The following is a 57,223-nucleotide window of genomic DNA, read 5'->3' as shown; positions in this document are numbered from 1 at the left end:
AAAATGATGATGACAGGATAATTCAGTTCTATCGCAATAAACTTGCCAATATCGCAAGCATGGCGCAAAGTTTGGCATGATCTGCCAACTCTAGGTGGATGGAGCACATTTCGTGTCAGAAATTCTCGATGCCATCGATCGCCGTATCCTGCGCGAGTTGCAGCGCAATGGCCGCATGTCCAATGTGGAATTGGCCAATGCAGTGGGATTGTCGCCCTCGCCTTGCCTCAGGCGGGTGAAACTGCTCGAGGAAAAGGGTGTCATCGACGGCTATGTCGCCGTGCTAAACGGGCCGAAACTGGGCCTGGGCCTCACGGTCTTTGCTCGCATCTGGTTCAAGACCCAGGATGCCGAGACCACCAACCTTTTTGCCGAGACAGTGCGCAAATACCCCGAAGTGGCCGAGTGCTATCTCACCACGGGGGAGTGCGATGCGATCATGCGCGTGGTCACGACGGATCTGCATGCCTATTGGCGCTTCCAGTCCGACCATCTCATGCGCATCCCCTCCGTGCAGTCGGTCAAGACCGACGTGCCGATGGAAACCATAAAGGCCGGCCAGCAATTGCCGCTTTAGAGCATTTCACGGTCTTGTTGATGCAGCTCTATCGCCCCCTCCTCCCCTCAAGGCAGGGCTATCGCAGATGGCGAATTGGCACCGGGCTCTCATCCCCCACCCCAACTCTCCCCGCAAGGGGGAGGGAGACGGACCGGTTCTTTTGACTAACTCTTGCCCAGAACGCGATGCGGCTCCTCCCCCTCCTTCAGGGGGAGGTTGGGAGGGGGTTGTTTAGCGATCCACTGATGGACCCCCTCCCTCAATCCCTCCCCTCAAGGGGGAGGGAAGCGAAAGCGCCCAAAGTCCACCTCAAGTTGAAATGGTCCAGGCGCTGGCACGCTTTTTCCCACCCACCACTGTGCTTGTTGCCCTGTCGCGCCAGGCTGACCATTTGCCTCTCGGTCAAACAAAAAGGGCCCCGATCGGGGCCCTTTTCAAATTCGTGTGCACAAGGCTTAGCTGCGATGGGCTGCCAGCCAGCTGCCCGAATTGAGGTTCGGCGCCAGGCCCTGCTTGCCGAGCAGTTCGAAAGCCCGCTTGTACCAGTCGCTGGACGGGTAGTTGTGACCGAGCACGGCGGCGGCGGACATGGCTTCGTTGGTGAGGCCGAGCAGCAGGTAGCCTTCGGTCAGGCGGTAGAGGGCTTCCTCGATATGCGTCGAGGTCTGCCACTTCTCGACCACTTCGCGGAAGCGGTTGATGGCGGCGGTGTACTGACCATTGCCGAGATAGTAGCGGCCGACCGACATTTCCTTGCCGGCAAGCTGGTCATAGGCGACGAGGAGCTTGTCCTTGGCGTCCTTGGCATGCTCGGACTTGGGATAGTTGTTGATCAGCAGCGTATAGGTGTCGATGGCGTCACGCGACAACTGCTGGTCGCGGGTGATGTCCTTGATCTGCGCGAAATAGGACGTGCCCTTGAGCCAGAGGACGTAAGGCACATCCTTGCCATTGGGATAAAGCGCCAGATAGCGGTCGGCGGCCAGAATGGCGGGCTCGAACTTGCCCGTGCGATAATTCGCATAGACCTGCATCAGCTTGCCCTTCTCGGTCAGCGGATCGCGCGGATGCTGACGTTCGAGCTGCTCGAGCTTCTTGATGGCGGTCTGGTAGTACTGGCGATCCATATCGTCCAACGCGCCCTGATACAGCGCGGCCGCGGGAATGATCGGCTCTTCCTTGACCTTGGGCGGGCCAAACAGGTTCATGCCCGAACAGGCTGCGAGAAACGAGGCCACGACCGCCATGGCAGCGAGCCGAACGGCCCCGCGGGAAAACTGGCTTACAACGTCAAGCTTCACGAACTGCCCCGTTCCTCAAATACCGCATTGGGCTGCGGCGTAATTAGCAAATGGATCAAAACTGTGGCGTCGCCGAGGGCCGGAAGACCGGATCAGCGCACGGACCGCAGATAGTGATGAACCTCCAAGCCGTCCGGCTGGTCATCGAAGGCCTCGAATTCCAGCGGCAGCTCATCGGCCGTGACTATCTCATAATTGGCTTCGCTGGAAAAGAGACCGGCCAAAACATGGGCATTGAGCGCATGTCCACCCTTGTAGGAGCGGAAACGGCCCCAGATCGCCATGCCGCCCAGCGACAGATCACCAATGGCGTCGAGCAGCTTGTGCCGGACGAATTCGTCTTCGAAGCGCAGCCCGCCGGGATTGAGGATACGATCCTCATGCACGGTGATGGAATTGTCGAGGCTGGAGCCCAGGGCATAGCCGGCCTGGCGCAAAATCTTGGCGTCGCGGGCGAAACCGAAGGTGCGGGCGCGCGACACGTCCTCGAAATAGCGGCGCGGCGTCCAGTCGAAAATCATGCGCTGGCGGCCGATGACCTTGGAGTCGAAGTCGATCTCAAGGTCGAGTGCCCGGCCATTATAGGGCTCGAGCGCGGCGAAGGCGTCATTGTTGCGCACGGTGACGGCGCGCATGACCTTGAGGAATTTCTTCTGCGCCGGCTGGATTTCGAGGCCAACCTCGAGAATCGCGGTGGCGAAGGGATAGGCGCTGCCATCCATGATCGGGCATTCCGGCCCGTCCAGCGTGATCAGCGCATTGTCGACGCCCATGCCGGAGAGGGCGGAGGTGACGTGCTCCACCGTGGCAGCGCTGACGCTGTCGCCCAGGTCGAGCGTGGTACACAGCGTGGTGCGGCTGACGCGGGAGAAGTGGACAGGAACGGGCTGGGTAAAGCTGTTTTCGCCGATCTCGCGGCGAATGAGGTAGCCGCTGTCGGGAGCGGCTGGACCGATGACGAGGGTAACCGGCTGGGCGCTGTGCACACCGTAACCGGCGAACTTGATCTCACCGGCGAGCGTGCGCTGGCGTGTCGAAAGCTTGTTCATACTGTAGGGATACTCCGCCGAACATTCACGCTCGCCAAACACCTAGCTAAAAAAAACTCGGCGCGAAAGCCGCGCCGAGTCATGTTTCAGGGTTTCCTTTACAGGGAATTAACCGTGCTTGCGCAGGAAGGCCGGGATCTCCAGGTGATCCTTCTGCTGCGGCTGAGCCGGCTGGCGACCTTGGTTATCGAGGGTGCCACGAGCGCCTTCGCTAGCGGGCGGAACCCGCGAAGCCCTTGCACCACCGGCCTCAATCGCGCTGCGGGCAGCGGCGTCGTCGGCGGTCGAAGTGCGGGGCTCCTGACGGGTTTCAGCGGCCTGCTGACCCAGGTTCAGGCCGACATTGGACGCCAGGCGCTTGAACAGGGCACGGGCATTTCGCGGTTCAGCCTCATGACGTTCCTGCGCGTCCTGTGTCCGGCGCGCAACAGCCGGAAGCTCCTCGGTGCGCGGCATGCGGCGCTGACCTTCGGGGCGGGCTGCGTGCGAGGGCACATAGACGCTCGGAATCGGCTGTTCTTCGACCATCTGAACCTCTTCGGGCTCGTGATGGATTTCGGCGGCCGGGGTATAGGGCTCGACGAAAACGCCGTCATCTTCGAGCATGGACTGCTGCAGCGGGCGCTGGGCGGCAAAGGCCTCGGCAACGGCGGCTTCCACCTGCTGGCCGATCTCTTCGACCTCGGCAATGACCGGCTCGGGAGCCGGCGGCACGACCGAACGGGTCGGCTCAACGGGCACATGGCGCTTGACCGAAAGCGGGGTGCGCGAAGCATGCGGCTTGGCCGGCTCGAGCGCCTGGACCATGGTGGCGTCGGTGCCTGTGGCCACGACGGACACGCGGATCGTGCCGTTGAGGTTCGGATCGTAGGTGGCGCCGAGAATGATATTGGCGTCCACGTCGACTTCCTCGCGGATGCGGCTGGCCGCTTCGTCGACTTCGTAAAGGGTCAGGTCCGGACCGCCGGTGATAGAGATCAGCAGGCCACGAGCGCCGTGCATCGACACATCGTCGAGCAGCGGGTTGGCAATGGCAGCCTCGGCGGCGTGGCGGGCGCGATCTTCACCAGAGGCTTCGCCGGTGCCCATCATCGCCTTGCCCATGCCGCGCATGACGGCGCGCACGTCGGCGAAGTCGAGGTTGATCAGGCCTTCCTTGACCATGAGGTCGGTGATGCAGGCCACGCCGGAGAACAGCACCTGGTCGGCCATCGCGAAAGCGTCGGCGAAGGTGGTTTTCTCATTGGCGACGCGGAACAGGTTCTGGTTCGGAATGACGATCAGCGTATCGACATGGCGATGCAGCTCATCGATCCCGTCCTCGGCCAGACGGCTGCGGCGGTTGCCTTCGAAATTAAACGGCTTGGTCACCACGCCAACCGTCAGGATGCCCTGCTCGCGAGCGGCGCGCGCCACGACGGGTGCTGCGCCAGTGCCCGTGCCACCGCCCATGCCGGCAGTGATGAACACCATGTGCGAACCGCTGAGATGGTCGTTGATCTCGTCCCAGCTTTCCTCGGCTGCAGCGCGACCCACTTCCGGGTGCGAGCCGGCGCCCAGGCCTTCGGTGACACCGACGCCGAGCTGAATGATTCGCTGTGCCTTGCTGAGGGAAAGCGCCTGTGCGTCGGTATTGGCGACGACGAAATCGACACCGTCCAGGCCGGATTCGATCATGTTGTTAACGGCGTTGCCGCCACCACCGCCGACACCGAACACGGTGATGCGGGGCTTGAGTTCCTGAATGTCCGGGATGGTGAGGTTGATGGTCATAAATGGCCCCATAGTGGCGTGGTTGATTAAGATTTACCCTCCAATTCGTTAACCGCGTCCTAACAATTGAAGCCTTCGCGTTAACGAAAAGGCAAAATGCGACATCGGGGCGTTACGCATTCAGGAAGCGTTAACCATGAAAGGCCGCCCGCGCCCGAGCATGCGCGGCTCAAGACCAGCGAACCGTCAAAAAAAATCAGAAGCTCGTGCGCAGCCAGTTGCCGACGCGTGCGAAATAGCCATCGGTACCGGTAAGCTTACGGGTGCCGCGCGGCTCGGCATATTCCTGGCTGCAGACCTGCGGATAGATGAGCATGCCGGCGACGCTGGCAAAGGCAGCGCCCTTGGCGATCTCGGGCAGGCCGGCAATGCCCATGGGCCGGCCATTGCGCACATTGCGCGCCAGTGTGCGGCGGGCGACTTCAGGCAGGCCCGTCATTTCGCTGGCCCCACCGGTGAGCACGAAGCGGCGGCCGCAGACATCCATCATGCCGGTGGCCTGCATGCGGTCGCGCACCGCGGTAAGGATTTCCTCGATGCGCGGTCGCATGATGCGGGTCAGCACCGAACGGGCCACCTGCCCTGGCGCCTCGTCATGGCTGGCCCCGACCGGCTGGATCGGGATCATCTCGCGCTCATCGGCCTGGCCCGGCAGGACCGAACCATGCAACGTCTTGAGCCGTTCGGCATCGGCGACGCTGACCGAGAGCTGGCGCGCGATATCGAGGGTCAGGTGATGTCCGCCAATGGCGATGGCATCGGCATAGACCATATGGCCATCGTTGAAGACCGAAACGGTCGTCGTGGCGCCGCCAAAGTCGATGCAGGCAACGCCCAGTTGCGCTTCGTCATCGACAAGGGTGGCGAGACCCGAAGCATAGGGGGTGGCGACCAGCGCCTCGATCTGCAGGTGGCAGCGATGCAGCACCAGTTCCAGATTGCGCATGGCCAGCGTCTCGGCCGAAATCACCGCGACGTCGACACCGAGCTTTTCGCCCACCATGCCATGGGGGTCGCGAATGCCCTTCTGGCCATCCAAGGCGTAACCGATCGGCAATGCATGGATGATCGAACGTTCCGGGCGCACCGAGCGGGAATTGACCGCCTTGAGCACGCGCACGATATCGGCCTTCTCGACCTCCTGCCCGTCGAGCGACACGGCAGCGGAGAAGGTTTCGGAACCCAGCCGACCGGCAGTGACGTTGACCAGGACGGATTCCAGCGTCAGACCGGCAGCGCGCTCGGCCATGCCGACCACGGTGCGGATCGCCTGCTCGGCCTTTTCGATATCGGTGACGACACCGCTCTTGACGCCGGAAGACGGGCCATAGCCGAAACCGATCACCTCGGCCTGATGGGTGCGTCCGCGCAGTGCCTTGCCCTCGGCGCGGGGCGTGAGGCGGGCGATGACGCAGCAGATCTTGGTCGAGCCGATGTCCAGCACGGCCACCAGGGTGGTCTTGCCCGGCAGAACGGGGCGGAGCCGTGAGGTCATCGCATCGGTCATCATGATTTTTCGGTGTCTTCGGTCTTGTTGGGGCGCACGGCCACGATGGTGTCGATCCGCAGATCGATGATGCTGACATCGCGGTCGAGCAGTTGGAATTCGTTCTGATAAGAGGTGAGCTTGCGCAGGGCCTGCGCCACGCCTTGCTCGGGCAGCTGCACCCGGAGGCCGGTGTCGTAGATCATGTCCCAGCGCCGGTCGGCGATACGGGACAGCGCCACGAGGCCATTGCGCAGATGCGGGAAACCATCGAGCGCCCGGATCATGGCCAGCGCATCGTCAGCGGCGCCGTCGCCGATCACCAGCGGCAGGTCACTGTAAGCGCCACGATCCTCGCCGATCTGCTCGCCTGCCCCGTCGATGACGAAGGTGACGCCATCAACCCGCCAGCGGGCGACCGGGATTTTCTCGGCAATCACCACCGACACATCGCCAGGATAGGTCTTGCGGACGCTGACCGTATCGACGGCCGGCAATTGCGCGACACGCTGGCGGGCCGCTTCCACGTCGAAGGCTAGGGTCGAGGCATTGGGCTGAATGCCCAGCGCGTCGAAGATCGCCTGCTCGGAGGTCAGTGTCTGCCCGGTGATCGAAATCTCGCCAATGGCCATGCCGGCTTCGGCAAACTCGCCTTGCGCGAGCGTTCCAAGGGTACCGGCAAAGGCACCGATCGGTTCGCGCACCTGATAAAGCGTCAAGGCGCCCACAAGAGCGGCGGCGATCCACAGGCCACGGCGGATGGCACGGCCATGCAGCACGCGGATGCGCGTAAAACGCCCCGCCAGCCGCTGCCGCTGCGGCCGGGCAGGAACAGGCAGTGCGCGGGGATCGACCATCCGCGCTCCGGCGAGAAAAGCCTCGCTCTTTACCTGTTGCAACTCGCGTCCTCCACCATCCAGGAGACCAGATCCTCAAAGGAGTGGCCCGCATGCAGCGCCTGCTCGGGCGCCAGCGAGGTGGGGGTCATGCCCGGCTGGGTGTTGATTTCCAGACAGACAAGCTCGCCATCTTCGCCCGCCGCATCATTGTACCGGAAGTCGGTGCGCGTGATGCCGCGACAGCCCAGCGCTTCATGCGCCATCAGGCTCATCTTTTGGACTTTGTCGTAAATTTTCGGTGAAATCTGCGCCGGTAACACGTGATGTGATCCACCGGCAGAATACTTCGCCTCATAATTGTAGAAGGCCAGGTCGGTGACGATCTCGGTCACCGGCAGTGCCACCCCGCCCATCACGGCGCAGGTCAGTTCGCGGCCGGGAATATAGCGCTCGACCATCAGCGTCTCGCCGCCATCCCAATCAGCACCCAGGATTTCCTGCGGCGGATGGGACTGGTCGGCCTTGACGATCAAGACGCCGAAGCTCGAGCCATCGGCGATGGGCTTGACCACATAGGGCGGCTTCATGACATGGGCCCGGCCCACTTCGGCGCGGCCGGCGATCACGTGATCGGTGACCGGAATGCCGGCGGCCTTGAGCATGATCTTGGCCTGGTGCTTGTCCAGCGCCAAGGCCGAGGCCAGCACGCCAGAATGGGTATAGGGAATGCGCAGAAATTCCAGCACGCCCTGGATGGTCCCGTCCTCGCCAAAGCGGCCATGCAGGGCATTGAAGGCGACATCGGGCTGAAGCGCGCGCAGGCGTTCGGCAATGTCGTAGCCGACATCGACCTCGGTCACCCGATAACCGGCGCGGCGCAGCGCCTCGGCACAGCCCTTGCCCGAACTCAGCGATACCGGGCGCTCATTGGAGAGCCCACCCATCAGGACGGCGACATGTTTTGTCATGAGGTGGCTCCCACCCCCATCAGCGCTTCCAATTCGCCCGGCAGTGCGGCGGCCCATTGAGTGATGTTGCCGGCACCGAGGCACACGACATAATCGCCCTCGTTGACGCGCGAGGCGAGCAGCGGCGCCAGGGCTTCCTGGCTATCGAGCACGCGGGCATCGCGATGGCCGCGGGCGCGGATGCGGTTGACCAGTTCCTCATGGGTGACACCGGGAAGTGGCTGTTCGCCGGCGGCATAGATCGGCGCGACGATGACGGTATCGGCATCGTTGAAGCAGGCGGCGAAATCGTCGAACAGATCGTGGACGCGCGAGAAGCGGTGTGGCTGCACCACGGCGATGACCTCACCGCGCGCCGACTGGCGGGCGGCCTTGAGCACGGCGGCAATCTCGACCGGGTGATGGCCGTAATCATCGATGACGGTGACGCCGCCGGCCTCGCCGGTCTTGGTGAAGCGGCGCTTCACCCCGGTAAAGCCCTTGAGACCCTTGCGGATGGCTTCGGCGGGGACATGCAACTGGTCGGCCACGGCAATGGCGGCGGTGGCGTTGAGCGCATTATGCACGCCCGGCATCGGCAATTGCAGCCCGTCGATGCGCAATTGCGTCTGGCGGATACGGTCGCGGATTTCGACGGCGAAATGCTGGATGCCGTCATGATTTTCGAGATCGACGAGGCGCACATCGGCCTGCGGATTGCGGCCATAGGTGATGACGCGGCGGTCGCGGATATCGCCGACCAGCGACTGCACGATCGGGTGGTCGAGGCACATGACCGCGAAGCCGTAGAAGGGCACGTTTTCGACGAACTGGTGGAAGGCCTTTTTGACCCCATCGAAATCGCCATAGTGGTCGAGATGCTCGGGGTCGATATTGGTCACCACGGCAACGTCGGCGGGCAGCTTGACGAAGGTGCCGTCGCTCTCGTCCGCTTCCACCACCATCCATTCACCGGCGCCCAGGCGGGCATTGGTGCCATAGGCATTGATGATGCCGCCATTGATGACGGTGGGATCGAGATTGCCGGCGTCGAGGAGCGTGGCGACCAGCGTCGTGGTCGTGGTCTTGCCATGGGTGCCGCCAATGGCGATGGCGGTCTTGAAGCGCATGATCTCGGCCAGCATCTCGGCACGCCGCACGATGGGCAAAGCCTTGGCGCGGGCGGCAACCAGTTCGGGATTGTCCTTGCGGATGGCGGAGGAGACGACGACGACTTCGGCCTGACCGAGATTGTCGCCGCTCTGGCCGATCTCGACCTTGATCCCCATGTCGCGCAGGCGCTGCACATTGGGATTGGCTGAGGCGTCCGAACCTTGGACCGTATAGCCCTGGTTGTGCAGGATTTCGGCGATACCGCTCATGCCGATGCCGCCAATGCCGATGAAATGCACCGGACCCATGTTACGCGGCATCTTCATGATAATTGTCTTCCTTCGATCTGGGTATTTCGGCCGGCCAGCAGTTCGGCGAGGTCGGCCAGCTTTTCCACGGCGCGGGGCTGGCCCAAGGCGCGGGCGGCCGATGCAGCCGCGGCCAGGCGCGGCGGGTCGGTCAGCAGTTCGGTCAGGCGAGTGGCAAGCGATTGCGGTGAAAGCGTGGCCTGCTCTTCCATCCAGCCTCCGCCGCCCTCCTGCAGGAACAGGGCATTGTACTTCTGGTCGGAATCGAGAGCGCCCGGCAGCGGGATCAGGATGGCCGGACGGCCGATCACTGCAAGCTCGGTAATGGTGGAGGCCCCTGCCCGGCAGATCACCAGATGGGCATCGGCGATCCGATCCGGAAGATCGCCGATAAAGCTGGCCAGCGACACGCTGGTGCGCGACTGGCGGTAGCTCTCGGCCACCCGGTCGATATCCTCGGGCCGGGCCTGCTGCACGATCTGGAGGCGATTGCGCAAAGCGTCGGGCAAGAGGGCGATGGCGGCCGGCACCAGGTCCGACAGCACCCGCGCGCCCTGGCTGCCGCCGGTGACGACGAGACGGATGGTGCCGCGATCATCGAGCAGCGGATAGGGACGGCCGGCCAGCGGCCGCACCCGGTCGCGCACGGGATTGCCGGTGACGATCTTTTCGAGCGAGGCCGCATCGGCAAAGCGCGTCTTGGCAAAGCTCAGCGCCAGCACATCGGCAAAACGGGTGAGCGCCCGATTGGCCCGACCCATCACCGCATTCTGCTCGTGCAGGATACCCGGAATACCGAGCAGGCTGGCAGCGATAAACGGCGGAAAAGTGGGATAGCCACCAAAGCCGATAACCGCGTCCGGCCGCGTCTTGCGCAGCTTGCCCAGGGCGGTGGCGACACCACGCAGGATGGTGAAGCCGGCGCCGACGAATTTCACCGGATTGCTGAGCGAGGGCGTGGCGGCGGGAATGATGTGGATCTGGCGGGCCGGAAAATCGGCGCCATAGCTCTCGACGCGATGATCGGTCATCAGCTCCACGGCATGGCCGCGGCGGATCAGTTCCTGCGCAAGGGCCATGGCCGGGAAGAGATGTCCACCCGTGCCGCCGGCCATGAGAACGAAGGTCTTCATTCGGCGGGCGCGACCACGGCGCTGCGATAGGAGGGAAGTCCGGTGGCCATGCGTTCCTCTGGCTTGGTTCGGGTAAAGGCCAGCATCAGGCCCATGGCAAAGGCGACCGCAATCATCGACGTGCCGCCATAGGACACGAATGGCAGCGTCATGCCCTTGGGCGGGATGAGGTTGAGATTCACCGCAAGATTGATGCCGGACTGCATGGCGAACTGGATGGCGATTGTCGATGCGGCAAGACGCGCGAACAGGCTGGTCTGGCGTTGGGCCGCGATCATGGCGCGGATCACGATGAAGGCGATGACGCCGACGAGACCCATGCAGAACAGAATGCCGAATTCGCCGGCGGCGGCGGAGAACACATAGTCGGCATGGGCGTCGGGGATGAGCTTCTTGGCGATCGACTCGCCCGGCCCCCGGCCGAACCAGCCGCCCTCGAGCAGCGACTGCAGGGCGCGGTCGATCTGGTAGGTATTGCCGCCGCCATCAGGGTTGATGAAGGTATCGATGCGGCGGGCAAAGTGCGGGAAGAACAGATAGGCGCCGAAGAGCAGGCCACCGGCCGCACCGGCAAGGCCGAAAATGATCCACCAGGAAATGCCGGACAGGAACAGCAGCACCGCCCAGGTGGCGAAGACAAGCGCCGTCTGGCCGATATCAGGCTGCAGCAAGAGGCCCGAGACGATGGCCAGCATGATTATCGTCGCCAGGGTCCGCCCCGGCACGTTGCGATGGATCATGAATTCGGAGAACAGCCAGGCGCCGATCACGGCAAAGGCCGGCTTGACGAATTCGGAGGGCTGCACTGACTGGCCGGCAATGGTGATCCAGCGCCGCGCGCCCTTCACTTCGGTGCCGAAGCGCAAGGTTGCCCATAACAGCAGCGTCATGACGATCAGCACGCCGAGCGCTGCAAAGCGCGCCTGGCGATGGCTGAGCAAGGAGGTGGCCAGCATGACGGGAATGGCGAGAAGTACGAAAAGCCCGTGGCGAAGCACGAAATACCATTCGTTGAGCCCGATGCGCTCGGCCACCGGCGGGCTGGCGCCGAAGCTGAGCACCATGCCGCAAGCCAGAAGCAGCACCAGGGCGCCGAGCAATTCGCGATCAATCGACCACCACCACTCGGCCAGCGGGGTTTTTTCGGCGCGGGAGAACATCATCGGCGCAACACTGGTACTCGATACAAACTGCATCGAATTGTAACCGTCGATGGTTACCGATTTGGTAAGGGATTTCGCGTTTTGCGAGTCAGCGCCACTGACGAAAACGCCCCGGGCAAGAGCCCGAGGCGTTCACCGCAAGCCATCGCTCCTGGGAGGCAGGGGAGCGATGTGAAGGGAGGCCGGAAAGCCCCTCCCCGATCCAGCACTACTGCAGGATGGCGATATCGCTGATCATACCGTCAACGCCCTCGATAGCCCCCCAAGCCTTGGCCGCGCCGCTGTCGAGATCCACCGTATGCAGCACATTATCGACCACGAGATAAGCGGTATTGGTCAGGTCTTCGGTCGCCGAGATATCGAAGGCATAGCTGCTGCCACCCTCGACCCCGAGCTTGCCGATGGCCTTGAGCGTACCGTCATTGGGCGCGACCTGCTGCACCAGCGCCACGATGGTCGCATCGATGTCGAACATCTTGGTGGCTTCGGGCTTGCCGATGGAATTGGTATAGGCAGCCGCCACGATGGCGGGCGTCTCGCCTTCATGCATGTCACCAGCCTCGTAGGCCAGCGAACCATCGACGGTCACCGAGCCGTCGTCGACATTGACGCGGTGATTGGTGCCATCCGTGCCCATCAGGCGCAGGCGGTCGGCCATGGGATTGAAGTCGACAATGGCGCCTTCAAAACTCGGGAGCTTTTCCGACAGGGTGGACTTGACGGTGGCGGCACCGGTGGCGGTGTCGATGGTGACCACATCGCCGGAAAGCGTGACGCCATAGAGCATCTTGTCGGCGGGGCGAACGTCGATGCCGGCCAGACCGTCGACGCCGGTCACGTCCATGGTGCCGGAGACGGCGCGGGTTTCGGTATCAAACATCACCAGGGTCTTGCCATCGACAAGGCCGATGGCGGAGGCGGCATGGGCGGCGGTGGCAAGCGAAGCGGTGCCGGCAAGCAGGGCGGCGACAAGGGTAAAACGGGCGGTAGCAGTCATGGGTAGTCTCCTCGTTGTTGCGCCGCTCAGGGAAGATGACGGCTTGGGGATGGCTCGGACGACTGTGCTATCGTCAATAGAGCTACGAAGAGACGCGCCCAAAGTTTCGCCTGGTGTCGAACTTGGTGGACACGAGACCGTGACCACAGAAAGGGCGACCCCAGGGCCGCCCTTTTACAGATTGGGTCTGAAAATGCCGCCTAACGCAGCTTGAGGCTTGAGAGGCCGATCAGCGCCAGGACGAAGGAAATGATCCAGAACCGGATCACCACCTGGCTTTCGGTCCAGCCCAGATGCTCGAAATGGTGGTGGATCGGCGCCATGCGGAAGACACGTTTGCCGGTGAGGCGGAACGAGGCGACCTGCACGATCACCGAGACGGCTTCGAGCACGAAGAGACCGCCGATAATGGCCAGCACCAACTCGTGCTTGGTGGCCACGGCGATGGTCCCGAGCGCACCGCCCAGGGCGAGCGAGCCGGTATCGCCCATGAAAATCTGTGCCGGCGGGGCGTTGAACCACAGGAAGCCGAGCCCGGCGCCGATCAGCGCACCGCAGACCACCGTCAGTTCGGCGGTACCGGGGACGGCATTGAGCAGCAGGTAATCGGCATAGTTCTGGCTGCCGACGAGATAGGCGATAAGACCGAAGCAGGCGGCAGCAACCATCACCGGCACGATGGCGAGCCCATCGAGCCCATCGGTGAGATTAACCGAATTGCCTGCCGCGACGACAACGAAGCCGCCGAACAGGATGTAGAAATAGCCCAGATTGAGCGCCAGATCCTTGACGAAGGGGAAGAGCAGCGAGGTGCCATAGGCGCCAGCCGCCAGCTGGGAAATGGCAAAAGCCGCGATGCCGCCGATCAAGGCTTCGAGCAAGAGGCGTTGCTTGGAGCCGAACCCCTTGTGGCTCATGCGCTTCACCTTGAGATAGTCATCGTAAAAGCCGATGGCGCCGAAGCCGATGGTGACGAACAGCACCACCCAGACATAGCCATTGCTGAGATTGGACCAGAGCAGCGTCGAGATCACCGCGCCGGAGAGGATCATCAGCCCGCCCATGGTCGGCGTGCCCTTCTTGGTCAGCAGGTGCCCCTGAGGACCATCTTCGCGGATCGGCTGGCCCCTGCCCTGCTTGAGGCGCAACAGCGCGATCATGCCGGGGCCGAAGAGGAAGACGAAGAACAGCGCAGTAATCACCGCCCCGGCCGTGCGGAAGGTGATGTAGCGGAACACGTTGAAGGCGGCGAATTGCTCACCCAACTGGCCGAGAAAATAGAGCATTGCTGTCCGCTATCCTGGTTGGGTGACTTAGCTTTGCCCGAACCGCGTCGTGATTGCACTGACGAGGCGGGAAAGCCCGACACCATTTGATCCTTTGACCATAAGAGCGTCGCCATAGGCAAGGTCGTCGACAATCACGTTCACCGCTTCCGCGGCGCTCGGGAAATGTCCCGCCATTACAGCATCTGGCAACGCGGCGGCCAGCGCCGCCATGTGTGGGCCGACGAGATAAATGCGTTCGGCGCCGCTGTCACGAACGGCGTCTGCAAGGCCGGCATGCAATTGGTCGGCTTGCGGCCCGAGCTCGAGCATGTCGCCCAGCACCAGCACTTTGCGCCCACCCGCCGGCTCGATCTGGCCGAACACCGACAGCGCCGCCACGACGGCCACCGGATTGGCATTATAGCTTTCGTTGACGACCAACAGCGGCTTATCGTCCGGCCCCAATCGCAGCCGTTCGCCACGCCCCGGTTGAGCCGCAAGGCCGGCGAGCGCCCGCAGCGCCACTTCCGGCGCGATGCCGGCCAGATGCGCAACCGCCAGCGCCGCCGTGGCATTGGAGAGCATATGCCGTCCCGGCACGGCAAGGCCCAGCTTATAGCTTTCCTCGCCATGCAGAATGGTGGCGCTGGACGCGGATGCATCGGTCTGCGGATCGAGAATCTGCCAATCGACGCCACGGGCGAAGCCGAAGGTGATGACATTGGCCACGCCTGCCGCCGCGGCCGCATCGAGCAATAGCTGCAATTGTCCATGATCGGCATTGATGACGGCAGTGCCGCCCGGCTCCAGTCCGTCGAAAATCTCGGCCTTGGCGCGGGCAATGGCCTCTATGCTGCCAAGCCCTTCCAGATGCACCGGCGCGATCGAGGTGATGACAGCAACATGCGGCCGGACCATGCGGCTCAGCGGCCGGATTTCCTCGGGCGCATTCATGCCCATTTCGAACACGCCGAACTGCGCATTTTCCGGCATGCGCGCCAGCATCAGCGGCACGCCCCAGTGATTGTTGAAGCTCTTGATCGAGGCGTGGGTCTGGCCGGCCGCTTCGAACACTGTGCGCAGGGCTTCCTTGGTGGTGGTCTTGCCGACGCTTCCCGTCACCCCGACGATGAAGGCCCGGCTGCGGGCCCGCGCGGCGCGCCCCAGATCGCGCAAGCCATCCAGCGCATCGGCAACATGAATGCGGCCCGGGCCGGCGCTGCGCCCTTCGCTCACCAGTGCCGCCGCCGCACCATTGGCCAAAGCGGTATCGACGAAATCATGGCCATCGAAGCGGTCGCCCTTGATGGCGACGAACAGCGCATCGGGGCCCAGTTCGCGCGAGTCGATGGAGATGGAATTGATCGCCTCTGCCGCAACGCCCTCGGCCCGCCCCCTGGTGGCGTCGAGAACTGCAGGAAGGGTGAAGAGAGGTGGGGTCATGTGAACCGCCGCAAATTCGATATGGCAAGACGATCGTATGAGACCCGGAGGTCCGTGGTCACCTGCTCGTCACCCTCGGGCTTGACCCGAGGGCTCTTTATTTGTGGTTCCGCCGCAAGAGCCCTCGGGTCAAGCCCGAGGGTGACGAGCCGTGGGTTTCGGCAGGTTAGAGGGTGAACCGCCTGCTCGAACGAGCGGCGAAGGTATGCGCCCCTACCCCTTGATCGCTTCCAGCACGACCTCGTGGTCGGAGAAGTGGTGCTTGGTGCTGCCGATGATCTGGTAGGTCTCGTGGCCCTTGCCCGCGACGAGCAGGACATCGCCCTTTTGCAGCGAGGCGATGGCCTCGACAATGGCTTGCTTGCGGTCACCGATTTCCCTTGCCCCCTTGGCACCGGCCAGGACTTCGGCGCGAATGGCGGCCGGGTCCTCGGTGCGCGGATTGTCGTCGGTGACAATCACGTCATCGGCAAGCTGGCTGGCAATTTCGCCCATTTGAGGGCGCTTGCCCTTGTCGCGGTCGCCGCCGCAACCGAAAACGACGCGGAGCTTGCCCGGCGCATAGGGACGCAGCGTGGTGAGCGCGGTGCGCAGGGCTTCGGGCTTGTGCGAATAATCGACGAAAATGGCAGCGCCATTGTGCTCGGCGACCAGTTCAAGACGGCCGCGCGCGCCAACTAGTTCCGGCAGGGCGGCAAAGGCATCGGCCTTGTCGACGCCCGAGGACATGGCCAGGGCCGCCGCGATCAGCGCGTTCGACACCTGGAATTCGCCCGGGATTCTGAGGTGGAAGCTGACTTTCTCGCCGATATGGCGCACTTCGACGCGCTGGCCATAGCCTTCGGGCTGGATGGAGAGAATTTCGATATAGGCGCCTTCCCGGCCTACGGTCAGCAGCGTGGCGCTGGCCGAAAGGGCAGCGAACATGAACTGCTCGTGCTCGGGATCGTCGACATTGACGATCGCTGCGCCACCATCGACCAACAGGTCGGTGAACAGGCGCAGCTTGGCATTTCGGTATTCGTCCATGTCGGCGTGATAGTCGAGATGGTCGCGGCTGAGATTGGTGAAGGCGACGGCCTCGAAATGGATGCCGTCGAGACGATGCTGATCGAGACCATGGCTCGAGGCTTCGAGCGCCACATGATCGATGCCCTGCGCCTTGAGCGCGCGCATCGCCTGATGCAAGGTGCGCGAATCCGGCGTGGTCAGCGCGCCTTCGATGCGGCGCTTGGCGGTCTCGACTCCCAATGTGCCGATGCTGGCGCCGCCGATGCCGGCATGATCCCAGATCTGGCGCACAAAGGAGGCGACGGAGGTCTTGCCATTGGTGCCGGTGACGGCGACGAGAATTTCCGGCTGCGGCTCGAATACGCGGCTGGCCGCTCGGGCATAGGCGGCGCGCACGTCCTGCACCACGATCACCGGCACGCCGGGATCACCAGGCGGCGCCATGTCGGTCACCACTGCAAGCGCGCCACGCTCGACCGCATCGGAGACGAACTGGTTGCCATGCACCTTGTTGCCCGGCAGGGCGAAGAAGATATCGCCCGGCTCGATCCGCCGACTATCCGAATTCAGCCCAAAGACGGCGCCGAGCCCCTTTTTGGGCTTGGCACCGGAGCCTTCGAGCAGTTGTGTGACGCTGAGTGACACGAATGCAAATCCTTCTGGATCGATCTAGCGGAGAACGGGAGGAACAATGTCGCGGTCGAGCGCTTCGCTGAAGTCGGGCGCCACGCCCAGCATCGGCGCGGCGCGCTGGACGATCCGGCCCGTAACGGCGCCGGCATTCCAGCCGGCAGTGGTGCCCGACTGGGGATTTTCGGCCTTGGGCTCGTCGATCATGATCACCATGGCATAGCGGGGATTGTCGAGCGGGAAAGCCGAGGCGAAGAAGTTGGTGACCTTGCTCGACGAATAGCGGCCATCGACCACCTTTTCGGCAGTGCCGGTCTTGCCACCGACGCGATAGCCCTGGGCGGCGCGGTTCATCTGGCTGCCCGAGCCCTCGAGTGCGTTGAGGCGCATCAGATAACGCATGGCCTCGCTGGTCGTGGGGCTCACCACACGCTCGTAAAGCGGCTCGGCCTCAGCGATGTCGCGCTTGTAGAGCGTCGGCGGAACGTAATTGCCGCCATTGGCGAAAGCGGCATAGGCGGTGACCAGATGCAGCGGCGACACCGACAGGCCGTGGCCGAACGAGGCGGTCGCCGCACCGACCTCGGACAGGTCCTTTGGCACGGAGGGGACGCGCATTTCCGGCAGTTCGAACGGCACGCGCTGGTCGAACTTCATGCGCGACAAAAAGGCACGGAAATTGTCCTTGCCCATGGCCTGCATGATTTTGATCGTGCCGATATTGGACGAGTATTTGTAGACTTCCGAGAGGCTGAGAATGCGGTGCTTGCCGTGGAAGTCGTCGATGGTGAAGCGGCCGAAGCGCACGCCATAGCGCGCGTCGAACTGGTCGGTCAGCTTCACCGCGCCACTATCCAGCGCCCCGGCAAAGGTCACGGTCTTGAAGGTGGAGCCCGGCTCGAAGATACCGGCGGTGATGCGGTTGAACGTGTCCTTGACCAGCGCAGTCGCCGGCTCATTGGGGTTGAAATCGGGCACCGAAGCCAGGGCGATGACTTCGCCGGTATAGATATCAACCATCACGCCGGCGGCGGCGATGGCCTGGTAGCGCGTCATCGCATCGACCAACTGGTCGTGCATGATGTGCTGCACCCGCATGTCGACGCTGAGCTCGACCGGGGTCAGCGCATTGCCGCGCGCCAGTCCCAGTTCCTGCAGCAGCGCCACCGATTCGGTGTCCATGCGCCGCTCGATGCCGGCAATGCCCTGATTGTCGACATTGGTCGAACCCAGAATATGGGCTGCCTCGTTCATGCCGGGATAGAAGCGCTTGGATTCGGTGATGAAGTCGATGCCAGGAATGCCCAGCCGCATCACCTGTTCCTGGATCGAGGGCGTCAGCTCGCGCTGTACCCACACGAAGCCCTTGTCGCCGGTGAGGCGATTGCGCAGCCATTTTTCGTCCAGATTGGGCAGGACGGTGCGCAGCTTCTGCACCGCCTCCTCCACGTCGATGATGCGGCGCGGCTCGGCATAAAGCGAGGGCACGCGGATATCGACGGCCATTTCCAGCCCATTGCGGTCGAGAATCGGCGGGCGGCTGGCCTGGATGGCGTCGCGCGTCTGCCCCTCGATGGTCTGGTCGGGTACCACCATGCCAAGCTGAACGAGGCGGGCACCGACCAGGCCGAAGCCGATGACCAGCGCCAGGATCATCCAGCGAATGCGGGCCTGGGTGAGATTGCCACGCTGCTTGCGCGCGCCGTCGAGGGCGATGGTGGCAGCGAAGTGATCGGCAATGGCCATTATTCGATCCCTTCCAGTTCAAGGATGGCATCGATGGGGTCGATGCCGGCAGCGATGGATTCGAACAGCGCATCCATAGCGGCGCTGTTCGGCTTGGCCGGACGCATGGGCAGGGCTGCAAACGAACCGAACTGCTCCTGCTTGACCGGGCCAATCGCCAGCTCCGCCTCATGTCGCCGCACGATCGGCTCCACATGGCCGGGCTGGTTCAGCACCGCCCAGTCGGCCTGCAGCAGCGACAACTGGCCTTCCTGCTCATGGATGAAGGACTGCATCGCCGTGCGCTCCGCCGCAGTGCCCTCGATGGAGAACTTGAGCGCATAGACGCCCGCCAGCATGGCGATGCTGGCAAAGATCAGGAAGATGTTGAGGCTGCGGATCATGCGGCGCCTCCCACCTGGGGCACGCTGAGCCCGTCGAGCCGGACGGGGCGCGCCGCCTCACCGGTGCGGATGGCAGAGCGCAGCACAGCCGAACGCGCACGGGGGTTTTGGGCCAGCTCGGCTTCGCCCGATTTCACCGCCTTTGCGACAGGATGCCAGCGGCGCGCCTCGGCGGCCACCTGCGGCAGATGCCGGGACGCCGTCGGCCCGCCCTTGTCGGGATCGAAGAAGCGTTTGACGATGCGGTCTTCGAGCGAATGGAAGCTGACCACAGCCAGTCGGCCACCCTCCGACAAGAGACGCTCTGCCGCGAACAGGCCCTCGACCAGTTGGTCGAACTCCCCATTCACGGCAATGCGCAACGCCTGGAACGAGCGGGTCGCCGGGTGAGCATCCCCCGGTTTGCGGCCAATGGCCTTCTCGATGATTCGCGCCAGCTCCAGGGTCGTGGAGATCGGCGCCTCATTGCGCGCAGCGACAATGAACTGGGCGATGCGCCGCGACTTGCGCTCTTCCCCAAAGGCATAGAGCAGATTGGCCAGGTCGTCCTGTTCGAGCTCGTTGACAAGATCGGCGGCGCTGGGCCCGGAGCGGCTCATGCGCATGTCGAGCGGGCCGTCGCGCATGAAGGAAAAGCCGCGTTCGGCCTGGTCGAGCTGCATGGAGGACACGCCGATATCGAGCACTACCGCGTCAATGGCGCCAAACGGCTGGGCCAGCTGATCCAGTTCGGAAAACGTGCCGGCAACAAAAGAAAAGCGTTGCGGAAAATCGGCGGTAAGCGCTTCGACATGCGGCGCCACGGTCGGGTCGCGATCAATGCCGATCACCGACGCGCCCGCCTCGAGCAAGGCGCGCGAATAGCCGCCCGCGCCGAAGGTACCATCGACCACCGTGCAACCGACCAGAGGCCCCAGCGCCGCCACTACTTCGTCCAAGAGGACGGGCCGGTGCGGGCCAGCAGCCGCATCGCTATCGGGCATGGAACGCTTGCCCATATCGGCCATAACTCCACTGCCGGTCACCGACCGGATACATTAACTTTGCCCAAGTTTGCATAGCGACGCTTAAGATTCTGTTTCCCATGGCGCGCTGCGGCGGAGCGTCGCCACGGAACGAAAAGTGACCGGACTTAATCTATGCATATTGTGCTGGGCGCTGGTTCGGGTGATGAAGGCACCAGTGTTGAGGAAAAGCGTCCAATGCCTATAACCAGCAAGACCTTCGTCAGGTCCACCGCGCTGCTGCTGCTCGTCGGTCTCCTGGCACTGCTGGGTATCGTGGGCACCAATGTCTGGCTGGTCGAGCGTTCGCAGGTTTATTTCGATGAAGTGCTCGAGGGCCGTGTGGCCCGCCGCGCCGCCGTCGATCTGCGCACCACCCTGCAGGATGCGGAGACCGGACAGCGCGGCTATATCATCACCCAGGAAGAAAAATACCTCGAGCCCTACGAGCAGGCGCTTCCCAAGATCGAGGCCGAACTGGCCGAATTGCGCGACGTTCTGGCGCCCTACCCCGAGGCCGCAGCGCCGCTCGACAAGCTTGAAGCCGATATCCGGTTCAAGCTCAATGAGCTTGCCGAGACCGTGGACCTCGTGCGGCAAGGCAATGTGGATGCGGCGATCGAGCAGGTGCGCACCGATGCTGGCAAGGCCGCGATGGACTCCTCGCGACAATTCCTGGAGGCACTGCTGCAGGCGGTGGACAACCGCCTCGCAGAAGGCGTGACCAACCAGCGCAACACCACCTCCGCCCTGCGCTGGGTATCCATCATCGGCGGGCTGTTCATTCTGATCGTCGTCGCCGGCGCCATCTGGACCGTGCTCTCCTATATGCAGGAACTGGCCCAGGCCCGCCGCGCCATCGAAGAGGCCAATGCCAGCCTCGAGGAACGGGTGCGCGAACGCACTTCGGACCTGGGCAAAGCCAATGAGGAAATCCAGCGCTTCGCCTATATCGTGACCCACGATCTGCGCGCCCCGCTCGTCAATGTCATGGGCTTTACCAGCGAGCTCGAGACCAGCGTCGCCACCTTGCGCGACTACATGGCCTCGCATCCCCCCGAAGCCACGCCCGCCTATGAAGAGGCCAGGCTCGCAGCAACCGAAGACCTGCCCGAGGCAGTGACCTTCATCCGCGCGGCGACGCGCAAGATGGATGGTCTCATCAATGCCATTCTCAAGATTTCGCGCGAGGGCCGCCGCCAGCTCAAGCCCGAGATGTTGGACCTGGCAGAAGTGATCGAGGCCACGGCGGCGGCGGTACACCACCAGGTGGCGGACAAGGACGGGCGCATCAATACCGACGTCCGGGTGGCCAAACTGGTCACCGACAAACTCTCGCTCGAGCAGGTGCTGGGTAATCTGCTCGACAATGCCATCAAATATCAGCAACCCGAGCGGCCGCTGGTGGTCGAGATTCGCGCGCGTCACCTGCCCGGCAACCGGGTGGCTATCGAAGTCCAGGACAATGGCCGCGGCATCGCCGATACCGACCATGAACGCGTCTTCGAGCTGTTCCGCCGCTCCGGCTCGCAGAACCAGCCTGGCGAAGGCATCGGCCTTGCCCATGTGCGCACCATGGTGCGTAGCCTGGGTGGGGATATCACGCTCAGCTCCAAGCTGGGCGAAGGCACCACTTTCATCATCAACCTGCCGCGCGACGTGCGCAGCTATCTGGGGAATACAGGGCAATGAACGACGCACGTCCCGTCACCATCATCATGATCGAAGACGATGAAGGCCACGCCCGCCTCATCGAGAAGAACATTCGCCGCGCCGGCGTCGCCAATGAAATCGTGCCCTTTGCCAATGGCACCGATGCCCTGGCCTATTTGCTGGGCCCCGATGGAACGGGCCTCGTCAACAAGGGGCGACAATTACTGGTCTTGCTCGACCTCAACCTGCCCGATATGACCGGTATCGACATCCTGGAGAAGGTGAAGAACAACGAGCACACCAAACGCTCCCCCGTGGTCGTGCTCACCACCACCGATGACCAGCGCGAAATCCAGCGCTGCTATGACCTGGGCGCCAACGTCTACATCACCAAGCCGGTCGACTATGACGGGTTTGCCCACGCCATCAAGCAGCTCGGGTTATTCTTCTCGGTCATGCAAATCCCTGAGTCCAACTGAACCATTATGCCCCACCGCACCCCGCAAGTTCTTTATATCGATGACGATCCGGGCCTGGCTCGCCTCGTCCAGAAGGCCATGGTGCGGCGCGGCTATCAGTTCATGCATGCCTCGACGGCGGATGAGGGGCTGGCCGCCATCCGCTCAGGCCTGGTCGACGTGGTCGCCCTCGATCACTATCTGCCCACCGGCACCGGGCTCGACGTGCTGGCCGGCATGGCCGACATGGAAGACCGCCCGGCGGTGGTCTACGTGACCGGATCGGAAGAAACCGCAATCGCGGTGGCGGCGCTGAAATCGGGGGCCACCGACTTCGTGCCAAAGACGCTGGCAGAGGAGTTCCTCGAGCTGCTATCCGCCGCCATCGACCACGCCATGGACCGCGTACGGCTGAACCGTGCCAAGGCCAATGCCGAGCGCGAAGTGCGCGAAGCGCGCGAGCGCGCAGAAATGCTCCTGGGCGAGGTCAATCACCGCGTCGCCAATTCGCTGGCCATGGTCGCGGCCCTGGTGGGGCTGCAAGCCAACGCCCTCGAAGACCCGGAGGCCAAGCGCGCACTTGCCGAGACCCAGGCCCGCATCCAGGCGATCGCCGGCGTACATCGACATCTTTACACCTCCGAGGACGTGCGCTTCGTGCAGGTTGCCGACTATCTCGGCAGCCTGATGGGCGAGATCGAAACCTCGATGCAGGCCGAAGGCCGCACGGCCAGCATTCACCTCGCCGTCGAGAGCTTCCCGCTGCCCACCGAAAAGGTGGCTTCGCTGGGCGTGATTGTCACCGAACTGGTCACCAACGCGCTCAAATACGCCTATTCCGGCCGCGAGCCGGGTGAGGTGCGGGTGCGCATGGAGCGGCAGGAAGCGCAGATTCACCTGCTGGTCGAGGATGACGGCATCGGCTGGTCGGGCACCGGCAAGCCGCAGGGCACCGGCCTTGGCAGCCGCATCGTGCGCGCAATGGCCCACAGCCTGGGCGCCAATGTCTCCTACGGACAGGGTCCCGGCACAAAAGTATCGGTGATTTTCGAGGCTTAGCCCAATCGCGGGATGAAGAAGCCCACCCGCCCGCGATAGGCGGCATAGTCCGCGCCAAGCGGGGACTGAGCGAACTTGCGCTCCTCAACCTGCGCGGCGCGCACATAGAGCACCAGCATGATCGCGATATTGATCAGCGCCCAGGCCGACCAGGTCGAGAGCGCCCAGCCCATCCAGAACAGGCAATAGGACACATAGAAGGGGTGTCGCACATAGCGATAGGGCCCCTCGTTGAGCAGCGTGTGGGGGTGGGCATCGTCGAAGACGAATCGCAGTCGGGCGGCACGGGAGGCGCGAATGGTGACCGCAAAAAGCGCCGCGCCTGCGAGCATCACCACCAGCCCGGCCAGAGCAGCCAGCGGCGGCTGGCTCTGGAACCAGGTCAGATAGAAGTAGACCACAGCGGTGATCACCACCATGGCAGCGATGGCGCGGGCGCCCGGCCCCATGACTTCGGAAAAGAAGTGCGCCTTGACCGACCAAGCATAGGCGACCAGCACACCAATTGCGACGAGGCTGATCAGCCCATCCAGCAGCATTTCCATTTTCGTGCGCCCCCGCCACCGTCGAACTCACGGCATATGAAACATATCTTAACCAGTTCTGGAAACCCGGCTTACAACTCTATGTGGAAACCTGGGGACACTCTTGGAGTGTGCCCCCGTGCCCGTCAGTCAGACAAACATCGCCCTGCCCCAGACCCAACTAGCCGCCTATGAGAGCGCGGGCAGCGGTTTTCCCATCCTCATGCTGCACGGCGCCGGTGCCAATGCCGGGGTTTTCTCCAAGCAATTGGACGGTCCGCTCGGCGATACACACAGGGTGATTGCCCTGGACCTGCCCGGCCATGGCGCGTCTTCGCCAGCACGCACGCCGCAGGTCGACTATACCGTCACCGGCCTTGCCGATATCGTGGCGGCGGCAATGGACCGGCTTTCCCTGTCGCGAGCCCTCATCATGGGCTGGTCGCTGGGCGGCCAGGTGGCCATGGAGATGATGCAGCGACACTCCCGCCGCGTCGCCGGCGCCATGATCAGCGGCGCCTCCCCCGTGGGGCACAATCCCCTCAGCCTGCTCTGGGCCTTCCAGACGCGCTGGGACATGCTGCTCGCGGTCAAACCCGAATTTACCCATTACGACGCCGAGCGCTTTGCCCGGCTCTGCTATGGCGACGAGATGAGCGAAGAACAGATCGACATGATCCTGCGCTCCGATGGCCGCATGCGCGCCCATTTCGGCTCCAGCCTGCTGCGCCGCGAAAGCGCCGATGAGCGGCAGGTGATCGAGACTTCCCCCATTCCGCTGGCCATGGTGAATGGCGAACATGACCCGCTGGTGCGCCGCAGCTATGTCGAAGGGCTGAACTACGCCAATCTCTGGGATGGAAAGTGCCATGTCGTCGATAGCGCGGCCCATGTGCCGTTCATGAGCCATCCCAACATCTTCAACGCCCTGCTCTACCGTTTTGCCGCCGATGTGGTGACCGAGGAACGTCGTCGCGACCAGCGCGTCGCCGCCGAGGTCATTCCGGTTCCGGCCCCGGCGCGCATCGACGCCGCGTGATTCAGCGAACAAATGGGGTGCGTCCGTCGCACCCTATTTGCGCTCGTGCAGGCGTACCCAGATGCCGCCGGTGGGGCGGATGGTAATTGATGGCAGGAGCTTATAGGGCCGCTCGGTCAGCCGTTCGACGTCGAAACGCTTGGCGATGGTGGCGAGGAAGAGCATCGCCTCCATCATCGCAAAGCGATTGCCGATGCAGATGCGCGGCCCCCCGCCAAAGGGGTAATAGGCAAAGCGCGGCAGCTTGCGGCGGAAGTCGCCGGCCCAGCGTTCCGGCCGGAAGCTGGTAGGATCGTCGAAATAGCGTGGGTCGCGATGGGTGACCCAGGAGCTGATGATCACCCCGGTTCCCTTGCGGATCAGGTAATCGCCAATCTCGACATCTTCGCGCGCTTCGCGCCCCACAGCCCAGGCCGGCGGCAGCACGCGCATGGTTTCGATAACAGCCCATTCGGTCAGCGGCAGCTTGGGCAGGTCCTCATAGGTCACCGGCCGGTCGCCCGTTACCGCGCGCACTTCGGCAGCCATGCGGTCCTGGTAGTCCCGGTTCTGCCCCAGCAGGTCGAAGCCGAAGGACATGGAGAGCGCCGTGGTCTCGTAGCCGGCCAAGAGCATGGTCAGCACCTGGTCGCGCAACTGCTTGTCGCTGAGCGGCTTGCCGTCCTCGTCCCGCACCGCCATTAGCGAGGCCAGGAACCCGGCCGGCTCGATCTTGCCGGAGCGGAACTCGTCGATGACGCGATAGACCAGCCGGTCGAGATAGGCCACGCCCTTCAAATAGCGGATATGGCCGGGCAGCGGAACCGCATCGGGAATGACGAAAGGCCGTGAGAAACGCGCGGCGATTTCATCGATCAGCCAATAGGCAGCCTTTTCGAGATCCTCAATATCCTGCTCGACATCGGCATTGAGCAGCGTCTTGGCCGAGATCTTCAGCCCCAGCGCCAGGATTTCCCGGTGCATGTCGAATTCCTGGCCGTCCTTCCAGCTGCCCACCAGCTGATCGACCAGTTGCACCATATGCGGTGCATAGGCTTCGAGTTCCTGGGTGCGGAAGGCCGGGGAGGAATGCTTGCGCTGCTTGCGCCACTCCCCGTCTTCGGAGGTGAACAGGCCGCCGCCCATGATGGCGTCGAGTTGCCGCCAGAAAAAGTGGTTCTTGACGAACTTGTCCGCCTTTTCAACCAGCACTTCTTCGATCAGGTCGGAATTGTTGATCAACACCGCTTCGGCAGTCGCCAGCTTGATCAGCGACACATCGCCGTGCTCGCGGGCGCAGCGCTCGAAAAAGCCCAGCATGTCCTTGCGGATATCGAGCAGATGCCCCAGCACCGGAACACTGGGAAGGCCGGTGGGTGACAGTCGCAACCCTTGAGGCTGCGTCAGCATTTCAGCGCTCGACACGACAAGACCTCCACACCAGTTCCTGCATGATTAACGCAGTCTTAACCATGAAGGACTGTTGCCGCCAGTGCCACCTGCCGCCATCCACTCGATAATCGCGCTATGGTAAATCGCGCCATGCAAAAGAAAACGGCCGGGGCGAACCCGGCCGTTTCAATTCGCATCATGCGCCGGCGCGGGCCGACTGTCGCCGATCCTGACGGAACTCGCCGGGGTCGAAGGCGCGGTCACCCTTGGCGTCACGTACCCGCGTCGGCAGACCCAGCGTCTCGAGCAAGGCGATGAACGGCACCGGCGGCAGTTCCTCGACATTGGCCATGTGGTGGCAATCCCAGTCACCCTTGGCGATCAGCATGGCCGCGGCAATGGCGGGCACGCCGGCGGTGTAGGAAATCGCCTGGCTATTGGTCTCGGCAAAGGCCTCCTCGTGGTCGCTGATATTGTAAACCAGCAGTTCGGTTTCGACGCCGTCACGCACGCCCTTCACCAGATCGCCGATAAAGGTCTTGCCCTTGTAGTTGGGCGCCAGCGACATCGGGTCGGGCAGCACGGCCTTGACCACCTTGAGCGGCACCACTTCCAGCCCTTCGGCCGTGACCACAGGCTTTTCCGACAACAGGCCGAGATTGTTCAGCACCGTGAAGACGTTGATATAGTGCTCGCCAAATCCCATCCAGAAACGGATGTCTGGCACGTCTAGATTGGCCGAGAGAGAATGCACCTCGTCATGACCGGTAAGGTAGGTGGTCTGCGAACCGACCATCGGCAGCTCGTCGGTGCGCTTGACCTCGAACATCTTGTTGGCGGTCCACTGGCTTTCCTGCCAGCTCCACACCGTGCCGGTGAATTCCCGGAAATTGATCTCCGGATCGAAATTGGTCGCGAAATAGCGGCCATGGCTACCGGCATTGACATCGATGATATCGATGGAGTCCACGCGGTCGAAATAGGCATTGGCGGCCAGCGCCGCATAGGCATTGACCACGCCCGGATCGAAGCCGGCCCCGAGCACGGCGGTAACGCCCTTGCGCTCGCATTCCTCGCGATGCGTCCACTCGTAATTACCATACCAGGGGGGCGTCTCGCACACCTTGGTGGGGTCTTCGTGGATGGCCGTGTCGATATAGGCAACGCCCACGTCGATACAGGCGCGTAACACGCTCATATTGAGGAAGGCAGAGCCGGCATTGAGCACGATCTGGCTCTTGGTCTGCCTGATCAGGGCCTTTGTCGCCTCGACATCCATGGCGTCGAGCCTGTGGGCGGCCAATATGCCCGGGCGCTTCAGCGCCTTCTTGTCGAGTATGCTGCCAATAATTGCTTCGCATTTCGACAGGGTGCGGGAGGCAATGTGAATGTCTCCGAGCACGTCATTGTGCATTGCTGCCTTAAAGGCAGCGACCTGCGCGACACCTCCGGCGCCGATGATCAGAACGTTCTTTTTCAATTGGCACGAAACACCTTTTCAAGGGGTAACGGGATCAGCCTGTCCTTATGACAGGCTGGCGACATAGTCGGCATAATCGAACGATCTGACAAGTTCGACGTCGCCGTTCTTCCTGCGGATGGCAATGGCGGGCATGTTGACGCCGTTGAACCAGTTCTTCTTGACCATGGTGTATCCCCCGGCATTGAGCAGGGAGATACGGTCGCCGACCTTGAGCGCTTCCGGAAAATCGAACTCTCCGAACACGTCGCCGGCAAGGCAGGATTTGCCGGCGATCACATAACGATGCGGACCCGCATCTGGCTCCACATGAGCCGTTTCACGATAGACGAGCAGATCCAGCATATGGGCTTCGACCGCGGAATCGACAATGGCGATCTGTTTTTCATTATCGACGATATCGAGCACCGACACTTCCAGCGTCGTCGTCTGCGTCACCACGGCATCGCCGGGCTCGAGATAAACCTGCAGCTGATAGCGCTCGGCAAAGGCTTTCAGCCGGGCGGCCAGCGCCTCGAGCGCATAACCCTCGCCGGTAAAATGCAGCCCGCCGCCGAAGCTCACCCAATCCAGCCGTTCGAAGAAATGGCCGAGCTTGGCTTCGAACTGGTCGAGTAGCGCCGAAAAGGACTCGAAGGAGTCGTTCTCGCAATTGCAGTGGATCATGAAGCCCGAGGCCCGATCCATGACGCTTTCGATGCGCTGGGGATCGCGTTCGCCCAGCCGGCTGAACGGGCGGGCGGGATCGGCAAGGTCGAAATGGGAATGGCTGATGCCCGGATTGACGCGGATGCCCACCGGCAGATGCGCGGCCTTGGCGGCATAGCGTTCGAACTGGCTGATCGAATTGAAGATGACCTTGTCCGCATTGGCAATTGCCTCGTCGATCTCGTCATCGGACCAGGCGACCGAATAGGCGTGCGTCTCTCCGCCGAACTTCTCCCGGCCGAGCTTGACCTCGTTCAGCGACGAGGACGTGGAGCCATCCATGTGCGGAGCGATCTGGGCGAAGGTCGACCAAGTGGCGAAAGCCTTGAGCGCAAACACGCATTTGGCCCCCGACAAAGCCCGCAGCCGGTCCACCTTGGCCAGATTCCGGTCCAGGGCGTTTTCGTCGATAAGATAATGAGGGGTAGCCAGGGGCATCGCGCCGAGAACTCCAACAAGCGTGTGCCCGCCGGTCGATGCGGCGGAGGGGCCATCGTTTAGCGGCGATGGAGGCAGGGAGTCAACGCCAGTTGACCTATAAGCCGGGTTCTGTAGGGCCGCGTTGCCGCGACGTGGTGACCATTCATCTGTGGCGGCCATTGCTGGACGCGCTCGTGCAACCAACCCGGATGACATGGCCTCGAAACAGGCTGAAGCCGAGGCTTCGCGTCATCCCTATTTGGTCTTGCTCCCGGTGGGGTTTACCGTGCGGTCCCTGTTGCCAGGCACCCGGTGCGCTCTTACCGCACCCTTTCACCCTTACCCCAGCGGACCGGGGCGGTTTGCTTTCTGTGGCACTTTCCCTGGGGTCGCCCCCGGCGGCTGTTAGCCGTCACCGTGTTTCGATGGAGCCCGGACTTTCCTCCAGCATGGGGTTACCCCCATGCCAGCGGTCACCCGGTCAACTGGCGCGCCGATCTAGGGGGCGAGGCCCCACCCCGTCAAGTGAGCAAAGGCTGCGGGCGCGGCTTGGTGATGGCCTGATAGGCCAGGTTGATCGCGGACATACGGGCGGTGGCGACATCGATCAGATCCTCGGGCACACCCTTGGCAATCAGTCGGTCCGGATGGTGCTCGGCCACCAAAAGCCGATAGACCCGGCGGACTTCCTCGGGCGGGGCATCATGGGACAGCCCCAGCACCAGATAGGGATCGACGCCCTCTTCCAGCATCACGTGCTGGGAAGCGATCTGCTCGAAGCGCACCTCGTCGAAGCCGAAAATCTGGCTGACATTGCGCAGGTAGTCGAGCTCTGATTCGTGCAGCATGCCGTCGGCGGTGGCGATGAAGAAGAGGCCGTCGAGCACGTGCTCAAGGGTTTCGGGCGTGTCGGCGAAGAAGCGCGCCACCTTGCGGGCATAGGATTCGTAGCCGGCGATGTCCTGCTTGGCGAGGTTGAACAGGCGCTCGACCTGCGGCTCCTGGCCCTTGGCGATCTCGACCGTGGCGTTGAAGGCGCGCACTTCCGAGGCGGTGACCACGCCATCGGCAACAGCCATCTTGGCGGAAAGCGCGATCAGCGCGAGGGTGAACGCAGCGTCGCGCCCACCGGGCATCCAGGTGTCCGGATCGAGGATATTGGCGATGTGGCCAGCCATGCCGGTGCGCTGGCTGAACGAGCCGAAAAAGCTGGCAAGCCGTTGCCACACATCACAATTTTCATCGGCCTTGCGCACACATAACAGCATTGCCGGGCCCTTTCCAAACCGCTGGACGGACGAACCGTCCTGGTGGCGAGTTTACGCCTTCGGTCCCGCCCGGTCTATGCCGCCCAGCGCATGGCTGGGACACTACTGGCCGAAGGAATAGTAGACGCTATCGTCCTCATAGGCGCGCGGAAAACGGCGATATTGCGCCGAACTGCTCGGGCCTTGGTCGAGGAAGAAACCGTTGGGATCGTAATCGGTGACATATTCGGCCGAAGACGAGGCCGAAGTCTGGGCCTGGCGGCGTGCCAGAAAGTCCGAAAGCGGGCCGCTCTCCCAATCCTCGAGATCCTGCGCCGTGACGATCGGCGCGGAATTCTCAATGATCAGAGGACGTTGCACCGGCGCCTCGACGATCAATGGCGCCACCGGCGCAGGCGGGCGCATGCTGGCTGGCATGGGGATGGGGGCCACTTTTGCCGGGGGCAAGGCGGCGACGACGACGGGATCAGGCTTGGGGGCCTGAGCGGGCTGCGCTTGCGTGGCAGGCACCGGCTCGGGCTTGGGGTCGGCGGCGATGACCGGGCGCGTGGCAGGCTTTTCAGCGGGTTCGGCGCCGGTAATATAGCTGGGCATGGGGCGACCGGACTGCAGGAAATTGTCCACCGCGTCCTTGCTCTGAGCCGGTTTGACCGGGGTCACCGCAGCTGTCTGCACCGGTGCTGGCGCGACAGTTTCGGCAGGCTTGGCGCTTGTTTCGACTGGCTTTTCCGGCACAGCAACAGGCTCCGCTTCGGCTTGAACCACCGCCATTTGCGGTGCATCGCCGGGGAAAAATTGGCGCGCGGCGAAGTCGGCCGCCGGGATGCCGACGACCAGGAATGCCCCGGCCCAGGCCAGGCCATTGGTGATACGGCGATCTATCTGCATGTGCTCATCATTCCGCTGAATTCGCCCCTTGGGGGCGTCAAAGCGCAGTTTCGTGGCCAGAATTGGACGAGGGGCTGCGACATGGCTGCCCATTTAGCTGACCGCAATATGAATGGATGCTGAACGGCTGTTCAGCATCCCGTGAGCATCTGACCTTTGTCGCGCCTCCGAAGCGCAAAACCGTCGCCACTTTTGCTGGAAGCGCTCTAGGATCGACGGCCGAGCAATCGGGCCAGCGCCAGCACCAGATTGGAGCGGTTGAGCGTGTAGAAATGGAATTCGGTGACGCCCTCATCGAGCAGTTCGGTGACCTGCTCGGCAGCGACGGCAGCAGCGACCAGCGCATGGGTCTCCGGATCATCCTCGAGGCCGGCAAAGCGCTCGGCCATCCAGTCGGGGATGGAGGCGCCACAGCGGGCGGCGAAACCGGAAATCTGCTTAAAACTGTGGATGGGCTGAATACCCGGCACGATCGGCGCCGTGATCCCCGCCTTGCGCGCCCGCTCCAGATAGCGAAGGTAATCGGCATTGCGGAAGAACATCTGGGTGATGGCGCGACTGGCGCCGGCATCGAGCTTGCGCTTGAGATTGTCGATATCGGCATCCCAGTCGACACTCTGCGGATGCTTTTCCGGATAGGCGGCGACGGAAATGTCGAAATCGCCGATGCGGCGAATGCCGGCCACGAGGTCGGCGGCATTGCGATAGCCATCCGGATGCGGCGTGAACGGCTGGCCGACACCTTCCGGCGGATCGCCGCGCAGGGCGACGATGGATTTTACTCCGGCCTCTCGATAGCCGCGCACGACCTCATCAACTTCGTCGCGCGACGCGCCGACACAGGTCAGATGCGCGGCGGCAGCCACGCCTGTATCGGCGGTAATGCGACGCACCATGCGCAACGTACGCTCGCGCGTCGAGCCGCCAGCGCCATAGGTCACCGAGACGAAGCGCGGCTGCAGCGGGGCGAGCTTGTGAATGCTCTCCCAGAAACGCTCTTCCATGGCGTCGGTCTTGGGCGGGAAGAACTCGAAGGAAAGCTGCAAGGGCGGGCGCTGGTCGGCCGTTTTGCGGCTGGCGCGCAGATTGTCATCGAGCATCAGGCTTTATCCGTATTGGTGCGGTCGCCAAGGTGCCAGAGGCACACGGTGAGGCCGCGGTCTTGGTTGTGACTGGGAAATTCTTGCGCCGAACGCACGTCGAGCCCGGCTGCATCGGCCCAACCCTGCATCTGTCCCTGGGAGAGACCGAGGCGCCGATGGGCATGATCGGAGCGCAGGAATTCGAGATCGTGTGGCGCAAAATCGACGATGAGGACTTCCCCGCCCGGTTTCAAAAGCTTGCGGGCCTGAGCCAGCATGCGGCCGGGATCGTCGAAATAATGCAGCACCTGGTGAATGACGATGACATCGGCAAGGCCAATATCAGCGTCGAGATCGGCAATGTCGGCCAGCCGCACCTGGGCATGGGCAAGACCCGCCGAGGCCAGCCTGGCGCGGGCCACCGCCAGCATCTCACGGCTCGAATCGAGACCGATACCGCGTTTATAGGCCGACGCGAGGACTTCGAGCATGCGGCCGGTGCCGGTGCCCAGATCGATCACCAGATCGACCTGGCGACCACCCAAAGCACCGAGCACGGCCGCTTCAACGGCGGCCTCGGGCACGTGGAGGGTCTTGAGCAGGTCCCAGCTTTCCGCCACTTTCGCAAAATAGGCAGCGGCCTCGGCCTGTTGCACGGCGCGGATTTCGGCCTGCCGCGTGCGATCGCCGCGATAGGCGGCATCGGAGGGATCGAGCCGATCGATAAGCCAGCGCGCGAGATCGCCGCCCTCCCCGGCCGGCGCCAGCCCATAATAGGCCCAGGCGCCCTCGGCATAACGGCGGATCAGGCCGGCATCGGCCAGCAGCTTGAGATGGCGCGAGACGCGCGGCTGGCTCTGCCCGAGGATTTCGGTAAGGTCCTTGACCGAATGGTCGCCTTCGGCCAGCAGGGCAAGCAGACGCAGGCGGGTACTCTCCCCCGCCGCCTTCAGCATCCCCACCAGATCGTTCAAACCACGCATCGCACCCACCTGATATAAAGATTTCTTTATGTCTTATTTTCAGGGAGGTCTAGGGGGATTTTCGGTGGGGCGTCGGGACGAGCAGGTTGCAAGCGGCGGCAAGCCGGTCCCCGCCCTCCGGCTTGAGCCGAGGGGCTGCGCTTGGTGGTGGTGCCGTGAAGTGAAGCGCCCTCGGGTCTTCGCCCGAGGGTGACGAGCGGTGGGTGGGGAGAGTTGGGCTGCGCATGGAAGTCGAAAGCGTCAAGGGTGCACGGCTCTCACCTCCCCCGGCCCTCCCCGCAAGGGGGAGGGAGATGGGCCGGTGCTTTTGGCACGCTGTTCCCTATCCACCATGCCGCCCTCGGGCTCGACCCGGGGGCCGATCTCAGCCCGCGCCAGTGTCGCGTGGTGATGCGCTGACACGCCCTCGGGTCGAGCCCGAGGGCGGCGCGGAGATCGCTGCAGCGCACGTGACACTACCCAAGCTGCCACGCACACACACACCGCGCGTCACCCTCGGGCTTGACCCGAGGGGGCTGCGATTGGGGAACGCGTGGTAAAGTGTAGGGCCCTCGGGTCTTCGCCCGAGGGTGACGATCTGTGGGTGGGGGAGAGTTGGGCACTGCCCGGTGGTCCGGACGGGCCGGTGTGAATACCGGCGCGCCTACACCGAGATAATGCCGTCGAAATGCTTGTCGAGCTGGGCGGTGGGCAGGTTGGTGAGGTCCTTGTCGAGCTCGGCGACCACGGTCCTTTTGACATGGGGGGACATCACCTTGCGCAGATTGCCCAGGGCGATGGGGGCGGCGGCGATGACCAGGCGGTCATAGGCACCGTCCTGCGCCTTGCGATCGAGCACTTCGGCGACCGAGCGTACGAATTCGGCTTCGCGGTGCTGGGCCGGATCGGTCTTGGGTTCCATGGCGCTGCGGTGGCTGCCTGACGAGAAGCCGCGGCCGGGCCGGTCTGTGTCGATATCCTGCGATTGCATCGGCGGGATGGACCAGTCGAGGTCATTGATTACCGTCAGTCCCTTGCCGGGGCCGTTATGTTCGAGCACGCGGGCCTGCGTGCCATCGGCGATCAAGATCCAGGTTACGGTCTTTTTCATCTGCTGCTCCTGCTGTTGTGCATTTGGCCGGAACCGCCGCGGCGGTTCGTAAGTCAAACGCCTTGCACACCAAAAGGTTGGCCCCACCCATCAGCAATACAAGTGATCGAGATCACAAAGTCTGATTTGTCGCAGCACCACGACACTGCTAGAGCCGACACACGCCCATCGCGGCGTGGAGCCCATCATGACCCGTTCCGCACAGAGCCCCGGCCACACGCCATCGGCGCCTTCGGCCGAAAGCGTCGAGAGCCGCAATGGTGTCGTCGCCGCGCTTTGCGCCTATCTGCTCTGGGGTTTCCTGCCCATTCTCTTCCGCCTGCTGGAGCCAGCCGGCGCCGTGTTGATCGTGGCCGAGCGCACATTGTGGTCGCTGCTGCTCATGGCGGTGGTGGCCCTGTTTTCCAGGCTCTATCCGGAAATTATCGGCATTCTGCGCGATCCGCGCCGCATGGGCGTGATCGCCATTTCGGCGGCACTGCTGGCCGGCAATTGGCTGCTCTATGTCTGGGCAGTGGAGGTGGGTGAGGTGCTGCAGGCCAGCTTCGGCTATTTCATCAATCCGCTGGTCAATATCGCCATCGGCATGGTGTTGCTGGGCGAGCGGCAGAACCGGCTGCAGACCATTGCCATCGCCATTGCTGTCGTCGCCATTCTGCTGCAAGCAGTTGGCCTGGGCGGCGTGCCCTATATCGCGCTGGGCCTGGCAGTCTCCTTCGGCTTCTATGGCTTTATTCGCAAGACCGCCAAGACCGGTCCGGCCACCGGACTTTTCGTCGAAACCCTGGTGGTGGCGCCTTTCGCCCTGGCTTTCGTGGTCTTTACCTTTGCCACCAGGGGGCCGGGCGTGCATGCCGATCCGGGCATGATGGCACTGTTGATGCTCACCGGACCGGCGACCGCCGTGCCACTGCTGCTCTTTGCCTATGGGGTGCGCCGGCTGCGCCTCACCACCATCGGCATGCTGCAATATCTGGCGCCGTCCATCCAGTTCCTGCTCGCCATCTTCATGTTCGGCGAGCAGCTCAACACGGTTCGCCTGGTCAGCTTCGCCCTGATCTGGCTATCACTGGCGGTGTTCACCTATGACAGTTTCCGTCAGCGCAGCCGGGCGCGTGCCGCGGATCACGTCGGCGATCTGGTTGAAGGTTGAGGCAAAGGGCGTCGCCTCGCGCCACACCAGTCGCAAGCGCCGGCCCGGGGCATTTTCGTCCAGCATATGCACAGCAATGCGCGGATCGCTGGCTTCCTTGCGCAAAGCGATGCGCGGCAACAGCGTGACCCCCTGACCATTGGCGACGAATTCGACAATGGTCGAAAGCGAGGTGGCCGCAAAGGTGCGGGCGCTGCGTTCGCCATCCAACTGGCAGGCGGCAATGGTCTGGTCGCGGAAGCAATGGCCTTCATCGAGCAAGAGGATGCGCTCGGGCGCCAGTTCGCCCAGCGATACCGGGCCTGTTGTCGCTTCGCTGCGTGGCGTTGCCAGCACGAAGGGATCGTCGAACAGCGGCGCGACGCAAAGACGGGGTCCATGATGGGGCGGTTCGGTGGCGATCAGCGCGATGTCGAGGCCGCCATCCTCGAGCCCGGCGAGCAGCGCCTCGGTGCGGCTTTCGCTGACCGTGAAGCGCAATTCCGGCAGGCCGCGGGTCAGGGCCGGGAAGATTTCGGGCAGGAGATAGGGCGCGACCGTCGGGATCAGCCCGAAGCGCACTGCGCGCCGTGGCAGGCCTTGTTGCGCCTGGGCGAAGGCATCCACCGCCTCGGCGCTCTTGATCGCCTCCTGCGCCAACGCCAGGAATTCGCGGCCGAACGGGGTGGTGCGCACGCCATTCTTGTGGCGATCGAACAAGGCGGCGCCACAGATTTGCTCCAGTGCCAGAATCTGCTGCGACAAAGCCGGCTGCGACACGGCGCAGGCGTCGGCGGCGCGGCCGAAATGGCCAGCCTTGGCCACGGCCAAGGCGTAGCGCATCTGTTTGAGCGAGATTGTCATGATAAGTTTGTCCTATCGATATAGGAAGAATTATCGATTGGCCTAATGCTTGTCACCTGCCTATAACCCCTGCAAGCAGCAAAGGAGCCCCTCATGAACGATCGTCCGAATTCCGCCGAGCAAGCTGGCGCCGGCAAGTGCCCGGTTGACCATGGCGGCCGCTCGGTCCGCAGCAATCGCGACTGGTGGCCCAAGCAGCTCGACCTGTCGATGCTGCACCGCAATTCGTCGCTCTCCGATCCGATGGGGCCGGATTTCGACTATGCAGAGGCCTTCAAGGGGCTCGACCTTGATGCGGTCAAGGCTGACCTGCATGCACTGATGACCGACAGCCAGGACTGGTGGCCGGCCGATTTCGGTCACTATGGAGGCCTCTTCATCCGCATGGCCTGGCACAGCGCTGGCACCTATCGCATCACCGATGGTCGTGGCGGCGCCGGACAGGGGCAGCAGCGGTTCGCGCCGCTCAATTCCTGGCCCGACAATGCCAATCTCGACAAGGCGCGGCGCCTGCTCTGGCCGATCAAGCAGAAATACGGCAATGCCATTTCCTGGGCGGATCTCCTGATCCTCACCGGCAATGTCGCGCTCGAATCCATGGGCTTCAAGACCTTCGGGTTCGCCGGTGGCCGCGCCGATGTGTGGGAGCCGGAGGAACTGTTCTGGGGTCCCGAAGGCACCTGGCTGGGCGATGAGCGCTATTCGGGCGAACGCCAGCTCTCCGAGCCGCTCGGCGCCGTGCAGATGGGCCTCATCTATGTCAATCCCGAGGGCCCGAACGGCAATCCCGACCCGGTCGCCGCAGCGCGCGACATTCGCGAAACCTTCAGCCGCATGGCCATGAATGACGAGGAAACCGTGGCGCTGATCGCTGGCGGGCACACCTTCGGCAAGACCCATGGCGCCGGCGATCCCTCACTCATCGCCGCCGAGCCGGAAGGCGCCGATCTCGAAGATCAGGGCCTGGGCTGGAAGAGCTCCTATGAGAGCGGCCGCGGCACCCATTCCATCACCTCGGGCCTCGAAGTCACCTGGACGCAGACCCCGGCGCGCTGGAGCAATTTCTTCTTCGAGAACCTGTTCAACTATGAGTGGGAACTGACCACCAGCCCCGCCGGCGCCAAGCAGTGGGTCGCCAAGACCGATGACCAGGTCATTCCCGATGCCTTCGATCCCCTGCGCAAGCATCGTCCGACCATGCTGACCACCGATCTCAGTCTGCGCTTCGATCCGATCTATGGCCCGATCTCGCGCCGGTTCCTGGAAAACCCGGAACAGTTCGCCGACGCCTTCGCCCGCGCCTGGTTCAAGCTGACCCATCGCGACATGGGCCCCAAGGTCCGCTATCTCGGCCCCGAAGTGCCGGCCGAGGACCTGATCTGGCAGGATGTCATCCCCGCCGTCGACCATGAACTGGTCAACGACGCCGATATCGCCACGCTCAAGCAGAAAATCCTCGCCTCGGGCCTAACGGTTTCCGAGCTGGTCTCGACCGCCTGGGCCTCCGCCGCAACCTTCCGTGGTTCGGACAAGCGCGGCGGCGCCAATGGCGCGCGCATCCGCCTCGCCCCGCAGAAGGATTGGGAGGTCAATAACCCGGCCCGGCTGTCCAAGGTTCTGGGCGTGCTCGAAGCGATCCAGGCCGATTTCCAGAACTCCGGCAAGAAGGTCTCGCTGGCCGATCTCATCGTGCTGGCCGGCGGCGTCGGCATCGAAAAGGCGGCCGGCAAAGGCGTCACCGTGCCGTTCACGCCGGGCCGCATGGACGCTTCGGCCGAGATGACCGATGCGCAGTCCTTCGCCGCGCTCGAACCGCGTGCCGATGGCTTCCGCAACTATTACAGCAACCGTGCCTTCATGCAGCAGGAAGAAGCGCTGATCGACCGCGCCCAGCTCCTGCGCCTGACGGGTCCGGAAATGACCGCGCTGCTCGGTGGCCTGCGTGTGCTCAAGGTCGGCGTCAACGACCACGGCGTCTTCACCGACCGTCCGGAAATGCTCAGCAACGACTTCTTCCGCAACCTGCTCAGCATGGACACGGTCTGGTCGCCCAAGGCCGGCGAAGAGGGCGTCTATGAGGGTCGTGACCGCAGGAGTGGTGAAATCAAGTGGACCGGCACCCGCGTCGACCTGATCTTCGGCTCGCACTCGCAGCTGCGCGCCCTGGCCGAGGTCTATGGCCAGTCGGATTCTGGTGGCAAGTTCACCCAGGACTTCGTCGCCGCCTGGGTCAAGGTCATGAACGCGGATCGGTTCGACCTGCGCTAAGCGCTTGGCCTCAACGCCTCCAAAGCGTTGCCCCGGGAGAACTCTCCCGGGTTTTTTTATGCGCTGTTGGCCTTCTAGAGCTTTTCACCGGTGAGTGCGGAAGCAGCCGTGTCCCACCGTCCCATCGCATTTTAATCAAATCATCCCCGTCGTTTTCAGAGGCTTCAAGCAGGTGAGCCTTCACAGTGGCGTTCCGTTGGCACCCACCTTAAGAGAAACCTGCCTATGACCGAATTTGTTGAAGGCCACCGGGCGTTTGCCAGTTTCCGCGTACTCAATGGCGATGGCAGTGCCGCCGAGCGCGAACAGCTGTTCCGCAATATGGCGCAACTCTTCAGCTTCGTGTCCGCCCATTGCGACGACGACCAGGTCGCCCAGTATGACGAGGCGCTGTGCCAGCTCGCCGCGCTGGTCGAGGTCGAGGCGCGGGCGCATGTGGCCAAAATCCTTGCCCCGCTCGATCGCGCTCCGGGCACTGTGGTGTTGCGCCTCGCCAGCGACGTGATCGAAGTGGCCCGCCCGCTGCTCGAATTTTCCGCCGTGCTTTCCGACGACGATCTCATCGACATCGTCGCCCGCCATACCGAAGATCATCGCATCGCCATCGCCAAGCGCGCTGTGGTGCATGAACGCGTCGGCGAGGCCATTGTCAGCCATGGCGAGACGCCCTCGGTGGTGCAGCTGGTGCGCAATCCCAAAGCCGAGTTCGATCGCGCCACTCTGACCCAGCTGGTCAAGCGCGCCAAGAGCGACAGCGAGATCGCCGCCGACCTGCGCGGTCGCTCCGATATCGACTGGAAATCGCTGCGCGACGAGATCGACGCGGTGGCCGACAAGGTGCTGCAATCGCTCGGCACAACCGCCCCGGCGGTCGATCCGGTCACCGCCGGCAAGCTCAATGCGGTCATCTATAACCGCATGCGCAACCGCGCCGGCTTCAACGCGCAGGAATGGAAAGTCGCCTATAATCAGGTCAAGGGCCTCGAGGACCGCCGCCAGCTCAACGAACGCGCGCTGACCCGTTTCGCCCGTTTCGGCTATGGCCACCATGCCGCTGCCACCATTGCGGTGATGCTGCGCGTGGCCCCCGAAATCGTGGTCAAGTGGCTCGCCAGCCAGGACTATGTCGCCATCACCGTCGCGTTGCGCGCCAGCCGCATCGGGCCTGACCTGTTCGACGCCATCGTCGCGACCCTGCCCTGGCGCGACCTGCCAACCGAGAGCGACAAGCAGATGGTGCAGTCGCGCTTCAAGGCCCTCGACGTGGAAGAGGCGGTAAACATTTTCGAACTGTGGCGCGCCCATTCCTTCCGCAAGAAGACCGCGCGCAGCGAACGCGAAGCGGTCAGCGCCTGATGCGACGGGCGGGGGCACCTTGTGCTCCCGGCATAGCGATGGCATTGAACGCCCACATCGTTTCCCGTGGGGTGTCTGGTGCTACCCGTTATTGCGACCTTCTGGCATGGTCCCGCCTCCTGGCTTGAGCGCCTTTCAGCGGCCAGCTTTCTCGCCGCCGGCCACCGCGTCGAGGTCTATAGCTATGAGGGCGTCGCCGGCCTGCCCGAGGGCGTGGTGCAGCGCGACGCCGCCGAAGTGCTGCCGCGCGACAAGCTGGTCTTCTACAAGGGTCGCGGCACGCCCGGCGTATTCTCCGACTATTTCCGCGCCAGTCTCATGGCCGAACAGCGCGGCATCTGGGCCGATCTCGACGTCATTTGCCTCAAGCCGCTGACCGATTTGCCGCCGCTCATCGTCAGCTATGAGCGGCCCGGCTCGATCAATGGCGCGGTGCTGCGCATCCCCCCGGATAGCCCTCTGCTCGCGGCTATGCTGTCGATCTTCACCCAGGACAAGCGGCCGCTGTTCGAACCGCATCTGCCGCCCTTTCGCCGCCTCGAAGTCGCATTGCGCCGGCTGGCCGGCCAGCGGGTGAAACCCGAAGACATGCAATATGGCGCCACCGGCCCCTTCGCGCTGACCCATTATTGCCGCGTGCTGGGCATCAGCCCGATCCTGCCCAGCACGGTGTTTTACCCGGTGCCCTATGAAGCCGTGCCCAGCCTGCTCAAGGCGGGCAGCAGCATCGACACCTTCCTTGCTCCCGACACCCGCGCCATCCATGTCTGGCGCAGCCAGATCACCCAGCGCGGTCGCGCTGACATGCCCAGGCCGGAAGCCGGCAGCGCCCTCGACACGTTGTGCCAACGGTTTGGCGTGGATTTGGCATAGGGGCGAGGAGCTGGGTTCTATTGGTCCATCGCTCACCGACCTCGACCACCCACCGCTCGTCACCCTCGGGCGAAGACCCGAGGGCACTTTTCTCATCCACGCGATCGCCAAGTGAAGAGCCCTCGGGTCAGGCCCGAGGGTGACGATCTGTGTGTGGGTGGGTGTTTAGTTGGGCGCATTGATAACCAGTGTCAGGGCTCTTGCGCCTCCTCCCCCTTGAGGGCAGGGAACGAGGGTGGGGGTGCTGAAACAGCCAGGAATTCGTTCGCTGATTGGAGTCTGCTGAACCTGCAGCACCCCCACCTAACCTCCTCCTGTAGAAGGGGGAGGGAGAGCAGGAGCCGAAGCCTCAGCGCCTTCCGTCACAGCCCCCAGGCATCCCCCGTCCAGAGCACCGCCCTCGGACATGATCCGAGGGCCGACGCCGCTCGCGAAAAGCAATTCACTTTCAGTGCCTTAGCGGACAATCCTGAATCAAGAACCGATCCGGTTGAATCACTGCCGCAAGCACCTGATTCAATCTATCAGCTGGTCGCCAGGCCCCGATTCAGCGATCGACCGAAATGGCCTAACCCTCTGAATCCTCGTCGTCTTCCTCGTCCTCATCGTCGTCACCGACGAGCGCGTCGAGGAATTGCAGCAGCAGGGAGTTCACGAGATCAGGGCGCTCGATGCTGGGGATGTGGGCGACGCCCTCCAGTACCACGGCAAAGGCGTTGGGCATGCTTTCCGACAGCGTCTCGTGCCGCTCGACCAGGGCGGTGAAATCCTCGTCGCCGACGATGAGCAGCGCGGGCGCGGAAACCTGTTCGATGCGCGTCCAGGCGGCGGGGCGCCCCTCTTCCTGGGTAAGGTTCGGCTTGGCCAGCGCCTTGGCGTTCATGTCGAAGAAGAGCGCGCGGGCATCGCCACCGACGCGACCGCTTTGGGTGCGCGGACCGTCGAGCCATTCATGCGCCTGCACGCGATTGACCAGGTCGAGATCACCGCGTTCCCAGGCGTCCTCCTCGGCCATTTCGATGGCCGTTTCCTCGGCGGTGGCGGTCCAGGGTGCGCCGGTGATGGACGTGCCGATGAGCACCAGGCCCAACACCCGGCCGGGATGGCGCAGGGCGAAATCGACGGCGAGGCCACCGCCCATGGAGCAGCCGACAAACAGCGCCGCATGAATGCCGAAGGCATCGAGCATCGCCTCGAGATCGTCGAGATGGCTGAACGGCTCATCCGGGCTTTCGGTCTCGCCATAGCCGCGCCTGTCATAGGCAATGGCATGCCAGCCATCGTCGGCGACGACCTGCATCTGATCGGTCCACATGCGCTTGTCGCAGACACCGGCATGGAGGAAGACGATCGGCAGCCCCTCCCCCATCTGGATGCCGGCGAGGCCGGCCCCGCCGACCTTGACGGTGAAATTCTGGCCTACCACGCGCAGAGCTCGGCTTCGGTGGCGTCGCTGACCCAGCAGGCGCGGTCGGCCTTGGAGCGAATATAGGTGCCCGGCAGCGACACATAGCGGCCGCCCGGCTCGAACTGGGCGCTGACAAAGGCCTTGCCGGGAGTGTCGATGGTCAATTCAAAGCTCGGCTTGCCGCGCGCGGTGATCTTGAAGCTGCCATCCTTGTCGAGCATCTCGAAGCGGCAGGCATATTCCCCATCATCGGAAGTGTAGCACTTTGCGTCCTTGGCCAGCGCCGGGCTGGCGAGGAGGGCAAGGCCGAGACTGGCCGCGAGGAAGACGAATTTGGTCATTGAAGCACCGCCGCACAGAATTTGAGATTGTCCTTGTCGCCCAGCCAGCAGCCCGGCTCGGCCTCGATGGGCGCAAAGGCCCCCAGTTCTTCGGGCAATTGGCCCGGCCGCGCCTCGGGCGCGATACGGTAGCCCAGACCCGCGCCATCGGCGACATGGGCAAAGACGAAGGTGGAGCCATCGGGCAGATCGAAAGTGATACCGCCGCCATCGACCACCACGTCGCAATCAAAACTGTCGAAGCCGGTCATCGAACACTGCCCCGGCGCGGCATTGGCCACACCGGCGAGGGCAAGGCCGAAAGCCAATGCTGCCCCCGTCAGATAAATTCTCATGCATTCCCCCAGAACGCGAAACCCGTCGGACCCCTGCCCGCTGCTATGCACAGCATATTGCAGAAAGTCCAGCAAACCCAACGGGTTTTCGCGGAGGAGATGGAGGATTAGTAAAGGGAGGCGTTGTGGTGCGCCGGCAGCGCGTCGATGGCCCGCACCAGGTCGTCGCGCGTATAGGGCTTTAATACCACAGGACGGCCACGCCATTCCTCCGGCAGACCGGCGGCGCCATAACCGGTGGCGAAAATGACGGGCACGCCGCGCCGCACCAGGATCTCGGCCACAGGAAACACCCGCTTGCCGCCGAGATTGACGTCGAGAATGGCGCAATCGGGCCGCTCCACCGTGGCGGCGAGCTTTTCGGCCTGTTCGAGGCGCATGGCCTGCCCGACGACGACGCAGCCGAGCTCGCCCAGAATATCCTCGAGGTTGAACAGGACCAGCGTCTCGTCCTCGACGATAAAGACCCGCAGCCCCTGGTGGCTAGACATGCTCGAACTCCGCTGCGCTATAGGCCTGTGGGGGAATCTCGAAATCGGCGGCAAAGCCATCCGGCTCATAGCGTGCATTGAGCTCACCGCCCAATTCGCCGGCCACGACACTGTTGAGCAGCCGCGTGCCGAAGCCGGTGCGATCCGGCTGCCCTGTCGGCGGTCCGCCGCGCTCACGCCAATGCAGCACCAGCCTGCCATCTTCGGCCTGTGACCAATCGACGTAAATGCGCCCCTTCGGCACAGACAGCGAACCATGCCGGGCGGCATTGACGCCCAGTTCATGCACCAGCAGTGCCAGGGCAATGGTGGCCTTGGAATTGAGCATCAGCGTCGGCCCGCTCTGCTCGACGCGCCCATCGCCGAAGGCGCTGAGCTGCTGGCCGATCAGGGTGCCGATCTCGGTATCGTGCCACTGGCGTTCGCTGAGCAGGCTATGGGCCTTGGACAAGGCCATGATGCGCGCCTCGAAGGCCCGACGCGCCTGCTGCGGATCGGCGGTGGCACGCAGGGTCTGGCTGGCAATGGATTGTACGGCAGCGAGGGTATTTTTGACGCGGTGGTTGAGCTCGTCGATCAGGAGGCGCTGCTGGCGGGCCGCCCGCACCGCCTCGGTCCGGTCCATGCCCTGCACGAAAACGCCGGTGATACCGCCCTCGGCATCGCGGATCGGGTGATAGGCAAAATCGAGGAAGGTCTCCTCCGGAATGCCGCCGGCCTCGCGCACCAGCATGACGCGCGCCCCCTCCTGATTATGGATATAGCCTTCTCTGTAGACCCGGTCCAACAGGTCTACAAAGCCCTGCCCCACTACTTCGGGCAGGGCCGAGGCCACGCTCATACCCACGACATTGCGGCCGCCGACGAGACGGGCATAGGAATCGGAGGCAAAGGTGAACACGTGATCGGGGCCGGTCAACACCGCGAAAAATGCCGGCGCCTGCTGGAACAGGCGACGGAAACCGACCACCGCCTCCTCGGCCTCGCGGGTGCGCTCGAGCAGGCGCGTTTCGGCATGGAGCGAGGTGAAGGGCAGCGATTCCGCCTCGCGGATGCGGGCGAAATCGGTCACATCGACCGTGTTCTGCATGACATAGGCGACCTTGCCGTCAGGGCCGGTGATCGGCACATGCACGGCGGTCCAGTAGCGGTTTTCCACCACGCCCTGGTCGCTGGCGATCGGATAGGGCAGATAAGCCAGCGTATCGCGCTCGCCGGTGGCGATCACCCGCTCGAGCGACTGCTTCAAGCGGATGCCGCTCTCGTCATCATTGGGAAAAAGGTCGAAAAGATTGCGCCCGACCAGCGCTTCGCGATGCCGACCGACGGCTTCGGTATACGCAGCGTTGACGGCGACATAGGCAAGCTTGGTATCGACGATCATGAAGGGGCTGGGAAGCGCTTCGAAGATGCGCTCGTAGTCAACCTCAGCCATGAATTGATGCCCCTGAAAACGACGGATTTACGAGCCCCATCCGACCCATAAACGCACAAGGCGCGCGGCGGTTCCGTGGCATCGAAAAAATCGCGATTTGAGGAGCTTACGGCAATTGGCGGGCGAGCACCCACATGTTTTTGCCGATGCGCGGTTTTGCCACCAAGCCGCTGCTAAGCCGGCCAGGTCTGTGGCGTCACCCGGCGTCGTGGGTGTCACCGCGTCGTCGACACCCTCCCCGCGCGCTAAATTCGCCGCCGAGAGGTCGACGACGCCAATCACCGGCCCGAGCGACACTCCATTGTTACGACAGCCACGGCCTCACTCGGCGTTGCAGGCACCCACCCAGTCACCAGCGACATCGAGCGTGGTGCTGCCGGTCGGAAGCTTGGTGGTAAGCGTGCCCGAATAGTGGGTTCCCTCATACGTGATGTCGGTCACCGAGCTGATCCCTTGGCAGGACGTGGTGAAGATGATGCGGGCGCCATCGATGGTGATCTCACTGGCCGCACAACCATTGCGCGTGGTCTCATCCACGATGGCTTGCTTGACCTCATCGTCGGTACCGTTGGACGTCTTGGCGCCCTCTTCCGAAATGCAGGTCTCCGCCGGCTCACTCAGCGCTTGACCGTTCATGCTGGTTTGGGCGCGCCAGAGACCAGGTTCGAGGCGGTTTTCCGCCTGCGCCGAAGACACGCAAGCGGTCAGGGTGAGTACCAGGATTTTACGATTGATCATCAAGGACCTTGCCGTTTTGGTCGACCAGTTGGCCGTCATCATTGAACAGCTGCTCAAAGCTGTGTGGGGTAAAGTGGTAGCCGCCTGCGTCATAAGTCACGAACGTTTTGAGCAGGTAGTTGGCCTTGCCGCGCCTGCCGATATAGTCGCAGTAAAACAGGTATGGCGGCCCTTCCAGCAACGCGCTCGGCAGCTGCTGGTCAAAACTCATGTCGATGGCAAAGTTGCCTGGCGATAACTGACCCTTTTCGAGCCCGGTAACGCCGCTCATCGTGACCATTGGCAACAGCGTGCTCTGTACGTCCCTGGCCAGGGGGCACATGCCCATATATTCGCCTTCGAGCGTCTCGAAGCGCTTGATCCCGGGATCGAACATCAGGGCGAATTCGGCCAGTTTGCGGTCATTGTTGGCCAGCTGGGTTTCTGCCAGACACCACCAGTCGCGCTCCTGCGGCATGGTTGTGGTGTCTTCCCATGCGGCAGGCACGCAAGCGAGCACCGCTTTGATATTGCCAATATCCGCCTGGTATTCAGGATTGCGGCTGAAGGCGTCATTGGCTTGCTCGGCGGTGGGGATTGGTCCGCGGACCATGATCCCATCTGCGCCCAGCGCGGGAACATTGACGATGAGCATTGTCGCCACAACGGCGATCGAACCCTGCCGGATCATCGTTTCACCAGCTCGACGCGGCGGTTCAAGGCGCGGCCGGCCTCATTGTCGTTGTCGGCGACCGGAGCCGACATGTCGGCACCGAACGGCGTCAGCCGGCTGGCGGCGACGCCCTGCCCCGTCACCAGTGCGGCCGTGACCGCCTGGGCCCGCCGTTCGGATAGACCGACATTGTAATCGAAGGCGCCCTGATTGTCGGTATGGCCGGTGACGATCAGATCGAGTTCCGGATTGGCGCTCAACAGCTTGGCGATTTCGGACAGGGTGGGCGCGGATTCCGGTTTGAGGGTGCTCTTGTCGGTGTCGAAATAGATGCCGTAGAGCGCCACATGCCCGGTCTGATCGAGCCCGGTCTTCATGGCGCCTGCATCGATGAACACGATGCGGTCGGTCTCCATAGGTTTGGTTTCCACCACCCGGATGGCGCTATAGGCGTCGCCACCCCGGCCGGTCAGGATGGACACATAGACATCCCCGGTCGGCGCCGAGAGCTTTTCCAGCCGGTAGGCGATTTCCGTGCCGTAGCGGGCGTTGCGCGCCTCATCGTCGACCAGCCCGCCAAAGACGTAGTAACTCGTCGATCCGGAAATGCACTCGGCGTTGAAACACTCGAAAACGGTTTCAAAGCCCTTGCTGGCCAGGCTCTGCTTGAAGTTGGCATCGATCTCCAGCGAAGAGCGGTCGCCGGGGTCGCGATAGACGATCTGGAAGGACTTGCCCTCGACAGTCACCGTGTCCTCGTCGGGTATGCCGGTGGTGGCAAAATTCTTGGGCAAGGGTGCAGAGACCAGGCTCACGCGGTCAAAATCGGATTTCGCATAGACCCGGATTTCTGCTCCATCATAGCGCCCGACCAAGGGGTGGTCGCTTGAGCCCTCAATGTCCTGGGCCATTGCGATTGCGCCCGCAAACGCGACCGCAAAAGCGATGCCGACCAGTGCGGCACATCCGGCTTTGGCAACCGGAAAGCAGTTGTGGAACATGGCTTTGATTCCTAGTTGATCTGCCGTAACTTGGCTTGACCATTCACGCTGGCCAGCGCCGCACCATAGTCGTGGGCGTGAGCGGTAAACATTCCCCGCGCGGGGAGAATCCGTTGCCCCGTCGGAGTTGGCGAAGCGGTGAACAAGCGAAAGCTGCATGAGCTGGACCTGTTCTGTCGCGCCGGCATGGGGCTCGAACCCATCGCGCCGGTCGTGTGTCGCCTGCTGCGCGAGCTGGTGGGTGCCGAAGCGGCGTCGCTGTTCTGGATGGATGAGCGCGGCATGCCGGCCGGATTCCACCACGAAGACTCCCCTGACAGCGCGCGTGATCTGTTCATCAACGAGTTCGAACGCCTGTTCGTGGGTGAGCACGAAATCAACGTGCATGCCCTCGCCCGCTACACCGGCTCAGCCATGGGAAAACTGCTGACGGCCGACGCGGCCTATTTCAAGTCGAACACGTTCAACATGCTGGTCCGGCCGAGCGGGCATCATCACGCGCTCGATCTGCGTGTCGAGCTCGACGGCAAGCCGCGCCTGATCGTCCTGCTGTTCAGGGGCGAACGGCAGCCGTTTCGCAGTGGCGATGCAAAAGTGCTGGCCCTGACCGAGGCAAGCCTGCGTCGCGCCGTGGCCAGTCCCCCCGACAGTGGCGAATGGCGCAGCGATGGCCGCAGGGGCTATCTTATCGTGTCCGGCGATGACTCCCGCATCATGCTCATGGGCGGGGACGCCACGGCGATTCTGAGGAACGTGAACCTGGTGGGTCAGGGCGTGCGGCTCGATAGCCCAATCACTCTGCCACCCCTGTTTGTGCGACAAGCCTGTGCTCTGGCAGCAACGGAGGATCGACCTGTTCACCGCGCAATGGTGGTGCCCACAGGCCGGTTGCAGATGGTCGCCGAACCCCTGCGCGCGCCGGCTCAACCCGGCGCCGGCTCTTCGGTTCTGGTGTCACTGGAGCTGCACGTTCCCGCGCGCCTCAGCAAGGTGGAGCATGTTATCGCGGCCGGTCTTTCCCCGTTGCAACAACGCATCGCGCTGGTCGCAGCTGCTGGCGGCTCCCGTCAGGACAGCCTGAACACGCTTGGGCTGAGCAATGAAGCCCTTAAAAAGCACCTCGCAGTGGTCTACGAGCGCTTTGCCGTGAATGGATGGGAGGCGCTCAGTCGGGCGATTTAGCGCAAGTGGGCACGTACAGACTACCGCAAAGCCACGACAAGCCCTGCAGTTCCGTTGTTTTGCATTGGCCGCTGTGTTCTGAGGCTGCCGCTTGCATTTGCCGCTGGTGAAAAACGTCTTCTGGCTGGAATGAACCACGACGAATGACTGCGTCGTCACGCGCGGCCACCCAGACTTGCAGTGCCGCAATCCACACCAAAGCGGCGACCTTGCAGTCGCCGCCTTGGTATTTGTCCTGGACCGTAGTCCCGACGCAGCCTATCGCGTCAGCGGCTTGTAGGTGGCGCGCTTGGGATTGACCGCATCAGCGCCGAGGCGGCGGACCTTGTCGGCTTCGTAGTCCTGGAAATTGCCTTCGAACCATTCGACATGGCTGTCGCCTTCGAAGGCGAGCATGTGGGTGGCCAGGCGGTCGAGGAACATGCGATCGTGGCTGATGATCACGGCGCAGCCGGCGAATTCCTCCAGCGCTTCTTCCAAAGCGGCGAGGGTTTCGGTGTCGAGATCGTTGGTCGGTTCGTCGAGCAGCAGGACGTTGGCGCCGCTCTTCAGCATCTTGGCCAGATGCACGCGGTTGCGCTGGCCGCCGGAGAGATTGCCGACCTTCTGCTGCTGGTCACCGCCCTTGAAATTGAAGGTCGAGGTATAGGCGCGAGAATTCATTTCGCGCTTGCCCAGCATCAGCACATCGTCGCCACCGGAGATTTCGTCCCACACGGTCTTGTTGGGATCGAGCGAGTCACGGCTCTGATCGACATAGCCCAGATGCACGTTTTCGGCGACGGTGATACTGCCCGCGTCGGGCTGCTCTTGGCCGGTCAGCATCTTGAACAAGGTGGTCTTGCCGGCGCCGTTCGGACCGATAATGCCGACAATGCCGCCCGGGGGCAGCTTGAAGCTGAGATTGTCGATCAACAGGCGATCGCCGAAGGATTTGGAGATGCCCTCGACAGTGATCACGTTCTGTCCCAGGCGCTCGCCCGGCGGAATGATGATCTGTGCCGTGTGCGACTGGGTGCGGGCCTCGTTGATCTTGACCAGCTCGTCATAGGCCTTGATACGCGCCTTCGACTTGGACTGGCGCGCCTGTGGCGACATGCCCATCCAGGCCTTTTCGCGTTCGAGCACCTTGGCGCGGGCGGCGTCTTCGCTCTTTTCCTGGGCAAAGCGCTTGGCCTTGGCATCGAGATAGGCGGAGTAATTGCCTTCATAGGGCACGCCGCGGCCACGATCGAGCTCGAGGATCCAGCCGGTGACATTGTCGAGGAAGTAGCGGTCGTGGGTGATGATCAGCACCGCGCCTTCGAATTCACGCAGGTGGCGTTCGAGCCAGGCGGTGGTTTCGGCGTCGAGATGGTTGGTCGGTTCGTCGAGCAGCAACAGGTCGGGCTTGGACAGCAGCAGCGCGCAGAGCGCCACGCGGCGCTTTTCACCACCCGAGAGATTGGTGACGTCGGCATCGCCGGGCGGGCAGCCCAGGGCTTCCATGGCCACTTCGACCTGGGATTCGAGATCCCACAGGTTCTGGGCGTCGATGATGTCCTGGAGTTTGGTCGCCTCGTCGGCGGTCTCGTCGGAATAGTTCATCATCAACTCGTTGTAGCGGTCGACGACGTCCTTCTTTTCCTTGACGCCCATCATCACATTGCCGAGCACGTTCAGCGCCGGGTCGAGCTGCGGCTCCTGGGCGAGGTAGCCGATCTTGGCGCCATCGGCCGCCCAGGCTTCGCCGGTGAACTCGGTATCGATGCCGGCCATGATCTTGAGCAGGGTCGACTTGCCCGAGCCATTGGGGCCCAAAATGCCGATCTTGGCGTCGGGGTAGAAGGAGAGGTGGATATTGTCCAGCACCTTCTTGCCGCCTGCATAGGCCTTACTCATTCCGTGCATGTGGTAGATGAACTGGCGCGCCATGGCGTCATGACCTCTTCAAAGGGATTCTGCGTGGGTTGGCGCCTATGTAGGCCATGCGGCACAGCGGGGCAACGGGGGCGGCGCTTCTCGTGCCGCAGGAAAGGCACCGGATCAGGCGCGCAGGGATACCGGCTCGGTATCGAAGCCGCCCACGACGCGATTGCGGCCCTGCGTCTTGGCGGCATAGAGGCGCCGGTCGGCCTCGGAAATCACCGAGCGGCCGGCGAACTGCACGGAGTCCACGAGGCCGATGCTGACGGTGATCGCGAGACCGGGCGCCAGATCGGACCACAGGGTTTGCTCCAGCGCCACCCGGATGGCCTCCATGATCGGCATCGCCTCCACCTGGCCCCTGCCGGCGACGATGAGGGCGAATTCCTCGCCGCCCAGCCGATAGGCAGACACGGGTTCGCCCCAGGCGCCGAGCACGCCGGCGAGCCGTTGCAGCACCGCATCGCCGGTCATGTGCGAGAAGCGGTCATTGACCGACTTGAAGTGGTCGATGTCGAGAATGGCGAATGAGAACACCTCGCCCTGGATGCGCTCGAAATGGCTTTCGAAGGCACGGCGATTGAAAATGCCAGTTAGGGCGTCCTTGCTGGCCTCCTCCTCGAGGCGATCGGCGCGCAGCCGCAGGCGCTCATTTTCGAGCTGCATTTCGGTGACCTGGGCGCGGCGGCGGGTGCTTTCGCCCATCTGGTAGACAAAGGCCTCGTGGAAGGCCCGGTAATGCTCGAGCGCGCCCTGGTGGTTGCCCAAGGCCGCCTCGACATCGGACAGCCGGCGCAAGGTATTGACCCGGTGGTCCAGATTGGCGCCGTTGGCGGCCAGCCGGACCGCCTCCTTGCAGACCGCAAGGGCTTCGTCCAGCTGACCCCAGGCGGTCAGCAATTCGCCGCGCGTGTAGAGATAGTGGATGCGGCTGCGCGGCCCGACCGTGCCGGGCAGGCTGTCCCACTCATCGAGAAAGGCGCGGGCCATCTCGCGATAGCCCAGACCCTGAGCCAGCTCGGCGCCATTGCACAGTGCAATGCGCAGGTTCCACAAATCGCCGCAGGCGCGCGCCGTGTCGATGGCGCGGTCGTTGAACATCATCGCCTTGCGCCGCAGGCGCAGCCCGTCCTCGACATGGCCCGCCGCTTCGGCGAATTCGGCCTGCGAGACGACGGAAAAACCCATATTGACCAGCGTCATCGCCGTGGTGGAGGGATCATTGCCCTTTTCGGCGAGGGCCAGCGCCTCCTCGAGCAGCGGATAGGCAAGCTGATCCTGCCGGCACATCATCAGTGCCATGCCCTTGCAGCCGAGGACAAAGCTCAGAAGCGCCGGCAGCGCCGTGTGGCGCGCCATCTGGACGGCGGCATCGGCTTCGGTGAAACCGAGATCGCTGAGGCCCAACTCGACCAGCAGCCAGGAATAGACAGCGGTGGCGAAGGCCTGGCCGTCGTGATTGTCGGTTTCGAAATAGAGCGCCTTGGCTTCGCTGGCCGAGGCCAGGCCCTCATCGGCATAGCCCAGTTGCAGGCAGAACCAGCCGATATTGGTGAGGCACGCAGCCGTGAGGCCGGGATCGCCGAGCTTGCGGGCAACCACGAGCAGCCGCTGGGCCTCGATCAGGCCTTCGGTCGAACGCCCGGTGCGGCTCATCTGGCGACATGCCAGCAGCCCCGCCCGCAGCTCTGTCAGATTGGCCTCGGTCACACCCTGCTCCTCTGCGGGAAGCATGACCGAGGCGCGTAAACAAAGGCGAAAGAGAAATGATCAACACATGCGGACGCCACGCGCCCGCCGGTCAGTAGACGTCTTTGACATACATCTCGTCGGGCACCGGGCCGCGGTGATAATCGGGGTGACGGATACGCTCGGGCAGGACGATCTGCTGCTTGGGCACCTCGCCATAGGGGATGGCCGAGAGCAGATGGGCGATACAGTTGAGCCGGGCCCGCTTCTTGTCGTCGGCCTCGACCACCCACCAGGGGGAGTCGGCGGTGTGGGTGCGGCCGAGCATGTCTTCCTTGGCCTTGGTATAGTCTTCCCAGTGGCGGCGGGATTCCATGTCCATGGGCGACAGCTTCCACTGTTTGAGCGGATCCTGGATGCGCATGCGGAAGCGGAATTCCTGCTCCTCATTGGTGATCGAGAACCAGAACTTGATGAGGATGATGCCGGAGCGCAGCAGCATCTTTTCGAATTCGGGCACGGTGCGGAAGAATTCCTCCAGCTCGTCGGGGGTGCAAAAGCCCATGACCCGCTCGACCCCGGCCCGATTGTACCAGGAGCGATCGAACAGCACCATTTCGCCGGCAGCCGGCAGGTGCGACACGTAACGCTGGAAATACCACTGAGTCTTCTCGCGATCGGACGGCGCCGGCAGCGCGACGACGCGGCAGACGCGCGGATTGAGACGCTGGGTGATGCGCTTGATCGCGCCGCCCTTGCCGGCGGAGTCGCGGCCCTCGAAAATCACCGCAACCTTGAGCTTGTTGTGCACGATCCAATCCTGCAGGCGCACCAATTCATGCTGCAGGCGGAACAGCTCGCGGAAGTAGATCCTGCGATCGAGCGACTTGCGCCCTTCCCGCTCGCTGTCCTCCGCCAGCGCCTCGAGCTGGTCATCCTCGAATTGCAGCTCGAGCTCTTCGTCGAAACTGTCGGCGATCTCGTCGCGAATGCGGTCGAGTTCGATGGTGAGCTGGTCGAGGCGGTTGAATGCAGGTTCGGTCACGATAAGGCACTCCGGGGTATGGCCACCATTGGCCATACCCCGATTGCGGTTTTGTGACAGTTCGTGTAGCGGCGGACGGCGGCCCCTCAGTTTGCCATGGTCGAGCGATGCGCCCAGCCGGTCATGCGCTTTTCCACCCACGCCATCAGCGCATACATGGCGATGCCCTCGACGGCGAGCATGAGCAGGCCCGCAAAGACCAGCGGCACGTTAAAGTTGGATTGCGCCGAGGCCATCATATTACCGAGGCCCGAATTGGAAGCCACGGTTTCGCTGACCACCGAACCGACAAAGGCCAGGGTGATGGCGACTTTCAGCGAGCCGAAGAAATAGGGCATGGAGCGGGGAATGCCCACCTTGAGCATGATGTCCATTTTCTTGGCGCCCAGCGCGCGCAGCACGTCCTCGGTTTCCGGCTCGATGGTGGCAAGGCCCGTGGCGACATTGACCACGATGGGAAAGAAGGAAATGAGGAACGCGGTGAGCACGGCGGGCACGGTGCCGATGCCGAACCAGATGACGAGGATGGGCACCAGCGCCACCTTGGGAATGGCGTTGAAGCCGATCATGATCGGATAGAGCCCGGCATAGATGGTTTTCGACCAGCCGATGAACAGGCCTATGCCCAGCCCCGCCACCACGGCGATGAGAAAGCCCAGCACGGTGGTGTAGAGCGTCTGCACCGAATTCTTCCAGATCGGCGACCAGTACTGGACGATTGCCTCGAACACCCGCGACGGCGCCGGCAGGATGGTGTGCGGCAGGCCGGAAATGCGCACCGCCAGCTCCCAGATGACGAAGAGGCCTATGGTGTAGAGGAAGGGGGCCAGACGCACCCAATTGATCCTGAACATGGGCTTGGGCGGGGTGGCGACGGGCGTTACGGTCTCGAATGTGGTCATGCGGCGGCCCTCGCAGTGGCGATTTCCCCGTGCAGCTTCTGCACCATGTCGTTGAAATCCGGCTCGTAGAGCAGATCGAGCTGGCGCGGCCGGACGAAGGGCACGACATGCTCGGAAATCACCCGCCCCGGGCGGGCGGACATAACCACCACCTTGTCGGCGAGGAACACACTTTCGCGCAGGTCATGGGTGACGAGGACAATGGTGACGCCTTGAGCGGCATGCAGATCGCGGATGACGCACCACAGTTCTTCGCGGGTGAAGGCATCGAGCGCGCCGAAGGGCTCGTCGAGCATAAGCAGTTCCGGCTCGTGAATGAGGGCGCGGCAGAGATTGGCGCGCTGCTGCATGCCGCCCGAGAGCTGCCAGGGAAATTTGTCGCCAAAGCCCTTCAGCCCGACAGTTTCGAGCAGCTTTTCGGCCTTGGCGATGTATTCCGCCTTGTGGGCGCGCAGCCGATGGCGATGCTTCTCTACGATTTCGAGCGGCAGGAGGATGTTTTCGAGCGTCGTGCGCCAGGGCAGCATGGTGGGGTTCTGGAAGGCCATGCCGACGATCGAGACCGGCTTGGTCACCTGGCTATTGGCGACGATGACGACGCCGGATTGCGGGATATGGAGCCCGGTGGTCAGCTTCATCAGCGTGGACTTGCCACAGCCGGAGGGCCCGACAACGGCGACGAACTCGCCGCGATTGATCCTGAGGTTAAGCCCGCTCACCGCCAGCGTGCCATCTGGCCCGCCATAGCGCATGTCGACATTTTCGATGGAGACCAGGAGTGAGGTCATGGCGGCTCCTTGGCAGGCGGGTGGGCGGAAAAGGACCCGCCCCAGAACATCCTCGTTCCCTCGAAAGAACGTTCTGGGGCGGATAGCCCGGGCGCCCTCACGCCCGGGAGACTGCCAGTAGCCTCAGGGCAGCATGCGCTCTGCGGCGGGCGGCAGATACTGGGCGTCGAAAACCTCGGCGGCGGTGACATTGCCCTTAAGGCCCATGGAAATCTTCAGCGTCTCGATGGAGGCGGCCAGGCGCGCCTCGTCGATACCGCCAAAGCCGTTTTCGACGACATAGGGGGTCTTGATATTCATCTCATTTGCCATGGTCAGACGCTCGGTTTCGGTTTCGAGATTGAGCGTTTCATTGCGGGCCAGAACGGCAGCGGCACCGGCGGCCGGATCGGCCACGGCATCGGCAAAGCCCTTGGCCAGGGCACGAAGGAAGCCCTTCACCGCCTCGGGATTTTCGGCGGCGAAGGTCTGGTTCACCAGCACCGCATTGCCATAGAGATTGAGGCCGTGATCGGCGAAGAGGATGGTGGAAATGTCCTCATCCGGCACGCCATTGGCCTTGAGATTGAGAATGACCGAGAAGGCAAAGCCGAAAACGCCATCGACATCGCCCGAGGCCAGCATCGGCTCGCGCACCGGAAAGCCGATGGATTCGATGGTGATGGTGGAGGCGTCTAGCCCGGCCGCTTCGATGAAGGCAGGCCACTGGGCAAAGGCCCCATCGGGCGGCGGCGCGCCGAGCTTCTTGCCCTCGAGCGACTTCGGATCGTCGGTGATCCCCAGCGACTTGCGTCCGATGATGGAAAAGACCGGCTTGTCATAGACCATCATCACGGCCGTGACCGGCTGGGCCGTATCTTCGTCGAGGAACTTGATCAACGAGTTGATGTCGCCAAAGCCCATCTGATAGGCGCCGGTCGCGACGCGCGGGATGGCCTCGACCGAGCCATTGCCGGTATCAATGGTGACGTTGAGCCCTTCCTCGGCGAAATAGCCATTGTCCTGCGCCAGGAGGAAGCCGGCGGCCGGACCTTCGAAACGCCAGTCCAGCGTGAACTTGATGTCGGTCTGCGCCATGGCCGGTAGTACCGAGAAGCCGGAAATGCTGAGACCCGCGGCCAGTGCCAGGGCGGTGGAGAAGGATCGGCGTGAAAGCATGTCTTGACGTCCCCATTCTTGTCTTGAGGGAAATCAAGCCCAGCAAAAACGCCGATGCAAGCAGAAACTGCTTACATCGGCGCCAATATTTTTAAATGCCTATTTGATGAGCATGTTGGTGCTCAATTGGGCTGGATCAGTAGACGAAAACGGTCAACTGATTGCCCTTCTGCTCCACCGCGAACACCCGATTGGCGTTATAGCTGGAGCGGGTGATCGAGGCATTGACCAGCGGGTCGGCAGCAATCGCGGAGCGCAGCGATTGACCGAGCCCGCTATTGGAGAGCGCCGCAGCCAGCCAGGTCTGCACTTCCGGGCAGATATCGACGCGACGGATGGCGACATTGCTGGCGCGCTGCCACGAGCCGTCGATGCGGGTGGACTGGATCAGGCGTTCAATCTGGGAGGCAGGCGTCGCCACGCAATTGCTGCCGCTGACGCCACCTGAACCGCTGATAGCGACGCCGTTGCCGCCACCATTGTTGCCGCCGTTACCGCCATTGCCACCGTTGCCGCCATTCCCACCGTTGCCGCCGTTATTTCCGCCGCCACCGTTATTTCCGCCATTATTGCCGCCACCGCCATTGTTGCCGCCACCGCCGATATTGACGTCGACATTGGCGAGACTGTCGCCGCCCACCTGGGCATCGACAGTCACATTGCGGTCGAGCAGGCCGACATTGGCATTGACGAGGCCATTATCCCCACCACTTCCAACGGTGGCATTGGCGAGAGGCTGGTTGCCGCTGCCCACCTGGACATCGAGCACCTGGTTCTGGCCACCCAGACCAATATTCACGAGGCCGGAATCAGACGCATCGCCCGATCCCACTGTGATGAGTGAGTTGCTATCCCCGCTGCCGATAATGCCGAGCAGACTATCTGCATAGGCTGGCAGAGATACCCCCGAAAGCAAGACGAGGGACATAAATGTAGCGTGTGTACGTTTCATCGTTCCTTCTCCTTCTGCGCCGGAATGGTCGCATAGGAAAAATACGAAACAGTACTGATTCCGTTTCATCACAGAAAACAGCGCAATAAACAGACAGTAAACATACTCAGTCGATTGCCGTTCACACGGCGCTAACGATGATGGACTCGGAGGAGAGTTGGGCCGCATTTGCGCAGCACAAAAAGAAGGGCGCGAAACCGAGGTTTCGCGCCCAGCGGGGCGGCCGTAAAGGAGCGTCAACCTTTACGTCCATCCACCCTTCGAAGGGGGAGGCTCTGTTGGCTTTCCCCCAATTCCGGTGTCGCTGCTTCAGCAGTCGACGTGCCCATTCAACGAGACAAATTGCGATGGGTTCCGCAGGCAGTTGCGGCTGAGAAAATTGTGATCGGGATTGGGGCGGAACGGCCTGGGCAACCCCGCCGGCCCGTAATGTGATGGGTCGCTACAAAAACCTCGCCCTGGAGCTTTTCACGTTCTGGATGATGCAGCTCTATCGCTCCCTCCCCCCTTGAGGGGGAGGGCCGGGGTGGGG

Annotated in this window: 51 protein-coding genes and 1 other RNA gene; 10 read left to right on the top strand and 42 right to left on the bottom strand. The window is 63.1% G+C overall.

The features are described from left to right. Nucleotides 1–112: 112 nt before the first annotated feature. Nucleotides 113–577, top strand: a complete 465-nt coding sequence (locus DEVEQU_RS12660; RefSeq protein WP_126150953.1) for an Lrp/AsnC family transcriptional regulator — start codon at nucleotides 113–115, stop codon at nucleotides 575–577. A gap of 437 nt (nucleotides 578–1,014) precedes the next feature. Here the strand turns inward: DEVEQU_RS12660 and DEVEQU_RS12655 are convergent, their stop codons facing one another. The 16 genes from DEVEQU_RS12655 to rsmH form a co-directional block, all read right to left on the bottom strand. Next, nucleotides 1,015–1,860, bottom strand: coding sequence for an outer membrane protein assembly factor BamD (locus tag DEVEQU_RS12655; RefSeq protein ID WP_126150952.1), 846 nt, complete (start codon nucleotides 1,858–1,860; stop codon nucleotides 1,015–1,017). A gap of 92 nt (nucleotides 1,861–1,952) precedes the next feature. Next, complete coding sequence (gene lpxC, locus DEVEQU_RS12650; protein ID WP_126150951.1) at nucleotides 1,953–2,909, bottom strand: UDP-3-O-acyl-N-acetylglucosamine deacetylase; 957 nt, start codon at nucleotides 2,907–2,909, stop codon at nucleotides 1,953–1,955. 108 nt (nucleotides 2,910–3,017) lie between these two features. Then, nucleotides 3,018–4,682, bottom strand: coding sequence for a cell division protein FtsZ (ftsZ, locus tag DEVEQU_RS12645; RefSeq protein ID WP_126150950.1), 1,665 nt, complete (start codon nucleotides 4,680–4,682; stop codon nucleotides 3,018–3,020). Nucleotides 4,683–4,878: 196 nt separating this feature from the next. Continuing rightward, nucleotides 4,879–6,177: a cell division protein FtsA gene (ftsA, locus tag DEVEQU_RS12640; RefSeq protein ID WP_223214212.1), complete on the bottom strand. Its 1,299-nt coding sequence runs from the start codon at nucleotides 6,175–6,177 to the stop codon at nucleotides 4,879–4,881. Nucleotides 6,178–6,188: 11 nt separating this feature from the next. After that, entirely contained in the window at nucleotides 6,189–7,025 is an 837-nt protein-coding gene (locus DEVEQU_RS12635) for a cell division protein FtsQ/DivIB (protein WP_126150948.1), read from the bottom strand. A 29-nt stretch (nucleotides 7,026–7,054) separates the two neighbouring features. Next, a complete protein-coding gene (locus tag DEVEQU_RS12630) occupies nucleotides 7,055–7,975 on the bottom strand; it encodes a D-alanine--D-alanine ligase (protein ID WP_126150947.1) in 921 nt (306 codons plus the stop codon). Continuing rightward, nucleotides 7,972–9,393, bottom strand: a complete 1,422-nt coding sequence (gene murC / locus DEVEQU_RS12625; RefSeq protein WP_126150946.1) for a UDP-N-acetylmuramate--L-alanine ligase — start codon at nucleotides 9,391–9,393, stop codon at nucleotides 7,972–7,974. The genes DEVEQU_RS12630 and murC overlap by 4 nt, the downstream gene beginning before the upstream one ends. Next, nucleotides 9,390–10,508 (bottom strand): undecaprenyldiphospho-muramoylpentapeptide beta-N-acetylglucosaminyltransferase, encoded by a 1,119-nt coding sequence (murG, locus tag DEVEQU_RS12620; RefSeq protein WP_126150945.1) that lies wholly within the window; start codon nucleotides 10,506–10,508, stop codon nucleotides 9,390–9,392. The genes murC and murG overlap by 4 nt, the downstream gene beginning before the upstream one ends. After that, a complete protein-coding gene (locus DEVEQU_RS12615) occupies nucleotides 10,505–11,668 on the bottom strand; it encodes an FtsW/RodA/SpoVE family cell cycle protein (RefSeq protein WP_126150980.1) in 1,164 nt (387 codons plus the stop codon). The genes murG and DEVEQU_RS12615 overlap by 4 nt, the downstream gene beginning before the upstream one ends. Nucleotides 11,669–11,879: 211 nt before the next feature. Further along, the gene (locus tag DEVEQU_RS12610; protein ID WP_126150944.1) at nucleotides 11,880–12,668 is read right to left on the bottom strand and encodes a DUF4394 domain-containing protein; all 789 of its coding nucleotides are present in this window, start codon (nucleotides 12,666–12,668) and stop codon (nucleotides 11,880–11,882) included. 200 nt (nucleotides 12,669–12,868) lie between these two features. Continuing rightward, the gene (gene mraY, locus DEVEQU_RS12605; RefSeq protein WP_126150943.1) at nucleotides 12,869–13,954 is read right to left on the bottom strand and encodes a phospho-N-acetylmuramoyl-pentapeptide-transferase; all 1,086 of its coding nucleotides are present in this window, start codon (nucleotides 13,952–13,954) and stop codon (nucleotides 12,869–12,871) included. A gap of 27 nt (nucleotides 13,955–13,981) precedes the next feature. After that, nucleotides 13,982–15,379, bottom strand: coding sequence for a UDP-N-acetylmuramoyl-tripeptide--D-alanyl-D-alanine ligase (locus DEVEQU_RS12600; RefSeq protein WP_126150942.1), 1,398 nt, complete (start codon nucleotides 15,377–15,379; stop codon nucleotides 13,982–13,984). Between the two features lie 213 nt (nucleotides 15,380–15,592). Continuing rightward, complete coding sequence (locus DEVEQU_RS12595) at nucleotides 15,593–17,035, bottom strand: UDP-N-acetylmuramoyl-L-alanyl-D-glutamate--2,6-diaminopimelate ligase (protein WP_223214211.1); 1,443 nt, start codon at nucleotides 17,033–17,035, stop codon at nucleotides 15,593–15,595. Nucleotides 17,036–17,059: 24 nt separating this feature from the next. After that, on the bottom strand, nucleotides 17,060–18,766 hold the full coding sequence (locus DEVEQU_RS12590; RefSeq protein ID WP_126150941.1) for a peptidoglycan D,D-transpeptidase FtsI family protein: 1,707 nt from the start codon (nucleotides 18,764–18,766) through the stop codon (nucleotides 17,060–17,062). After that, the gene (ftsL, locus tag DEVEQU_RS12585) at nucleotides 18,766–19,149 is read right to left on the bottom strand and encodes a cell division protein FtsL (RefSeq protein WP_126150940.1); all 384 of its coding nucleotides are present in this window, start codon (nucleotides 19,147–19,149) and stop codon (nucleotides 18,766–18,768) included. Before ftsL ends, DEVEQU_RS12590 begins: the two co-directional genes overlap by 1 nt. Beyond that, nucleotides 19,146–20,147 carry a 16S rRNA (cytosine(1402)-N(4))-methyltransferase RsmH gene (gene rsmH, locus DEVEQU_RS12580; protein ID WP_223214210.1) on the bottom strand — a complete coding sequence of 334 codons (1,002 nt, stop codon included), beginning with the start codon at nucleotides 20,145–20,147 and terminating at the stop codon, nucleotides 19,146–19,148. The genes ftsL and rsmH overlap by 4 nt, the downstream gene beginning before the upstream one ends. A 141-nt stretch (nucleotides 20,148–20,288) precedes the next feature. On the opposite strand from rsmH, the gene DEVEQU_RS12575 reads away from it, so the two are divergent. The 3 genes from DEVEQU_RS12575 to DEVEQU_RS12565 are packed head-to-tail and all read left to right on the top strand — an operon-like array spanning nucleotide 20,289 to nucleotide 23,323. Continuing rightward, complete coding sequence (locus DEVEQU_RS12575) at nucleotides 20,289–21,845, top strand: sensor histidine kinase (RefSeq protein WP_329601471.1); 1,557 nt, start codon at nucleotides 20,289–20,291, stop codon at nucleotides 21,843–21,845. Further along, entirely contained in the window at nucleotides 21,842–22,285 is a 444-nt protein-coding gene (locus DEVEQU_RS12570; protein ID WP_126150939.1) for a response regulator, read from the top strand. The genes DEVEQU_RS12575 and DEVEQU_RS12570 overlap by 4 nt, the downstream gene beginning before the upstream one ends. 6 nt (nucleotides 22,286–22,291) lie before the next feature. Next, complete coding sequence (locus tag DEVEQU_RS12565; RefSeq protein ID WP_126150938.1) at nucleotides 22,292–23,323, top strand: histidine kinase dimerization/phosphoacceptor domain -containing protein; 1,032 nt, start codon at nucleotides 22,292–22,294, stop codon at nucleotides 23,321–23,323. Here DEVEQU_RS12565 and DEVEQU_RS12560 read toward each other — a convergent pair. Continuing rightward, a complete protein-coding gene (locus DEVEQU_RS12560; protein WP_126150937.1) occupies nucleotides 23,320–23,868 on the bottom strand; it encodes a methyltransferase family protein in 549 nt (182 codons plus the stop codon). The two genes, DEVEQU_RS12565 and DEVEQU_RS12560, sit on opposite strands and share 4 nt — an antisense overlap. Nucleotides 23,869–23,986: 118 nt before the next feature. Between DEVEQU_RS12560 and DEVEQU_RS12555 the strand changes: the two genes are divergently transcribed. Next, on the top strand, nucleotides 23,987–24,886 hold the full coding sequence (locus DEVEQU_RS12555; protein WP_126150936.1) for an alpha/beta fold hydrolase: 900 nt from the start codon (nucleotides 23,987–23,989) through the stop codon (nucleotides 24,884–24,886). Between the two features lie 33 nt (nucleotides 24,887–24,919). Here DEVEQU_RS12555 and DEVEQU_RS12550 read toward each other — a convergent pair whose 3' ends face one another. The 9 genes from DEVEQU_RS12550 to DEVEQU_RS12510 form a co-directional block, all read right to left on the bottom strand. Then, nucleotides 24,920–26,290, bottom strand: a complete 1,371-nt coding sequence (locus DEVEQU_RS12550; RefSeq protein WP_126150935.1) for a cytochrome P450 — start codon at nucleotides 26,288–26,290, stop codon at nucleotides 24,920–24,922. Between the two features lie 163 nt (nucleotides 26,291–26,453). Beyond that, the gene (locus DEVEQU_RS12545) at nucleotides 26,454–27,737 is read right to left on the bottom strand and encodes a saccharopine dehydrogenase family protein (protein ID WP_126150934.1); all 1,284 of its coding nucleotides are present in this window, start codon (nucleotides 27,735–27,737) and stop codon (nucleotides 26,454–26,456) included. A gap of 45 nt (nucleotides 27,738–27,782) precedes the next feature. Next, nucleotides 27,783–28,883 (bottom strand): carboxynorspermidine decarboxylase, encoded by a 1,101-nt coding sequence (locus DEVEQU_RS12540; RefSeq protein WP_126150933.1) that lies wholly within the window; start codon nucleotides 28,881–28,883, stop codon nucleotides 27,783–27,785. Between the two features lie 84 nt (nucleotides 28,884–28,967). Further along, nucleotides 28,968–29,354, bottom strand: an RNA gene (gene rnpB / locus DEVEQU_RS12535) — RNase P RNA component class A. Between the two features lie 32 nt (nucleotides 29,355–29,386). Beyond that, a complete protein-coding gene (locus tag DEVEQU_RS12530) occupies nucleotides 29,387–30,133 on the bottom strand; it encodes a J domain-containing protein (protein ID WP_126150932.1) in 747 nt (248 codons plus the stop codon). A gap of 102 nt (nucleotides 30,134–30,235) precedes the next feature. Further along, nucleotides 30,236–31,021 carry a hypothetical protein gene (locus DEVEQU_RS12525; RefSeq protein ID WP_126150931.1) on the bottom strand — a complete coding sequence of 262 codons (786 nt, stop codon included), beginning with the start codon at nucleotides 31,019–31,021 and terminating at the stop codon, nucleotides 30,236–30,238. Nucleotides 31,022–31,227: 206 nt separating this feature from the next. Beyond that, nucleotides 31,228–32,121, bottom strand: coding sequence for a methylenetetrahydrofolate reductase [NAD(P)H] (metF, locus tag DEVEQU_RS12520; RefSeq protein ID WP_126150930.1), 894 nt, complete (start codon nucleotides 32,119–32,121; stop codon nucleotides 31,228–31,230). Beyond that, entirely contained in the window at nucleotides 32,121–33,086 is a 966-nt protein-coding gene (locus DEVEQU_RS12515; RefSeq protein ID WP_126150929.1) for a metalloregulator ArsR/SmtB family transcription factor, read from the bottom strand. The genes metF and DEVEQU_RS12515 overlap by 1 nt, the downstream gene beginning before the upstream one ends. Nucleotides 33,087–33,729: 643 nt before the next feature. Next, nucleotides 33,730–34,176 (bottom strand): host attachment protein, encoded by a 447-nt coding sequence (locus DEVEQU_RS12510; protein WP_126150928.1) that lies wholly within the window; start codon nucleotides 34,174–34,176, stop codon nucleotides 33,730–33,732. Between the two features lie 187 nt (nucleotides 34,177–34,363). Here DEVEQU_RS12510 and rarD point away from each other — a divergent pair, with 187 nt between their 5' ends. Continuing rightward, nucleotides 34,364–35,329: an EamA family transporter RarD gene (gene rarD / locus DEVEQU_RS12505; protein WP_126150927.1), complete on the top strand. Its 966-nt coding sequence runs from the start codon at nucleotides 34,364–34,366 to the stop codon at nucleotides 35,327–35,329. Here the strand turns inward: rarD and DEVEQU_RS12500 are convergent. After that, a complete protein-coding gene (locus tag DEVEQU_RS12500; RefSeq protein ID WP_126150926.1) occupies nucleotides 35,243–36,172 on the bottom strand; it encodes a hydrogen peroxide-inducible genes activator in 930 nt (309 codons plus the stop codon). The genes rarD and DEVEQU_RS12500 overlap by 87 nt on opposite strands. A 93-nt stretch (nucleotides 36,173–36,265) precedes the next feature. Between DEVEQU_RS12500 and katG the strand changes: the two genes are divergently transcribed. From katG to DEVEQU_RS12485, 3 genes are all read left to right on the top strand, one after another. Then, nucleotides 36,266–38,440 carry a catalase/peroxidase HPI gene (gene katG / locus DEVEQU_RS12495; protein ID WP_126150925.1) on the top strand — a complete coding sequence of 725 codons (2,175 nt, stop codon included), beginning with the start codon at nucleotides 36,266–36,268 and terminating at the stop codon, nucleotides 38,438–38,440. Nucleotides 38,441–38,665: 225 nt separating this feature from the next. Beyond that, nucleotides 38,666–39,796 (top strand): DUF2336 domain-containing protein, encoded by a 1,131-nt coding sequence (locus DEVEQU_RS12490; RefSeq protein ID WP_126150924.1) that lies wholly within the window; start codon nucleotides 38,666–38,668, stop codon nucleotides 39,794–39,796. A 78-nt stretch (nucleotides 39,797–39,874) separates the two neighbouring features. After that, complete coding sequence (locus tag DEVEQU_RS12485) at nucleotides 39,875–40,669, top strand: hypothetical protein (RefSeq protein ID WP_126150923.1); 795 nt, start codon at nucleotides 39,875–39,877, stop codon at nucleotides 40,667–40,669. 568 nt (nucleotides 40,670–41,237) lie between these two features. Here DEVEQU_RS12485 and DEVEQU_RS12480 read toward each other — a convergent pair. The 8 genes from DEVEQU_RS12480 to DEVEQU_RS12445 all read right to left on the bottom strand — a co-directional run bounded on the left by DEVEQU_RS12480 (nucleotide 41,238) and on the right by DEVEQU_RS12445 (nucleotide 46,980). Then, nucleotides 41,238–42,095, bottom strand: coding sequence for an alpha/beta fold hydrolase (locus DEVEQU_RS12480; RefSeq protein ID WP_126150922.1), 858 nt, complete (start codon nucleotides 42,093–42,095; stop codon nucleotides 41,238–41,240). Beyond that, nucleotides 42,089–42,418, bottom strand: coding sequence for a hypothetical protein (locus DEVEQU_RS12475; protein WP_126150921.1), 330 nt, complete (start codon nucleotides 42,416–42,418; stop codon nucleotides 42,089–42,091). The genes DEVEQU_RS12480 and DEVEQU_RS12475 overlap by 7 nt, the downstream gene beginning before the upstream one ends. Continuing rightward, nucleotides 42,415–42,753: a hypothetical protein gene (locus tag DEVEQU_RS12470; protein WP_126150920.1), complete on the bottom strand. Its 339-nt coding sequence runs from the start codon at nucleotides 42,751–42,753 to the stop codon at nucleotides 42,415–42,417. The genes DEVEQU_RS12475 and DEVEQU_RS12470 overlap by 4 nt, the downstream gene beginning before the upstream one ends. Before the next feature lie 107 nt (nucleotides 42,754–42,860). Beyond that, nucleotides 42,861–43,244: a response regulator gene (locus tag DEVEQU_RS12465; protein ID WP_126150919.1), complete on the bottom strand. Its 384-nt coding sequence runs from the start codon at nucleotides 43,242–43,244 to the stop codon at nucleotides 42,861–42,863. Next, a complete protein-coding gene (locus DEVEQU_RS12460) occupies nucleotides 43,237–44,679 on the bottom strand; it encodes a sensor histidine kinase (RefSeq protein ID WP_126150918.1) in 1,443 nt (480 codons plus the stop codon). The genes DEVEQU_RS12465 and DEVEQU_RS12460 overlap by 8 nt, the downstream gene beginning before the upstream one ends. A gap of 321 nt (nucleotides 44,680–45,000) precedes the next feature. After that, nucleotides 45,001–45,417: a DUF3617 domain-containing protein gene (locus DEVEQU_RS12455; protein ID WP_164550383.1), complete on the bottom strand. Its 417-nt coding sequence runs from the start codon at nucleotides 45,415–45,417 to the stop codon at nucleotides 45,001–45,003. Next, the gene (locus tag DEVEQU_RS12450) at nucleotides 45,404–46,087 is read right to left on the bottom strand and encodes a hypothetical protein (RefSeq protein WP_126150916.1); all 684 of its coding nucleotides are present in this window, start codon (nucleotides 46,085–46,087) and stop codon (nucleotides 45,404–45,406) included. Before DEVEQU_RS12450 ends, DEVEQU_RS12455 begins: the two co-directional genes overlap by 14 nt. After that, entirely contained in the window at nucleotides 46,084–46,980 is an 897-nt protein-coding gene (locus DEVEQU_RS12445; RefSeq protein WP_164550382.1) for an OmpA family protein, read from the bottom strand. The genes DEVEQU_RS12450 and DEVEQU_RS12445 overlap by 4 nt, the downstream gene beginning before the upstream one ends. 228 nt (nucleotides 46,981–47,208) lie before the next feature. Between DEVEQU_RS12445 and DEVEQU_RS12440 the strand changes: the two genes are divergently transcribed. Further along, a complete protein-coding gene (locus DEVEQU_RS12440; RefSeq protein ID WP_164550381.1) occupies nucleotides 47,209–48,252 on the top strand; it encodes a hypothetical protein in 1,044 nt (347 codons plus the stop codon). A gap of 258 nt (nucleotides 48,253–48,510) precedes the next feature. On the opposite strand, the gene ettA is transcribed toward DEVEQU_RS12440, so the two are convergent. From ettA to DEVEQU_RS12405, 7 genes are all read right to left on the bottom strand, one after another. Next, entirely contained in the window at nucleotides 48,511–50,166 is a 1,656-nt protein-coding gene (ettA, locus tag DEVEQU_RS12435; protein ID WP_126150913.1) for an energy-dependent translational throttle protein EttA, read from the bottom strand. 111 nt (nucleotides 50,167–50,277) lie between these two features. Continuing rightward, nucleotides 50,278–51,867: a GGDEF domain-containing protein gene (locus DEVEQU_RS12430; RefSeq protein WP_126150912.1), complete on the bottom strand. Its 1,590-nt coding sequence runs from the start codon at nucleotides 51,865–51,867 to the stop codon at nucleotides 50,278–50,280. Nucleotides 51,868–51,958: 91 nt separating this feature from the next. After that, the gene (gene ppk2, locus DEVEQU_RS12425; protein WP_223214209.1) at nucleotides 51,959–52,891 is read right to left on the bottom strand and encodes a polyphosphate kinase 2; all 933 of its coding nucleotides are present in this window, start codon (nucleotides 52,889–52,891) and stop codon (nucleotides 51,959–51,961) included. An 86-nt stretch (nucleotides 52,892–52,977) separates the two neighbouring features. Continuing rightward, on the bottom strand, nucleotides 52,978–53,793 hold the full coding sequence (locus tag DEVEQU_RS12420) for an ABC transporter permease (RefSeq protein WP_126150910.1): 816 nt from the start codon (nucleotides 53,791–53,793) through the stop codon (nucleotides 52,978–52,980). Then, on the bottom strand, nucleotides 53,790–54,581 hold the full coding sequence (locus DEVEQU_RS12415; protein WP_223214208.1) for an ABC transporter ATP-binding protein: 792 nt from the start codon (nucleotides 54,579–54,581) through the stop codon (nucleotides 53,790–53,792). The genes DEVEQU_RS12420 and DEVEQU_RS12415 overlap by 4 nt, the downstream gene beginning before the upstream one ends. Before the next feature lie 123 nt (nucleotides 54,582–54,704). Beyond that, a complete protein-coding gene (locus tag DEVEQU_RS12410) occupies nucleotides 54,705–55,739 on the bottom strand; it encodes an ABC transporter substrate-binding protein (protein WP_126150909.1) in 1,035 nt (344 codons plus the stop codon). Between the two features lie 136 nt (nucleotides 55,740–55,875). Beyond that, a complete protein-coding gene (locus DEVEQU_RS12405) occupies nucleotides 55,876–56,691 on the bottom strand; it encodes a hypothetical protein (RefSeq protein ID WP_126150908.1) in 816 nt (271 codons plus the stop codon). Nucleotides 56,692–57,223 lie beyond the last annotated feature (532 nt).

The organism is Devosia equisanguinis (genome assembly GCF_900631955.1).
Lineage (GTDB): Bacteria > Pseudomonadota > Alphaproteobacteria > Rhizobiales > Devosiaceae > Devosia > Devosia equisanguinis.
This window is presented reverse-complemented; position numbering and strand designations above follow the sequence as displayed.

Excerpts from the sequence above, each read along its gene's own strand:
- lpxC (WP_126150951.1), bottom strand. The coding sequence starts at position 2,909 with ATGAACAAGCTTTCGACACGCCAGCGCACGCTCGCCGGTGAGATCAAG.
- ftsZ (WP_126150950.1), bottom strand. The coding sequence starts at position 4,682 with ATGACCATCAACCTCACCATCCCGGACATTCAGGAACTCAAGCCCCGC.
- ftsA (WP_223214212.1), bottom strand. The coding sequence starts at position 6,177 with ATGACCTCACGGCTCCGCCCCGTTCTGCCGGGCAAGACCACCCTGGTG.
- DEVEQU_RS12635 (WP_126150948.1), bottom strand. The coding sequence starts at position 7,025 with ATGGTCGATCCCCGCGCACTGCCTGTTCCTGCCCGGCCGCAGCGGCAG.
- DEVEQU_RS12630 (WP_126150947.1), bottom strand. The coding sequence starts at position 7,975 with ATGACAAAACATGTCGCCGTCCTGATGGGTGGGCTCTCCAATGAGCGC.
- murC (WP_126150946.1), bottom strand. The coding sequence starts at position 9,393 with ATGAAGATGCCGCGTAACATGGGTCCGGTGCATTTCATCGGCATTGGC.
- murG (WP_126150945.1), bottom strand. The coding sequence starts at position 10,508 with ATGAAGACCTTCGTTCTCATGGCCGGCGGCACGGGTGGACATCTCTTC.
- DEVEQU_RS12615 (WP_126150980.1), bottom strand. The coding sequence starts at position 11,668 with ATGTTCTCCCGCGCCGAAAAAACCCCGCTGGCCGAGTGGTGGTGGTCG.
- DEVEQU_RS12610 (WP_126150944.1), bottom strand. The coding sequence starts at position 12,668 with ATGACTGCTACCGCCCGTTTTACCCTTGTCGCCGCCCTGCTTGCCGGC.
- mraY (WP_126150943.1), bottom strand. The coding sequence starts at position 13,954 with ATGCTCTATTTTCTCGGCCAGTTGGGTGAGCAATTCGCCGCCTTCAAC.
- DEVEQU_RS12600 (WP_126150942.1), bottom strand. The coding sequence starts at position 15,379 with ATGACCCCACCTCTCTTCACCCTTCCTGCAGTTCTCGACGCCACCAGG.
- DEVEQU_RS12590 (WP_126150941.1), bottom strand. The coding sequence starts at position 18,766 with ATGGCCATTGCCGATCACTTCGCTGCCACCATCGCCCTCGACGGCGCG.
- ftsL (WP_126150940.1), bottom strand. The coding sequence starts at position 19,149 with ATGATCCGCAGCCTCAACATCTTCCTGATCTTTGCCAGCATCGCCATG.
- rsmH (WP_223214210.1), bottom strand. The coding sequence starts at position 20,147 with ATGGGCAAGCGTTCCATGCCCGATAGCGATGCGGCTGCTGGCCCGCAC.
- DEVEQU_RS12575 (WP_329601471.1), top strand. The coding sequence starts at position 20,289 with ATGCATATTGTGCTGGGCGCTGGTTCGGGTGATGAAGGCACCAGTGTT.
- DEVEQU_RS12570 (WP_126150939.1), top strand. The coding sequence starts at position 21,842 with ATGAACGACGCACGTCCCGTCACCATCATCATGATCGAAGACGATGAA.
- DEVEQU_RS12565 (WP_126150938.1), top strand. The coding sequence starts at position 22,292 with ATGCCCCACCGCACCCCGCAAGTTCTTTATATCGATGACGATCCGGGC.
- DEVEQU_RS12560 (WP_126150937.1), bottom strand. The coding sequence starts at position 23,868 with ATGGAAATGCTGCTGGATGGGCTGATCAGCCTCGTCGCAATTGGTGTG.
- DEVEQU_RS12540 (WP_126150933.1), bottom strand. The coding sequence starts at position 28,883 with ATGCCCCTGGCTACCCCTCATTATCTTATCGACGAAAACGCCCTGGAC.
- DEVEQU_RS12530 (WP_126150932.1), bottom strand. The coding sequence starts at position 30,133 with ATGCTGTTATGTGTGCGCAAGGCCGATGAAAATTGTGATGTGTGGCAA.
- DEVEQU_RS12525 (WP_126150931.1), bottom strand. The coding sequence starts at position 31,021 with ATGCAGATAGATCGCCGTATCACCAATGGCCTGGCCTGGGCCGGGGCA.
- metF (WP_126150930.1), bottom strand. The coding sequence starts at position 32,121 with ATGCTCGATGACAATCTGCGCGCCAGCCGCAAAACGGCCGACCAGCGC.
- DEVEQU_RS12515 (WP_126150929.1), bottom strand. The coding sequence starts at position 33,086 with ATGCGTGGTTTGAACGATCTGGTGGGGATGCTGAAGGCGGCGGGGGAG.
- DEVEQU_RS12510 (WP_126150928.1), bottom strand. The coding sequence starts at position 34,176 with ATGAAAAAGACCGTAACCTGGATCTTGATCGCCGATGGCACGCAGGCC.
- rarD (WP_126150927.1), top strand. The coding sequence starts at position 34,364 with ATGACCCGTTCCGCACAGAGCCCCGGCCACACGCCATCGGCGCCTTCG.
- DEVEQU_RS12500 (WP_126150926.1), bottom strand. The coding sequence starts at position 36,172 with ATGACAATCTCGCTCAAACAGATGCGCTACGCCTTGGCCGTGGCCAAG.
- katG (WP_126150925.1), top strand. The coding sequence starts at position 36,266 with ATGAACGATCGTCCGAATTCCGCCGAGCAAGCTGGCGCCGGCAAGTGC.
- DEVEQU_RS12490 (WP_126150924.1), top strand. The coding sequence starts at position 38,666 with ATGACCGAATTTGTTGAAGGCCACCGGGCGTTTGCCAGTTTCCGCGTA.
- DEVEQU_RS12475 (WP_126150921.1), bottom strand. The coding sequence starts at position 42,418 with ATGACCAAATTCGTCTTCCTCGCGGCCAGTCTCGGCCTTGCCCTCCTC.
- DEVEQU_RS12470 (WP_126150920.1), bottom strand. The coding sequence starts at position 42,753 with ATGAGAATTTATCTGACGGGGGCAGCATTGGCTTTCGGCCTTGCCCTC.
- DEVEQU_RS12465 (WP_126150919.1), bottom strand. The coding sequence starts at position 43,244 with ATGTCTAGCCACCAGGGGCTGCGGGTCTTTATCGTCGAGGACGAGACG.
- DEVEQU_RS12460 (WP_126150918.1), bottom strand. The coding sequence starts at position 44,679 with ATGGCTGAGGTTGACTACGAGCGCATCTTCGAAGCGCTTCCCAGCCCC.
- DEVEQU_RS12455 (WP_164550383.1), bottom strand. The coding sequence starts at position 45,417 with ATGATCAATCGTAAAATCCTGGTACTCACCCTGACCGCTTGCGTGTCT.
- DEVEQU_RS12450 (WP_126150916.1), bottom strand. The coding sequence starts at position 46,087 with ATGATCCGGCAGGGTTCGATCGCCGTTGTGGCGACAATGCTCATCGTC.
- DEVEQU_RS12445 (WP_164550382.1), bottom strand. The coding sequence starts at position 46,980 with ATGGCCCAGGACATTGAGGGCTCAAGCGACCACCCCTTGGTCGGGCGC.
- ettA (WP_126150913.1), bottom strand. The coding sequence starts at position 50,166 with ATGGCGCGCCAGTTCATCTACCACATGCACGGAATGAGTAAGGCCTAT.
- DEVEQU_RS12420 (WP_126150910.1), bottom strand. The coding sequence starts at position 53,793 with ATGACCACATTCGAGACCGTAACGCCCGTCGCCACCCCGCCCAAGCCC.
- DEVEQU_RS12415 (WP_223214208.1), bottom strand. The coding sequence starts at position 54,581 with ATGACCTCACTCCTGGTCTCCATCGAAAATGTCGACATGCGCTATGGC.
- DEVEQU_RS12410 (WP_126150909.1), bottom strand. The coding sequence starts at position 55,739 with ATGCTTTCACGCCGATCCTTCTCCACCGCCCTGGCACTGGCCGCGGGT.
- DEVEQU_RS12405 (WP_126150908.1), bottom strand. The coding sequence starts at position 56,691 with ATGAAACGTACACACGCTACATTTATGTCCCTCGTCTTGCTTTCGGGG.